Raw genomic sequence first — 55,463 nt, 5'->3', positions numbered from 1 at the left:
CGGCGTATCGAGACCTGCCCGTTCGTGCGTGGAGATCTCGATACGCGCGCAGCTCCGATCAGCTCGGGGACGTGATCTCGAGCGCGATGTTGTCGGGGTCGCGGAACTCGAGGAGGCTCATGCCGCCGGCGTCCTTGATCGGCTCGTGGGCGATGCCGAGGTCGTCGAGCACGGCCGCGGCCGCCTTCAGCGCGTCGAGGTCGGGGACGGTGAAGCTGACGTGGTCGAGCCCGACCCGGTCCTCGTCGAAGCGGTCGTCGCCGGGCGCGACGGGGCGCAGGCCGAGCAGTCCGCCCGGGAACTGGTAGATCACGCCGCCGAACACGAACGCCAGCTGCTCCTTCTCCTCCGGCGACGCGTCGGCCGGCGGCGCCTCGAAGGCGACGTCGAAGCCGAAGACGGAGTCGTAGAAGGGGCGCGAGACGGCGATGTCGCGGACGGTGAGTCGGACGTGGTTGTAGTCGACAGCGGGGATCGGCACAGGGGTTCCTCTCGGCGGGGCGGGCGGAGTGCCCGTCTCCAGTTGTTCGGAGGCGGCGGGCCGCCGGTTCGGGGCTGGCGCCGCCTCCGAGGATCGGGTAGCGCGTCAGTCCAGCTCGGTCGGGCGCGCCGGCTCGGCCAGCAGGGCGCGCGCCGCCATCCCGATCACCGCGCTGTAGGTGGGGTAGGCGAAGCGGACGTTCGCGAGGGTCGCGAGGTCGACTCCGGCCGCCATCGCCGTGGTCACCGACTGCACGACCTCGATCGCGTTCTCGCCGACCGCGTGCGCGCCGAGCAGCAGCTCGCGGCGCCGGTCGGCGATCAGCGTGAGGAACCCGTTCTCGCGGTCGTCGATGACGGCGCGGTCCAAATTGGAGAACGGCACCGAGGCGACGACGCACTGCGGGTCGCGCTCGCGGGCCTGCTCCTGCGTGAAGCCGACGCCCGCGTAGTCCGGGTCCGTGAATCCGCCCGCGGGCAGGAGGAACTGGGGCGTGCGCCGGTTCGCGCCGAGCACCGCGTTCTCGGCGGCGGCCTCCGCCTCGAACTGCGCCGCCTGGACGAGCATGTCGCGCCCGTTCGCGTCGCCGACCGCGAAGATGTGCGGCACGACGGTGCGGAAGTACTGGTCGGCGGGGATCGCCGAGCGGACGACCTCGATGCCCGCGTTCTCGAGTCCGAGGTCCTCGACGTCGGCGGGCCAGCCGGTGGCCATGACCACCACGTCGACCTCGACCGTCCGGTCCTCGCCGCCCTCGCGCCACGCGATCGCGAGCGAGCCGTCGTCCTGCCGCTCGATGCCCGACACCGTCTCGATCCCGGTGCGGACGCGGACGCCCTGGCGCTCGAAGGCGGCGCCGACGTGCTCGGAGATGCTGGAGTCGGAGGTCATCAGGATCCGCGGGGCGACGTCGAGGAGCGTCACCTCGGAGCCGAAGGCATTGAAGACGGTGACGAGCTGGGCGCCCGTGTTGCCGCCGCCGATCACGGCGACGCGGCGCGGCAGCTCGGTCAGCCCGAGCACGTCCTCCGGCACGGTCGCGAGCTCGGCGCCCGGGATCGGCAGCCGCCGCGAGTGCCCGCCGACGCAGACCATGATCGAGCGCGCGCGGATCCGCCTCCCGCTGTCGAGCACGAGGGTGCTCTCGTCGACGAAGCGGGCGCGGCCCTCGTGGATCAGGTCGACCCCCGCCTCCTCGAACCGCTGCGCCTCGCGCTTGATCGAGCGCACCAGGTCGACGCGCTCGTGCACGTGGCGCACGGTCGCGGCCCAGTCGAGGACGGGAGTGCCGATCTCGATCCCGTAGTCGCCGGCGGAGCGGGTCTCGCGCATCATCCGCGCCGTCTTCGCGAGGACGCGGGTGGGCACGCAGCCGGTGTTGACGCAGGTGCCGCCGACGCGCGCGGCCTCGAGCACGACGACGCGCGCTCCCAGCTCAGCGGCGCGGAGGGCGGCGGCCGTCCCCGCGGGTCCTGCGCCGATGACGGCGACGTCGTACTCGGCCTGCTCGGGAGTGCTGTCGGGCACGGGGACCTCCGGTTCTGGGTGTGCTCCGATCCTGCCGCTCCGCGCCCCGCTGCACCCGGCCTTGACAGCCCGCCCGCGGACCGGCGTCGCGGGCGTCCCGACGCTGAACATCGGCCGAGGACGGTTGCTCGGCGGGCGCCCGGCACGGTGGGATGACCGGGTGGGCTGCGGCGGGGGACTCGAGCGGAAGGCGCTCCGATGAGCGCCCGCACCTTCGGGGTGGAGGAGGAGTACCTCCTCGTCGACGCCGGCACGTTCCTCCCGACGCCCGCGGCGCCGCTGCTGCTCGGCTCCGTGCGCGGCTCCGCGGCGGTCGCCCTGGCCGCCGAGCTCAAGGCGGAGCAGATCGAGGCGGTCGGCTCGCCCGCCCGCACGCACGACGCGCTGCTGGCCGGACTGCGCGAGGGCCGCCGCCTGGCCGACGACTCCGCCCGCGAGGTCGGTGCCCGCGCCGTCGCGGTCGCGACCAGCCCCGCCGCGTTCGAGCCGCACCTCTCGGCCGACGAGCGCTACGACCGGATGGCCGAGCGCTTCGGCCTCGTCGCCCGCGAGCAGTTCACCTGCGGCCTGCACGTCCATGTCGGGATCGGGTCGCCGGAGGAGGGGATCGCGGTCCTCGACCGGCTGCGCGGCTGGCTGCCCGCCCTCCTCGCCCTGAGCACCAACTCCCCGCTGAGTGCCGGCGTCGACACCGGGTTCGCCAGCTGGCGCTACCAGTCCTGGGGGCGCTGGCCCACCGCCGGCCCGGTCGGGATCTGGGGCGACGTCGAGCAGTACCGGAGCGTCGTCGCCTCCCTCACCTCCTGCGGCGTGCTGCTGGACGAGGGGATGCTCTACTTCGACGCCCGTCTCTCCCGCGCGCACCCGACCGTCGAGGTGCGCATCGCCGACGTCCCGCTGCACGCCGAGGACTCGGCGCTGATCGCCGTCCTGATCCGGGCGCTCGCCGAGACGGCCGTGCGCGACGCGGGCGCCGGGGTCCCGCCCGTGCCGCTGCCGACTCCGGTGATCGCCGTCTCCTCGTGGCTGGCGAGCCGCCACGGCACGACCGGCGACCTCATCGATCCGGTCGACGGCTGCCCGGCCCCCGCCTCCGCGGTACTGGCACGCCTGCTCGACCACGCGGGTCGGGCGCTGGCGGAGTCGGGCGACGAGGAGGTCGCGGCGTGCGGCGTCGAGCGGGTCCTGGCGCGGGGCACGGGCGCCGAGCGGCAGCGCGCGGTGTGGGAGCGGACGGCGTCCGCGGCCCAGGTGATCGCGGACGCGGCGGAGGCGACGCGCGCCTAGCGGCTCGCTGGTCGCGGGCTCACGGCTCGCTGGTCGCGGGCCCGGCGGTTCAGGGCTCGCTGGTCGCGGGGTCCGGTGACCCGGACTCCACCGTTCCGGACTCCTCCGCCTCGGGCTGCGGCGACTCCGGCACCAGCTGGTAGCCGCCCTCGATCGTCCCGTCCGGGCGGAGCAGGATCTGCGTGTACACCGGGGCGCCGCTGCGGAGCGTCGTGCCGCTGACGCGGAGGGGCTCCCCGGCGAAGAACGCCTCCGAGCCGGTGCAGCCGGCGAAGAAGGACGCGTCCGGGCGCTGCACGGCGAGGCACACCGTGGTGCCGTTCGGCTCGGTGATCAGCAGGCGGTCGTTCTCGGCGGTGTCGAACCCGGAGCCGTAGACCGTGGCCTCCCCGGCGAGCAGAGCGAGGCCCGGCGGGACGTCGGTGGTCGGCTCCCAGCCCTCGACGAGCGCGGCGAAGCGGTCGGCGGGATCCGCGGAGGCGGTCGGCGGGGCGACGGGGTCCGCGGGCGGAGGGAGGAGGAGCGCGGTGGGGACGATCGCGCCGACCGCGGCTCCGCCGACGATCGCGGCAGCCAGCACGAGGCGGCGGCGGCGCGGGTGCGGCGTCCGCGGGGCCGGCCGGTCGGGGTGCTCGGCGGGCGACTCCGGAGTCCCGGAGCCGGCGGTCGCCGACAGCGGAAGTGCGGTCGCCGGCAGGGGGGCGCGCGAGTCGGTCGCCGTCCCGGGATGCGCCGTACCCGGCTGCGCCAAGGACGGCGCGGCGCCGGTCTGCGCGCCGGACCCCGTCACTCCGGGAGGAGCGTCCTCCGCCTCCAGCTCGCCGAGCCGTCGCAGCGCCTCGCGCCGCTCGTCCCGGTCGGCGCCGTCGTCGCGGGGTCGGGCCGACAGGATCCGCTCGAGATCCCTGCGCTCGTCGTCCTCGGCCTGCACTCCGTCAGTATGGCGGCGCCGGACACGGGAACGGCCCGCGACCCCCGGGACTCCGCCTTTTCAGCGGTGTCCCGGCGGTCGCGGGCCGTTCCGGTGCGGGCGTCAGCCCGACGGGTTCTCGACCGGGTCGCCCTCGGGGTCGGTGGCCGTCTCGGGGTCGACGTGCTCGGGGTCGGTGGTCTGCGGGTCCTCGGGAGTGTTCTTCTCGGTCATCGGATCCTCCTTGTCGCCGGATGCGGAACGTGCGGACAGGTTCCACGCTACGGCGGGAGCTCCGTGGATCGCGCCCGGTTGACTCCGCCGCCCGGTGTCCGGAACCGAGGTCAGGAGCGGCGGATCCGCCCGAGCGGCCCGTCACGCTGCTCCTGGCCTCGGCTCCGGACGCCGCTCGCCTCAGCCGGCCCCTTCACCCGTGGCAGCCGCGGGCCTCCACCGCAAGGCCTGGCAGCGCTCGCGCGCGATTCGTACGCTGAACCCATCGAGCCGAGGAGCAGCAGCGCCACATGATCCGCACCACCGTCACCATCGAGGGCAAGACCTACGGGCTGTCCCAGGGGACCGACGTCGCCGAGCTGAAGCGGTCGGCGACCGAGGCGACGCAGGCCGGAGGAGGCCTCGTCGACTTCGTGATCGTGGGCAACCGCCAGGTCAGCGTCCTGATCTCGACAGGTGTTCCGGTGATCTTCGAGGAGCTCGAGGTGCCGGACGACGACCGCGACACCGGTGACGTCCACCAGCCGTGGGACGACATCGACTACCTCGACTGACCCCGTCCTCCCGGTCGCGCCGAGTCGCTGCCGGGTCCCAGACGCCTGAGGGGCGCCGCCGGCTGGACCCGGCGTCTCTCGGGCACCTCGGTGCCGCGCTACTCCGCGGACTCGCTCTCGGCCAGCTCGCCCTCGACCAGCGTGCGGGCGGCCGAGGCGAGGGCCGAGCGGATGCGCTCCGCCGGCTCTTGCAGCATCGCCGCGATCGCGTCGACGTCGTGGCCGCCGGTGTGCCGGAGCAGCCAGGCCTGGCGCTCGAGCGTCGGCAGGGCGTGCAGGCGGCGGTGGAAGCCCGAGCGCAGCAGGTCGTCCTCGCGGATCGCGGGCGGGGCCTGCTCGGCGCGCTCCATCGCGGAGCCTCCGCGCTGCACGCTCGCGCGTCCGACCTCGGAGCGCATCAGGTCGAGGGCGCCCGTGTCGTCGAGTCCCTGCGGCCGTCCGCTGCGGACGGTGACCGCCGCGTGGCGGAGGGCGGCGCTCGCCGCGGAGTCCGACAGTGTGAGCCGGTAGGCGTACGCGTAGAGGCCGAGGGCGCGGTTCTCGAGGGCGCGGCCGGCGAGCAGCTCGCCCTGCTGCTGCGACTGCGTCATGCCGACGGCGGCGACGGGTCTGTCGTAGGTGGTCACGGTGACTCCTCGGCTCCGCGCGCTCCCGGTCGGGAAACGCGTCGGAGGCGATGCTAGGGAGTCGAGAACGATCGTTCTACCCTTGACATTTCAGAATCTTTTTCGATGCGTGCGCATGGAAGCGCTTTCCCGACAACCGTCCCGGAAAGTGGAAGCGCTCTCACTCCCGCGCCGAGAGGATGCAGAACTCGTTGCCCTCCGGGTCGGCGAGCACGACCCAGGACTGCTCGCCCTGCCCGACATCGGACCGCGTCGCCCCCAGGCCGACCAGCCGCGCGACCTCCGCCTCCTGGTCGTCCGGCACGAAATCCAGGTGCAGGCGGTTCTTCACGGTCTTGCGCTCGGGTACGTCGAGGAAGAGGAGGCTCGGCCCGCGGCCCGACGGGGCGAGCAGCTCGATGCCGTCCTCGTCCTCGTCCACGACGTCCCAGCCGAGCGCCTCCTGCCACCAGTGCCCGAGGGTCCGGAAGTCGGTGCAGTCGACGATGATCTCTTCGAGTCGGAGGGCCATGCACCGACGCTAATCGGCGCGGGGCGTGTCGGGGAAGTGCGTCCGGCGGGTCCGCGCGGCGCCGCGGCTCCGTCCGGCCGTGTCGTCCGCGGGACGGGTGCCCGTGCCGGTTCGGCACGACGGCTGGCGGCCGGAGCGGCGGCGCGGCATCCTCGACGCGGGTGCCCCTGCGCCCGGGGACGAGGAGCAGCATGAGCACCGCACGCGAGCAGTGGGAGGCGCGCTATGCCGACTCCGATCGGATCTGGTCGGGCCGGCCGAACGCGACGCTGGTCGGGCTGGTCGGCTCGCTGCCGCCGGGCCGCGCCCTCGACCTCGGCGCCGGTGAGGGGGCGGACGCGCTGTGGCTGGCGTCGCTCGGCTGGCGCGTGACCGGGCTCGACCTCTCCGAGACGGCGCTGGGCCGGGCGCGCGCGGCCGCGGCCGAGCGGGGCGCCGATGTGGACTTCGTGCAGGCAGACCTCGCCGAGGACTGGCCGGTCGTGGGGGAGTTCGATCTGGTGACGGCGAGCTTCCTGCACTCGATGGCCGAGTTCCCGCGGATCGACGTGCTGCGGCGGGCGGCCTCCGTCGTCGCTCCCGGCGGCCGCCTCGCCGTCGTCTCGCACGCCGCGCCCCCGCCGTGGGCGAGCGGCGACGACCACCGCCACGGAGCGATGCACCTCGTCGACCCCGAGGAGGAGCTCGCCGAGCTGGCCCTCGACCCGGCCGAGTGGACCGCGGAGCTCGTCGAGACGCGGGAGCGCGCCGTGACCGCTCCCGACGGCACGGCCGCCGTGCTCCTGGACGGCGTGCTGCTCCTGCGGCGACGCGGCTGAGCAGGCGCCGCTCGAGGACCCGCGGCCGGGCTAGCGTGGTCCGCGACCCCGACCCCGCAGGAGGCGCCGATGCCGCTCGATCCGTACCTCGCCGCCCGGCTGCCCTTCCTGGCCGGCCTCGCGTATCCGCTCGACGCCGAGCAGGCCGCCCGCATGGCCGCGTTCGAGGAGGATCCGGGGCCCTGGTCGCTGCCCGAGGGGATCGACGTCGTCACGGAGACCGCGTCCGGCCCGCACGGACCGGTCCCGCTGCGCGTGTACTCGCCCGCCGCGCCCGAGCGCGCTCTGCTCTGGGTGCACGGAGGAGGGTTCGCCGCCGGCAGCGTCGACATGCGCGAGTCGCACGTCGTCGCGGCGGAGCTCGCCCACCGGGCGGGGGCCCGGGTCGTCTCCGTCGACTACCGGCTCGCCGGCCCCGACGTCCGCTACCCCGTCCCGCTGGACGACGTGCACGCCGCCTGGCGGCACCTCCGCAGCACGGAGTCCGGATCCACGCCCGTCGCGATCGGCGGCGCGAGCGCGGGAGCGGCCCTGGCCCTCGGCGCGGTCCTCCGCGAGCGCGACGCCGGTGCGCGGCTGCCGGAGCACGTGCTCCTGGCCTACCCCTTCGCCCACTTCCCCAACCCCGCCGTCGACGACGCGATCGCGGCCGAGCTGCGTGAGCTGCCGCCGGTCCTCCGCTTTCCTCCGTCGAGCATCGAGGGCATGGTGCGCACCTACCTCGGGCGGATCTCCGACCTCCCCGTCGAGGCGCTGCCCGGCTCCGCGCCGCTGGCGGGTCTGCCTCCGGTCACGGTCCTCGTGAACGAGTACGACGAGCTGCGGGGGTCGGCCGAGTTGCTCCTGCGCCAGCTCGCGGAGGCGGGCGTCGCCGTGACCGGGCACCTGGCCGCCGGCATGCCCCACGGGCACCTCAACCGGACGCCGGCGCTGCCCGAGGTCGACCGCTCGCTGCATCTCTTCGCCGCCCAGCTGCGCGCGATGGGCTGAGGCGCTCTGCCCCGTCCCGTCCCGCTCTGCCCCGCTCAGCTCAGGCGCGGTCCGCACCGTCCCGCTCAGGCGCGGTCGTGCAGGGTGACGTGGTAGCCGTCCGGGTCGGCGAAGGTGAAGGTGCGCCCGAACGGGCCGTCGATCGGAGCCGCGACGACGGGGTGCCCGTCGGCGACGAGCGCGTCGTGGATCTCCTGCACGCCGGTCGCGTGCAGCCAGATCGCGGCGCCCACACCGGGGCGGGAGGCGGAGTCGAGGTCGGTGCCGGGCGCGAGGTCGCGCAGGGCGAAGGCGATCGGAGTCGTCGTGAAGACGACGGCGTGCGGCGGGCCGGCGGGCGAGCGGACCAGGCCGAGGTACTGCTCGTAGAACGCCTGGGACGCCGCGAGGTCGCGGACCTGGAGCGAGACGAAGTCGGGGCCGGTGACGGGCATGGGGTTCCTCCTCGGTTGTGTCAGCTTTCTGACACACAGGAGCGTATGTCAGAATTCTGACATGAGTCAAGACGGCATCGACCTCGAGACCTCGCTCGGCTACCTGCTCAAGGAGGCATCGAGCGCGCTGCGCGCGGCGATGGAGGCCGTGCTCCGCCCGCTCGGGATGACGGTCACCCACTACTCCTGCCTCGAGCTCCTCGCCCAGCGGCCGGGCCTCTCCAACTCGGAGCTCGCGCGGGGCGCCTTCGTCACCCGGCAGTCGATGAACGTCCTGCTGCAGACTCTGGAGCGCGACGGCGTCGTCACCCGCCCCGACGCGGCTCCGGTCGGCAAGGCGCTCCCCACCCGCCTCACCGAGCGCGGACGCCGGAGCCTGGCCGAGGCGTCCGCCGCCGTCCGCGGGGTGGAGCTGCGGATGCTGGAGGGGCTCGCGGAGGAGGAGCGGCAGGCGGCGGCGCGCCTGCTCCGCGGAATGATCCGGTCGCTGCGCGCGGACGACCGCACTTGAGGGGGCCGGCGATACGGCGTACGGGATCTTTGTCGGCGTGTTCGCGGGCGCTCTGGTGTTCCCGATCGTTCGCGGCGATGATCAGCCAGGACACAGGTGTCAGCAGAGACATTCGGAGCACCCCCTTGAGTGCGGAGAACGCTTGAACGGCGCACGCGAGAACCGCCAAGGTCTCTCCCTCTTCGTCACCGTCTCGAACGAGCCGTCCGCCGACACTCTCGCGCTCGCTGCTTCCTGCCCGCGAAGGATGCGGTGGGCGCACGGGCGTCTTCGACCGCTTGTTCGATACTGATCGCCTGGGGACGGCTGCTCTCACTAGAGTCGTGGCGTGGGACGCGAGCTGCAGCTGGGTGAGGCTCTTGCGCGGGTGGAGGCTCTCGGATCGTCGCTGGTGCGGCTCACCAGTGAGCAAGCCGTCAGGGCTGAGATCCAGTCGACCGCTCAAGAACTCTGGTCACAGCTCGCCCCTCGCGATCGTGCCGCGCATCGGAAACTCGGCGCGAGGGTACTGGTAGAAGCGGCGGTCGCGTCCTGGAAGACGAACAGTCGACTCGTGGCGCTGTCGTTGCTCCGGCAACCGGTGCGTCAAGGTCCGCCGCCGCTCAGTTTCGTGGGGATGTCAGATTCCGAGGCGAGGAGTCACCTCGGGGAGCGTCACCGCGAGAAGGAGCGATCTGCCGAGGTTGTTCCGCGACCGCCCAAGCTCTTGATCATGTCCGCTGGGGAGAAACTGGCCTTCGGCTCGTTGGTCGAACCCACGACCCCGCCGAGGTTGGATGGACCGGTCTGGCACCGCGGTCCGGACTCAGGACCCGGCGGCAACTACGGCTATCCGCGGAGTCTGGCAGCATCCACGAACCAGGACCGGCCTTGGAGAGAGGCTGAGCGGGAGGTCTGGCGCTGGCTGATCCGCCAAGGCGTTGCACGTGCCCGGTTGGGACGCGGATCCAGGGACGGAGGGATCGATATCGAGTCCGTCGATCTCATCGTGCAGGTGAAGTATCAGACGCGACCGATTTCCGAACCCGCGGTGCGAGATCTGTGCGGCGCATCGATGATCGATCAGAAAAAACCAGTCATTGTTTCCAAGTCCGGCTTCACCAGCTCTGCTTTCGCGTTTGCAGATCGGTCGGGAACCGCACTCTTCCGCTACGAGCCGGATTCACCCGAACCGATGAATGCCCATGCGAAGACCCTTCTGATCCGTCTAGGTGAGAGAGCTGTGCAGTGATGGTCGCTGAGTTCGCGAGGCACGGCTGTCCAAGGTTCTCCGGATCTCCGGGCTGATGCGTCCTGAGGCCGCGCTGTTCCGCCGTCTGTAGGAACGGGCGCCGCGCGCTCGCCGGTACGGTCGCGCTCATGGCAGCAGGAGGAGCGGTGCGCCCGCTCGACGTCGGGATCATCGGCGGCTCGATCGGCGGACTGTTCGCCGCGGCCCTGCTCGTTGGCGACGGGCACCGCGTGACGGTCCTCGAGCGGTCGGCGACGGGGCTGTCGCGGCGGGGAGCCGGGCTGGTGGCCCAGCAGGACCTGATCGACCTCCTGCACGCGATCGGCCGCGACGACGAGGCGCGGGTCGGCGTCGTCGCGCACGAGCGGATCACCCTCGACCGCTCCGGGCGCGTGATCGGCCGCGACCCCTCCCCGCAGACGCAGGTGTCGTGGGACCACCTCTACGACACGCTCCGCTCGCGGATCCCCGCCGACCGCTACCTCCTCGGCCATGCCGTCGCCGGGGTGCGCCCCTCGGTCGGGACGGACCCGGTCGTCGTCGAGCTGCGCGACGGGAGCGGCCTGGATTTCGACGTCGTCATCGGAGCCGACGGCCTCGGATCCGTCGTGCGCGCGGCGGTCGCGCCCGAGGCGCCGGGGAACCGCTACGCCGGCTACTCGACCTGGCGCGGGCTGATCCCGGAGTCGGCGCTCCCCGCCGAGGCCGCGGCGACTCTGCTCGGACGCTTCGCCTTCTACACCGCGCCCGGCGAGCACATGCTCGGCTACCTCGTCCCCGGACCCGCCGGCGAGGTGGAGCCCGGCCGCCGGCGCTACAACTGGGTCTGGTACCGGCCCCTCTCGGAGGACGCCCTCCGCGGAGTGATGACGGCGTCCGGCCGTCCCCCGGAGAGCGTGTCCCTCGCGCCCGGCGATCTCGCCCACGATCTCCGCCGCCGGCTCGAGGAGGACGCGGTCGACCGCCTGCCGCCGCCCTTCGCGGCTGCCGTCCTGGCCGAGTCGCAGCCCTTCCTGCAGGCGATCGTCGACTACGTCCCGCCGCGGACGGTGCGCGGCCGGGTCGCCCTCCTCGGTGACGCCGCCGTGACGGTGCGGCCGCACACGGCCATGGGCGCGGCCAAGGCGGCGGGCGACGCGCTGGCCCTCGCCGCCTCCCTCGCGCGGCACCCGGTCGACGAGGCGCTCGAGCGCTACGAGGCCGAGCGGCTCCCCGTCGGCCGCGCCATCGCCGAGTACGGCAGGCGCCTGGGCCGCTCGACCCCGCTGCTGTCCGAGTGACCGCAGTACCGCGCTCCTGATCGATCCCGGACGTCCGCAGTGACCACCGCCTTCCCGGTGACGAGGCGCCACTGCGAAAGAGTGCGATCGGGAGCGAAGAAGAGGTCTCCGCTGGAAGTCCTCAGCTGAGCCGAGGTCCGTGCTCGTCACGAGTTCATCCGCCGCCCCCGCCTGGCCGCTCCCCGCCGTCCGCCGCGCGTCCCTTGCTCCTCGACCGCGGAGACGGCACCCTCGGGTGACGGCCCACGGCGAAGGAGACGCATGGACGACGACGGACTCCTGGCTGCGCTGCTGCGGGGACGGCCGGCGACGCTGGCCGACGCGGCGGAGCTGACCCACATCGACGAGGCCGAGGTCGCCGCGGCGATCGAGCGGCTCCGCGGCCGGGGGCTCATGGGCGGCGAGGGCGAGCAGCTCGATTTCCCGGCGCCGATGGAGTGGGCGGCCGCGGCCATCGCCCGGCACACCGAGTCGGCGCGGCGGGCGGGCAGGGAGTCCCTGGACGGGATCGAGCGCGTCGTCGCGGGCCTGCCGATGCTGCTCGGCGCCTGGCGGGTCGGCGAGGACACGTCGGATCCCGTGCCGACCCTCCTCCGCCACGGGCCGCACGCGTCCGAGGACCTCTGGTTCGACCTGGTGCGCCGCGACTCCGGCTCGCTCGTGGCGGTGCTCCCGAACGTGGAGCGGTTCCTCGATCCGCCGACGGAGCGGGCGATCCGCTTCGGGCACGCGCTCGCGGCGAAGGACCGGGTGCGCGTCATCATGCCGGCCGCCGGCGCGCGCGACCCCCGGGTGCTCGCCCGGGTGGAGGCGTACCAGGCGGCGGGCGTCGAGTACCGGCTCCTCGAGAGCCCGCCGAGCTGGTTCTGGGTCGACGGCGACCACCTCGCCGTCCCGTTCGAGTGGGGCGAGACGAAGCCGACCAGCGTGCTCGGCGTGCGCCATGCGGCGCTGGCCGGTCTGGTCGAGTCGTACTTCGAGGTGCTGTGGCGGCAGGCCGCTCCGATCGGAGCCGTCGACCAGAGCTGGCTGCCGCTGCTCCGGCTGATGCGCCAGGGCGTCACGCTCGAGACCGCGTCGCACCGGCTCGGCATGAATCCGCGGACCGGCCGCCGCCGCGTGGCCGCCGCGATGGAGCACTACGGAGTGGCGACGCTCTTCGCGCTCGGTACGGCGTGGGCGGCGGACTCGCGCACCCGCGACGGCGACGCCGGTGCCGGAGAGCCGGTGCTCGATGATCCGGAGGCGCTCGAGCCGGGAGCGCTGGACGACGGCGAGATCGACCTCGCCGAGACGGTGCCGCGCGATTGAGCTCCCGCGGGACCGAGCCGTGCGGCCGACCCCTCGACGCCTTCGGGTGGCAATGAGGAGTCGGCCGATGCGCCCGCCCGGGCACCTCTCCAGTGTCCGGACGTGACCACAGCGGGGACAAGAGCCTGTAGCGGACACGTCCGGAAGAGGACACCGCACCCGGGAGCGGATCGCGGGCGCTCCCGCTCGGAGGCGGGCGCGTGCCAGGCTTGCCGCATGGATCTCGAGGTGCGGCCGGGGCTCGTCGTCCCCGCATCGGAGCTGCAGTGGCGGTTCTCGCGCTCCTCTGGGCCCGGCGGGCAGCACGTGAACACCTCCGACAGCCGCGTGCAGCTCACCTGGAGCGTCGAGGAGTCGACGGCCCTCTCGGACGAGCAGCGCTCGCGCCTGCTCGAGCGCCTCGGGCGGCGGCTCGTCTCCGGGGCGGTCACCGTCACGGTGGCGCAGGAGCGCTCGCAGCTGCGCAACCGCGAGACGGCCCTCGAGCTGCTCCGCGGGATCATCACCGCGGCCCTCGCGCCTCCCTCCGCCCCGCGGCGCCCGACCCGGCCCACGCGCGGCTCCACCCGCCGGCGGCTCGCCGCGAAGCAGCAGCGCTCCGAGACGAAGCGGCAGCGCCGCCGGCCGCCCGGCGACTGAGCGGAGTCGCAGGGTCCGCCCGGTGGGTGCTCCAGGCCGCGGTATCCCGGTCGCGCCGGACCCGGCTCAGGGAGTGAAGAACGCCTCGATCGCCGCGGTCAGGGCGACCAGGTCGTCCACGTGGGCGAGCTCGCGCGCCGAGTGCATCGAGAGCAGCGGCACTCCCACGTCGACCGTGGAGATGCCGAGCCGGGTCGCGGTCAGCGGGCCGATCGTGGATCCGCACGGCACCGAGTTGTTCGAGACGAACTCCTGGTACCCGACCCCGGCGCGCTCGCAGACGCCCGCCCACAGCGCCGCACCGCGCGCATCCGTCGCGTAGCGCTGCGTCGCGTTGATCTTGAGCAGCGGCCCCTTCCCGGCGACCGGCTGGTTCGACGGGTCGTGCTTCTCGGAGTAGTTGGGGTGCACGGAGTGGCCCGCATCGGCCGAGAGGCACCAGGAGGCGGCGATCGCCCGGGCGCGCTCGTCGACGCCGGCGCCGAGGGCCGTGCCGATGCGCGAGAGGACGTCCTCGAGGAACGGCCCGCTCGCTCCGGACCGGCTCGCCGAGCCGAGCTCCTCGTGGTCGAAGGCGGCGAGCACGCTGATGTGCGCGGGCGGCGCCGCGGGATCGGCGCTCGCCGCGAGGAGCGCGACGAGGCCGGCGTGCACGGAGCTGAGGTTGTCCATCCGCCCGGCGGCGAGGAACATCTCGTCGAGCCCGAAGCGGCGCGGCGCCTGCGTGTCGGCGGTGAGCAGGTCGTAGCCGGCGATGTCGGAGGCGTCGTCGAGCCCGGCGTGCGCGGCGAGCAGCTGGAGCAGGTCGACCTCGGAGGCGTCGCCGATGCCGAACACGGGGACGGTGTGCTTCTGGCGGTCGAGGGTGAGGCCCTCGTTCGCCGTGCGGTCGAGGTGGATCGCGAGCTGCGGGATCCGCAGCAGCGGGCCGGTCCGGAGCAGGCGCGTCGAGCCGTCGCGGGTGACCACGCGCCCGGCCAGCTCGAGCTCGCGGTCGAGCCAGGAGTTGAGCAGCGGGCCGCCGTAGATCTCGACGCCGGCCTGCAGCCAGCCCTTCGAACCGATCGTCGGCCGGGGCTTGAGCATGAAGCCGGGGGAGTCGGTGTGGGCGCCCAGGATGCGGAAGGGCGTGGTCGCCCCGGAGCCCTCGGGCAGGTGCCAGGCGATGATCGCGCCGTCGCGGACGACGTAGTACCGGCCGGGCCCCGCGGGCCACGCCTGCGTCTCGTCCAGCCCCGTGAATCCGGCTCCCTCGAGGCGCCGTGCCGCCTCGGCGGCCGCGTGGTACGAGGAGGGGGAGGCGGTCAGGAACTCGGCGAAGTCGGCGATGTGGTCGTCACGCGTGGTCATCCCTCCAGTGAAGCACGCGGCGCGGCCGGGACGGGGAGGGTGCCGGGGGAGCCCCTGCGGCGGCCGTCACGGCCGGGCAGGGGCACCCCGGGGCGGAGGGTCAGCGCCGGGTCAGGTCGACGTCGGCCTCCGCGGCGATCGCCTTGATCAGCGCCGAGGCGTTCTCCCCGCCGAAGCCGGCGGCCATCGCCTCGTCGATGTAGTGGCGGGCCGTCGCGACGCCGGGGACGGGTGCGCCGACGCTGTCCGCGTAGGCCTGGATCAGCCCCGCGTCCTTCTGCATCAGCGCGAGGGCGAAGGACGGCGAGTAGTCGCCGGCGACAGCCTGCTCGACCCGCTGCGGGCATCGCACTTCCCCGTTCGAGTCCGCGACGGCCGAGGACGCGGTCATCACGGACGCGGAGTTCAAGTCAGTTGCCGCGGATCTGATGAACATCCGCAGCACGATCGGGTACGTCTCGAGCAACCTCAACCAGCTCGCCCCTCGGTGGCGCCAGCGGGCGAGGGCTGATGCGCAGAAGTTGTGCGCGGGAAGAGGTGCTGAACCGCTCGTCGCCGCGTGAGGAGGGGGCGACGAGCGGTTCAGCGCTGGTCTTTCGGGTGTCGTTAGCGCACGACTCCGTCGATCTCGAAGCTGTCGAAGCTGCCGGCGAGGTACGGGTCGGGGAACTGTGACTTGCCGAGGAAGTTGCCGCTGGTGCGGCCTAGGTCCTTCGGAGCGAGCGGCATGGCGGTGTTCTGCCCGACCTGCACTCCGTTGGCGAAGATCGTTCCCGTCGTCGTGCCGTTCGTATTCGCCTTGAAGGTCACCTTGATGTCGGTCCACTGCCCAGCGGGCATCGTGAAGTTCGTCGAGATCCGTGTCTCCGCTCCATTACCGGAGGTCGTGAGGGCGAGCCCTAGCTTCCCGTCAGTCGACTTCGGCGTGAGGAACACGTACTTCTGGGTGCTGCTGCCGAAGTCGAACAGCCGGCTGAAGGTGGAGATCGAATCGACCTTCACCCTCATCGAGATGGTCAGGTCCTTCGAGCGTGACAGGATGTCCGACGGCAGCTGGGCGAAGGCCCCGTCGCTTCCGTTCAGCCGCAGCACGCTCGCCGTGCCGTCGGTGGCGGTTGCCGCCGTCCCCTTGAGCGCGAGCGCGTTGCCGTTGCCGGAGGCGTCGGGGACGGTGCCGTTCGACGATGAGTCGAAGGTGTAGGTCACCCAGTCGGCCGGGAGCGGCTGCAGGGCTTGAACGGTCACGGACACCGTGTCGGTGGTCGCAAGGACGCCGTCGCTTGCCCGGAGTGCGAACACGTAGCTGCCGGCGGTACTCACCGACGCAGACGTGCGGCGAGCAGTCGGCGACGCGAAGGTCGCGGTGGCACCGGCAGGAGCAGACTGCACGCTCCACTGCGTCGTCAGGGTTCCGTTCGGCGAGCCGAGTCCGTCGTCGGAGGCGGATCCGCTGAGCTGGATCGGATCGAGTCCGAGGGACAGCCCGGCCTGGTCGGGTCCGGCGTTGACGGTCGGCGCCGCATTCGCGCCCGGGGCGGTCGAGACCAGGTGGACGATGTACGTGCTGCCGGCGGGCGCATCGAACGGGACGCGGACCGGCGCGGGAAGCGTTCCCGCGAGAGAGGCGGGCCGGTAGACGTTGACGGTGCGCTGGCGCACGCCGTTCACGATGACCGCGTAGCTGCCCTGCGCGAGGCCGCTGACCTCCGCGATGCCGGAGTGTGCGGTGCCGGTGCGGTTGAGCATGTCCAGGCGCAGGTCGGCGCTGTTCGAGCCGACGATCGCCTGCGAGTAGGCGTCGTTCTCGAGGTCGACCGACAGCTGCTGGGTCACCAGGTTGAGGCGGCGCTGCAGGCCGTCCTTCGGGATGACGGTGGTGGAGTAGGCGTCCCGCGAGACGTCCGCTCCGTATCCGACGACTCCGAAGATGGGGTCATCGGTGACGACGTCGGCGCTGAGGGTCTGCAGGGTGCCCCACAGTCCGAGATCGCTCTCGCCGGTCATGCCCCGCCAGCCGTTGTTCAGCTTGACGTTCGCGCCTCCGCCGACCCCGAGGGTGCCGAGGTTGCCGCGCTCGGCCTGGTACGACCACGATGCGGCTCCGATGTTGGCCGGCGCGTTGCTGATCTGGCCGGAGTTGATGGTCGCGAGTCCTGCGACCTTGCCGGCGTAGTTCAGGCGCTGCAGCTCGGCGCGGCGCGCGGCGGTGATGGCCGTGGTTCCGGTCTCGAGTGCTGCGGTGTGGTTGATGTAGTCGTCCATCGTGTAGCCGGCGAGGGAGGCGCTGTACTGGAACTGCCACCAGTTCTCGCCCGTGATGGTGGTGGGGTCGGAGTACCAGTACCAGACGGGCATGCGTCCGCGGGCGGCCTCCGTCTTGGCGACGATGTCGCGCATGACGCGCAGGGCGTTCGTCTTGTCGTCGTTCACATTGAGCTTGGCGAGGGTGTAGACCGCCTCCTCCCCCGTGTTGTCGTAGCTGTACTCGGAGCCGTAGGGGTAGGCGTTGGAGGAGAAGTTGGCGTACTTGATCGCCATCTTCGCTTCGATGTCGTTGGCCTGCGTGTCCAGTCCCTCGGCGCGCAATGCGGCGATGAGATCGGGTGTCGAGAGCTCACCCATGAGTCCGGTCTCCCAGTTGTAGGCGACGGGTCCCTCGTAGAGCTCCTTGAAGATCCCGTAGGCCGTCGTCAGGTACCACTGAGCGGGGTGGGCGTAGGCGATCGCGGAGGGGTTCTGCTTGGCGATGTTGTACATGCCGAAGAACGTGTTGTAGACGTGCGGGTAGGCGTAGCCGCGGTAGCCGGGCGTGGTGTTCAGGCTGCCGGGCTTCCCCTGCTCCCAGAAGTCGTAGACGGTGTACTTCGGCGCGGCGCTGGGCGACGTGTTCCCCATCAGGTTCTCCCAGACGGCCTTCTGGAGGTAGTCGTCGAGGGCCTTGATCTGGGTGGCGTCGGGCAGGGCGACGAGCTTCTCCGCGAGGAACTGGCCGTGCGGGAGTCCCCAGTCGTCGCCGAGCCCGTAGTAGCCGGCGTACTCGTTGCGGCGGCCCTGAGGGGCGTTCGTCGTGGTGGCGAGGCTGCCGTCGGGGGCGTTCATCATCCAGTCGTCGAAGGTGTAGTTGCGGATGTCGCTCGCGGAGAGTCCGTCGGACGGCTTCCACTGGGTCTTCTCGACCATGAACTTCGCATGCGTGTCGAGGAGTCCCGCGACACTGTCGATCACGGAGAACTGGAGGACGGACTGCCGCGCGGCGCCGGTCTGGTCCGTGTACGAGACGGTGACGTCGTTGGCGCCCAGCTGCGTGCGGTCGAAGGTCATCCCGTAGATCCGGTAGTCGCCGTTGCTCCGGGAGAACGTCACGACGGGGTTCGTGGGCGCTGACCCCTTGAGGTCGTTGCGGTTGCGCGCGGTGACTGACGTGATGGTGCCCTTGATCCGGAACGCCATCTCTGCGCGCCGGTCGATGGGCACGATGAGTCCGGGGACGACCGTGGTGTCGAGCAGCCCTCGATCGAACATCGTCTGCTTGAGTGCTGCGTCGTCATCGACCTTGCCGATGCGATAGGTGTAGCTCTTCGTCGCGCCCGGCGCGATGGCGACACTGGTGGAGCTGAGGTAGCCGCGGTTGGTCTTCTGGATCGCGGTGGAGTGCGGGTAGTAGATGTTGAGGCCCTTGATGTTCGAGCTCTCGTTCGCCGAGTTCCAGGCCCAGGAGGTGTTGCCGACTTCCTCGGTGCGCCAGCGGTCCTGGTACTCGAAGCCGGAGCCGGATGCGGTGTCGGCGGTCATGGCGATGAACGGGCCCTGGCCGCTGGGACGCTCGAGAGTGACGTAGGAGCCGTTCTTACCCACGTAGGAGTGTGTGAGGACCCGGGTCTCGTAGATCGAGTCGCCCTGCCTCCATAGCTCGTTGCCGGGAACGGGGACACCCCAGTCGCCGATGACGAGCTGCGTGGCCGCGGTGTTCTTGACGTCCTGCTTCCAGACCAGGGAGCCGTCGGAGGCGAGAGAGTACGTCTCGGTGACGGTGAAGCCCTTCACGCCTTCCGCGTCGGTGGAGTTCTGGTGGGTGACCGTCACACTGCTCGACGTCGCCGAGACGGTGCGGCCGTCGGCCGACTGGGAGGTCCACGCGGTCTTCCAGGGGTTCGCGCCGACACCGGTGGTCGACACTGCTCCCGTGCCGTTCGCGTAGGAGAACATCAGGTTCCCGAACCACTGGCGGTACTTGCTGTTCGTCTCGCGGGCCTGCTCCGGAGCGCTGTCCGGGTTCATCAGGTATTCGGTGTCGTGTAGGTCGCCGACGATCTTGAGCGACTGCATCGACCCGTCCGCGGCGAAGCTCGCGCGGATCTTGTCGGAGGCGAGCGTGTAGGGGTAGCTGGTGGCGGCGTCGGCGGTCTGGCCGACCACCACCGATCCTGCTGCGGCGATGACGCCGATCGTGAGTGCCGCGAGCAGCCGAGAGGCTCTGCGTGAGAGGAGGGACATGTCCTGCCTTCTTCGTCGAAGTGCGGATGCGGTGACCGGCGGCCGCCGCAGAGGAGCGAGGATCCGCCCGGCGGTGGGAGCTCGCCCGGGAATCAGGAGTGGTTCACGGGAAGCCAGATGCGCATCGACACGGGACCTCGGGATCCCCACGACCGGTACGGGGTGAGCGCCACGGTCAACGGCCGTCGGTGCGGGGTTCGAGGGATTCTGGAGAAGGGCCATTCGTGCTCGTCGCGTTCGGCGACGCTGCCGGCGAGCGTCACACGCCCCTCTCGTGCGATCGGGACCGCTCCGGCGTCCAGGGCGATGTCGTCGACGTGGGCGCCGGCGGGGAGGTCGACGGACTCGAGGCAGAGGATGTCCGGTCCGTGCTGGACGGCGACGGTGCCGCGGGTGGCATCGATCCTCTCGTCGGGCTGCACGAGGACGGGTTCGAAGGGGAGGTCGAGTTCGATCCGGTCGCCGACGCGGAAACGCCGTTCGAGGTGGAGCGTGCCGTGGAACGGTCCGGTCGGCGTCTCGGCAGCATCCCCGTCGGCGGAGACGACGACGACGTCCGCGTTCGTCGCCCAGGTCGGGATCCGCAGCGTCAGAGTCCACGGCTCGACGGGTGTGCGCGTGATGGTCACGGCGACTCGCCCCCGCTCCGGCAGGTCGCTGGAGACCTCCATCGAGACGTCTCCCTGGAGGAGAGCGGCGGAGATCGTGGCGGACGCGTACTGGTGCAGCTGCACACCCTTCGCATCGGTGGTGGCGAGGTAGCCGGACAGCGAGGCGAAGGTGCGGGCGAGGTTGTTGGGGCAGCAGGCGACGTCGAACCACGCCGCCCGCTGACTGGAGTCCGCGCGCTTGGACTGCTCCTCCGGGGAGGACGCGACGCCAGGCTCGCGCCGGTGGAGGGTGTTCGCGTAGAAGAAGGAGCGGCCGTCCTCGGACACGGCGGTGGCGATGATGTTGTGCAGAGTGCGTTCGATCAGGTCCGCGTAGCGCGGGCGGCCGGTGGCGAGCAGCAACCTCCACGAGAGCATGATCGAGCCCACGCCGGCGCAGGTCTCGCAGTACGCGCGGTCGTTGGGTAGCTCGAAGTCGGCGCCGAACGCCTCGTCCTGGTGATGCGAGCCCATTCCACCGGTGATGTAGGTCCGGCGTGCGACTGTGGCCTCCCACTGCCGCTCGACGATCGCGAGCAGCTCGGCGTCATCAGTGTCCACGGCGACGTCGACCACCGCGGACGTGAGGTAGAGGGCGCGCACCGCGTGTCCGCGGAGGACCTTGGCCTCGCGGATCGGGACGTCGTCCTGGAAGTAGGCGCGACCGAACTCGACGTCTTCCAGGCTCTGGTGACCGCGGCGGTCCAAGAACACGCGGGCTTGCTCGAGGTAGCGCTCCTCCCCCGTGGCGCGGGCGAACTCCGTGAGCGCGACCTCGATCTCCGGATGTCCGCAGACCGTCTGGCGGCCGTCCGCCCCGAACTCCGAGCAGATGTGGTCGGCGAGACGGCGCGCGGCCTGCGTGAACCCGTCCTCACCGTGGGTGCGCAGTCGCGCGACCGCGGCCTGGAGGAGGTGTCCGGCGTTGTACAGCTCATGGCCCCACTCGAGGTCGCTGTAACGCTCAGCCTGACCGTGCCGGCCGAAGCGGGTGCCGAGATAGCCGTCGCTCTCCTGCGCACTGACGATGCGGGCGGTGAGAGCGCGGATGATCGATTCGGTCTCCGGGTCCTCACGTCCGGCGGTGTGCCAGCAGAGCCCTTCGAGGGTCTTGTAGACCTCGGAGTCGGCGAACTCGCGTCCGCGACGGCCTTCGGCGAGTCCGCCCCCGACGGCGAGCTCGAAATTGCGCAGCCATCCGGCGCGCTCCAGCCAGCCGAGGTTGTGCTCGAAGGTGGCGGTCGCGTTGACGGCGACCCGACGTCCCCAGAACCCCTCCGGGTCCAGCTGGACCCGGTCGATGGCGAGGGGTGTCAGGGTCCCGGCGGCCGGGTCAACGGGCAGGGCTGGGGAGAAGGTCATGACGGGATCTTTCACGAGTGGCGCGGGACGAGAGGAAGGACGACTGCTACTTGACGCTGCCGACGGCGAGGCCCTCACGCAGCAGCCGGAACGACAGCACGTAGACGGCCAGCAGCGGCAGCGAGGAGATGACCGCGAGAGCCATCAGCCCGGGCCAGTCGATCCCGTACCCCGACGTCTGCTGCGCGATGAGAGCGCTGATCGGGTAGTTGACCGGAGAGAGGAAGAGGTTGATCGCGAAGAGGAACTCGCCCCAGGCGACGAGGAAGATCAGCGAGCCGACCGTCGCCATGCCGTTTCGAACGATCGGGACGACGACGGCGAAGAAGGTGCGCAGCCGACCGGCCCCGTCGATGGAGGCGGCCTCTTCGATGGCGTCGGGCACCGCGGCGAAGAACGGTCGCAGCAGCAGCACGGCCCACGGCAGCAACATCGCCGTATCGGCGAGGACGAGACCGGCGGTGGTGTCCAGAAGACCGAGCCTGCTGAAGATCGCGAACAGAGGGATGATGCTCGCCGTCTGCGGCACCATCTGCAGGAAGATCAGCAGCCCGAGGACGAGACCGGCGACGACGCCGTCGACGCGGCGCAGCGCGTAGGCGAACGGGACGCCGAGCGCGAGCACCAGTGCAGTGGTCCCGAGGGCGATCTGCGCCGACTGGGCGAGCGCCGTCGCGAGGGCGGGGTTCGCGAGCGCCTCCGCATAGGCGTCGAAGGAGGGCGCCGAGAGGATCGCTCCGCCGACCACGTCGCCCTGGCGCTTGAGGGAGGTGAGCACGATCCAGACAAGGGGCAGCCCGTACAGGACGTAGAGCACCACGCGTACGGTGAAGGCGACCGGCTCCCGGGTGCGGGACGGTCGCGCGACGCGGGTCGCAGCGCCGCCTCGCAGGCGGGTCAGGGGGGCGGTGAGGGTGCTCATCAGGACTCGCTCCTGGTCGATCGGACGTAGACGACGGCGAGGACCGCCACGATGGCGAGGGCGATGATGCCCGTCGCGGAACCAAGTCCGTAGTCGTGCTGGACGAAGGCCTGGGAGTAGCTGAGGTAGGGCAGCGTGGACGTCGCGTCTCCGGGGCCGCCGGCGGTCATCACGTAGATGAAGTCGAAGCTGCGGAAGGCGTAGACGACGGTCAGGATCGCCAGGATGACGGCGGTCGGCCGCGCCGCGGGGATGAGGATGCTCCGGATCTCCTGCCAGCGGCTCGCGCCGTCGACCGAGGCCGCCTCGAGGATCTCGGGGTCGATGCCCAGCAGAGCCGACCGGAAGACCAGCGCATTGAAGGGGATGACGGCCCAGGCGTTCACGATCGCGACCGAGAGCAGCGCGAACCTCGCGTCGTAGAGGAAGGGGACGCCCTCCGCCGAGAGGCCGGTCGCCCGCACGAGCGTGTTGACCAGACCCTGATCGGCGAGGAGGAACTTCCAGATGCTGCCGTTCACCACGGGCGGCATGGCCCAGATGAACACCATCATCCCCAGGAGGAAGGCACTGCCCAGCCGGGAGGAACGGAGGGCGATCGCCGCTCCGAGTCCTCCGACGACCCCGACGACCGTGACCAGGACCACGAAGGCCCCGGTGCGCAGCGTGGCGCCGCCGAGGTCGGAGCCCTGGAGCAGCGCGAGGAAGTTCTGCACTCCGACGAACGGCCAGTCCCCGTTGAGGGTTCCGGAGCTGACCTCGCTGACGCTCATCCTCATCAGCAGGTAGATGGGGTAGAGCGACAGCGCCGCGAGCAGCACTCCTCCCGGTGCGGCGAAGCCCAATCGGCCGCCGCCGACACCGGATCGTCTCCGGGTCGTGGTCGAGGTGCTGCTCACGGTCGCTCCGTTCGTCGGTGGTGAGGGACTACTGCGCGAGCAGCGGGGTGAGGGTGGTCATCAGATCGCTCGAGAGCTGTTCGGGTGACCCGTTGCCCGCCACGGCGGCACTCCACGATTCACCGACCGTCTGCAGGACCTTCGCGACGTTCTCCGAGGGGATCGCGGGGTCGGGGGAGGTGTGACCGTTGTCCTGCAGGATCGTCGCGAACTGCGAGAGGACCGGATCGCTCCCGACCTTCTCGTCCGCGGCGGCGTCCGCTCGCGACGGAATGGATCCGAATGCGTCGAGCAGCGTCAGCTGGCCCTTCTTCGAGAAGAACTCCTGCTCGAGGTACTCCTGCGCGAGCTCCTTGTTCTTGGAGAACGCGCCGACGTTCTGCACCTCGCCGCCGAGATACACGGAGCCCTTGTCGCCGACCGGGATCGGGACGACGCCGTACTCGAAGGATGCGTCCTTCTTCGCGGAGGCGATCTGCCAGTTGCCGTTCACCGCGAAGGCCGTGTTGCCGGCCTCGAACTGCTGGAAGGGGACCGTCTGGTCCCAGGTCGCCGCTTCCTTGGTGAGGTACCCCTTCGCGGTCCAGTCCTGGACCATCCCGAAGGCGTCCTCGAGGGGCTCCTGCTCGGGGGTCGTGTAGTCCCAGCCTGCCCGCGAGAGCCACGGGAACGCCTGCCACTCGCCCTCGGAGTTCGCCTTGCCGGTCAGGGTGATCCCGTCCTTGCCGGCTGCCTTCGCGAGGGCCAGGTCGGCCTCGAGCTCGTCGAAGGTGGTCGGGGGCTGCACGCCGAGCTCGGTGAGGATGTCCTGGTTGTACCAGAGGCCGATCAGGTTCACGAAGCCCTGCACGCCCATGACGTCGTCGCCGACCTTCTGGACGACGGCGTCGGGGAACTGGCCGGCGTCGGCGTACTCGTTCCACCAGTCGTTCATCGGCTCGATCGCCTTCGCCTCGGTGAGCGTGTAGGTGTCGGCCGCGTTGTAGACGACCACGTCCGGACCCGTCCCGGTTCCGGCAGCCTGCACGAGCTTGTTCGTCAGCTGATCGAACGGGACGTAGACGTTCTCGACCTGCACGCCGTCGTGAGTCGACTCGAAGTCCGACGCGAGGTCGTCGAGGCCGGCCGTCTGTCCGTCCACGGAGTAGTAGTGCCAGACCGTCAGGGTGTCGCCGCCGTTCCCGGCCGAGGCGCCTCCTGCGGACGACGGCGTGCAACCGCTGAGGAGAAGGGCCGCAGTGGCGGCTGTGACCGCTGCGACAATGCTGATCCGGGTGCTGTGACGCCTCACGACGTGCCTCGCTTTCACTGTCTTCATTGACTCGGCCACCTGGTGCCAGGCATTTCATCGATGAAATCGAGGACCGCTGTCGGCGATAGTAGAGCCGCCGGGCCACCTCCGTCAATATCCGCGATTCACCCGGTCATGTCGCGGTGCGCTGGTCGAGGCGTGCATACTGTGCGCACCAGTTCATCGATGAAACGGAACGGCCATGACCTCGCACCCCGTCCACCGAGCGCACGGCATCGTGCACCCCGCCTTCACGGTCGGGACGATCGATTCGCGGCTCTTCGGATCGTTCGTGGAGCACCTGGGCCGAGGCGTCTACGGCGGCTTGCTCGATCCTTCGCACGAGAGCGCCGACGCCGACGGATTCCGCACCGACGTCCTCGCGCTCGTCGAGGAGCTCGGAGTCACGACCGTCCGCTACCCGGGCGGCAACTTCGTCTCGGCGTACGACTGGCGCGACGGCATCGGTCCGGTCGAGAATCGTCCCGTCCGGCTCGATCCGGCCTGGCACACCGTCGAGCCGAATCGCTTCGGGATCGACGAGTTCGTCCGCTGGTGCCGGGCGGCGCGCGTCGAGCCGATGATGGCGCTGAATCTCGGGACCGACGGAATCCGCTCGGCCCTGCACCTGCTGGAGTACGCGAACCACCCCGGCGGCACGACGCTCTCGGACGAGCGGCGCGCGAACGGCGCCGACGAGGCGCACGACATCCGGCTCTGGTGTATCGGCAACGAGATGGACGGGCCGTGGCAGATCGGCCATCTCAGCGCCGGCGAGTACGGGCGTCTCGCCGCCCGCACCGCCGCCGCCATGCGCGCACTCGACCCCGACCTCGAACTGATCGTCTGCGGCAGCTCGAACGACCGGATGGCCACCTTCGGAGCCTGGGAGCAGGAGGTGCTGCTGCACACGGTCGAGCACGTCGACTTCGTCTCGTGCCACCAGTACTTCCGCTACGACGGCGACCTCTCCGCGTTCCTCGCCTCCGGCGTCGCCATGGACCGCTTCATCACCGCCATCGCCGACACGATCGGACAGGTCCGAGCACAGAGGCGATCAGAGCGTCCGATCGCCATCTCCTTCGACGAGTGGAACGTGTGGGACTTCGTCGCACACGATGAACGAGTCGCCGGAGGGCTCGAATGGGAGGAGGCGCCCCGACTCCTCGAGGACCGCTACACGGCAGCGGACGCCGTCGTCGTGGGCGACATGCTCATCAGCATGATCAACAGAGCCGACATCGTCCGGGCAGCGAGCATGGCTCAGCTGGTGAACGTCATCGGTCCGATCATGACCGAGCCGGACGGCCCCGCCTGGCGGCAGAGCACCTTCTGGCCGTTCGCCCAGGCACGGCGCTCCGCCGGCGCCACCGCGCTCCGGACCGTCGTCGAGGCGGACAGCACGGGAGCGGACGATGACTCCGCTCCCGTCCTCGCCTTCGCCGCAGCGGCGCACGCCGACGGCTCGCTCGACCTGATGATCGTCAACCGCGCGACCGACGGCGTCACGGACACCACGGTCGACCTCACGTCGTTCCCCACCCTCACGGTGACAGATGCACTGATCCTCCGACACGAGGACCCCTTCGCGACGAACTCGGCGGAGCTCCCCGACACCGTCACTCCGCGGCCCCTCGCCGTAGCGCTGACCGACGGCGTCCTCTCGCTCCGGATCCCCGCCATCGCCTGGGTGACCGTGCGCCTCTCGCCGACCGTCGACCTGGGATGATCGGGGAACGCTCATGGGAGGGATGATGCCGATGCCGCGATCGCGAACCCGCCCGGTGACCATGGCCGATGTCGGCGCTGCTGCAGGCGTCACCGCTCGCACGGTCTCCAACGTGCTCAGCGGCAACGCCAACGTCAGACCCGAGACCCGCGATCTCGTCCTCAAGGCAGTCCGCGATCTCGGATACCAACTCAACGTCTCCGCGCGCGGACTGCGCACCGGCCAGACCGGGCTCATCACCCTCGCGATCCCGGATCTCGCGATCGAGTACTTCGGCCAGCTCGCGACGGTCATCATGTCGGAGGCCGAGCGGCACAGCTGGACCGTGATCATCCAGCAGACCGGAGCGCGCCGAGACGCCGAGATCGCCGTCCTCTCCGGCTCCAGCCGCCAGCTGTCGGACGGACTGATCTTCCAGCCCCACGCACTCGGCCCCGGAGACGAGAAAGTACTCGTCGGGGACCGCCCACTCGTTCTCCTGGGCGACAGGATCTTCGACGGCCCGGTCGATCACGTGACCATGGCGAACACAGCCGCCGCGGCCACCGCCACGCAGTACCTGATCGACCGCCAACACCGGCGCATCGCCGCGATCGGCAGCAACCCCGCCGGCGGATCCGTCAGCGCCGCAGCACTCCGCTTGGACGGATACCGCGGTGCCCTCGAGGCGAACGCGATCCCGTTCGACCCCGCCCTCGTCGCGGTCGCCACCGAGTGGCACCACGCCGACGGCGCCGTCGCGATGACGCAGCTGCTCGACTCCCGCGTCCCTCTGGACGCCGTCTTCTGCTTCAACGACACCCTGGCCTTCGGGGCACTGCACGCACTGCACGTTCGCGGCATCCGCGTACCGGAGGACATCGCCGTCGTCGGCTTCGACAACGTCACCGCCGCCGCCTACGCGATACCCGCCCTCACCACGATCGATCCCGGCAGCCGCCAGATCGCCAAGACGGCCGTCGACCTCCTCGCTCAGCGCATCCGGAACGGCCCTCCGGCGCACCCGAGCGAGATCGTCGTCGAGCACTCGCTCATCTCCCGCCGCAGCGCGTAGCACAAGCACATTCGTCAGCGACGAGCCGGTCCGCGCCCGAGAACACGTCTGGCTTTGATCGCTGCGACCTTCTCCTTCGTGCCCTCGTACCAGGGCACGGTGCGCAGCAGCGCGGCGCGGGAGCCAGTAGAGAGCATCACGGCGCGGCCGCGGGGCATCGCTCCGAGCTCGTCCACGGTCAGGATCCGTTCGCGCTTCAAGGCGGTCGAGGTCGAGCGGACGCCCTTGTTATAGCTGGCGGAGGTCGTTTCGCGGTCGTAGTCACCGACGAGCTCGGAGACGTTTTGGAGGAAGTCGTTCTCCTTGACGCTGCCGAGGTAGAGGAACGCGTTCGATGCGCTCCACAGCTTCAACATGCCCTCCTTTCCCCGTGCCGCTCATCCAGGCGTCGATCCTCCCGCCCGACGGCAGGCGCGCCTAGCCGCGAAGCCCGCGCCTCTGCGGGACGGAGGCGCAGTCGTCCCCGCGGCGGGACGGCGCCCGTCACTCCTGTGGTGGAAGCGTGCCCGTCACTCCTGCGCGCCCGTCACTCCTGCGCGCCCGTCACTCCTGCTCAGCCGCCGCGAGGGCGCGGTCGAGCCAGTCCGCGAGCAGCAGGCGCTCCGCGGGCGTGAGGCCGACGAGCTCCGGTGCGAGGGCCCGGACGCCGACGAGGGCGGTGAGCCGCCCGCCGTCGCCGGGGGAGGGCGGGTCGGCGAGGATCCCCGCGAGCACGCTGTCGAGCGCGGCGTCGGCGAGACCGGGGTCGCGGTCGGCGGCGGGGGTGGAGAGCAGGGTGGTGACCACGCCGGTGCCCGCCGCCTGGATGAGGCCGACGGCGCGCTCCTCCGGCACGCGGAGGCGGCCCTCGGCGGCCACTCGCTGCACGCGCGCGGCGAGGACCCGCCGCCCGGAGAGGGCGGCCGGCGATCCGGAGGCGCGGCCCGGATCGCTGAGGAGGCGGAAGAGCGCGGGGTTGGCCAGGCCGAACTCCACCTGCGCGGCCCAGCCCGAGCGCAGGTCCTCGACCGGGTCGACGCCCCCGGCGACGGCCGCTTCGACCGTCCGCGCCTTGGAGTCGACCCAGGTGGCCAGCACGTGCTCCGCGACCGCCTCGAGCAGGCCGTCCTTGTCGCCGAAGAGGCGGTAGATCGCCGGGGCCTGCAGCCCGGCCGCCTGGGCGACCGCTCGCGTGGTGACGGCGGCGGGGCCCTCGTCGCGGAGGAGGCCGGCGGCCGCCTCGACGATGCGCAGGCGCGTGTCGGTCGGAGGAGTGGGGCTGGTCACGTATCGACGGTAGCGCACGGTTGCTATCAAGGGAATTCCGTAGTTATCCTCGTCGTGGTATCGCTGATACCCCTCATCGGAAGGCTCTCCCCATGATCATCGTGACCGGTGCCACCGGCGCTCTGAACGGCGCCACCGTCGACCACCTCCTCGACTCCGTCCCCGCCTCCGGGATCGCCGTCGTCGCCCGCGACGCCTCGAAGGCCGCCCGCTTCGCGGAGCGCGGAGTGGAGGTGCGCGTCGGCGACTACGCCGACCCCGCCTCCCTCCCGGCCGCCTTCGACGGAGCGGATCAGCTGCTCCTCGTCTCCTCGAGCGACCCGCGGGCCGACGCCGTCGCCCTGCACCGCACCGCCGTCGAGGCGGCCGTCGCGGCCGGAGTCGGACGGGTCCTCTACACGAGCCACCAGGGCGCCGCCGCCGACACCCCCTTCGGCCCGGGCCGGGACCACGCGGCGACCGAGCGCCTGCTCGCCGAGTCCGGACTCGCCTGGACGTCGCTCCGCAACGGCTTCTACGCGCACAGCCTGGGTCTGTTCCTCGGACCGTGGCGGGAGACCGGAGTGATCGAGGTCCCCTCCGACGGCCGCGTCTCGTGGACGGCCCGCGAGGACGAGTCGGAGGCGGCCGCCCGGCTCCTCCTCTCGGGGAGCCCGCAGGACGGGCCGGTCACGCTGACCGCGACGGAGGCTCCGACGTTCGAGGAGATCGCCGGGATCGCGGCCGAGGTCGGCGGGCGGCCCGTCGAGCTGCGCGTCCTCGGCGATGACGAGTGGGTCGCCGCGCGCGTCGCGGCAGGTCAGCCCGAGTTCCTCGTGCGCTTCACCCTCGGGATGCACCGGGCGGCCGAGCGCGGCTTCTTCGCGGGCACCGGCCCCGAGCTCGGGCGCCTCCTCGGACGCGAGCCGCGCAGCGTCCGCGACCTGCTCGAAGCCGGATAGGCAGCCGTCGCCGGATGACGCCGGGCGGGCCGCCCCGGGCCCGCCCGCGTGACGAGGCGCCGCGCCGTCCGTCGAAGCGCGGCCGAGGCGGCGGCGTCTCGGCGTCAGGGCGGTTTCCCGGCTCCCCCCGCACGACGCCGGGAGCCCGCCGCACCGGTGAGGTGCGACGGGCTCCCGGGGAGTGCCGTGCGTCAGCCGCAGCTGCGCGCGCTGTAGGGCGCGGTGGCCGTGGCCGTGACGGTCTTGCCGCCGACCGTGGCCGTGCCGGTGACCGTCGCCTCGCCCGCGGCGAGCTGCGTCGAGCGCACCGTGAACGCGGCGGAGCCGGAGGCGCCGGGCTTCACGCCGGCGATCGTCTTCATGCCCTCGGGGGTGCTGATCGAGACGTCCATGGGCACCGTGTCTCCGTTCTTGCCGACGACCGTCAGCACGACCTTGCCGGCGACGCAGCGCGACGTGGCGGTCGCGCTCACCTTCAGCGAGGACTGCACGGTGACCGTGACCTGCACAGGCATGCGCGACGCGTCCTGCGCGACGCCCGAGACCGTGAAGGTCCCGGCCGTGGCGTAGGCGGCGGGCGCGACGGCGTCCCAGGCCACGTCGACCGTGCTGGTGGTGCCGGCGGCGGTCGTGATCGTGGCGCGGGGCAGGGCCGGCGCGGTGCCGACCGTGGTCGTCGCGGTCAGCGGAGCGACCGAGGCGACGGCCAGGCCGGGGGCGTAGCCCTCGAGCACCTTCTGGTACTCGGAGCGCGTCACCGGGATGACCGTGCCGTGGCGCGGCTTGCCGCCGTCGGCGTTCTGCGGCAGGCCCGTGCGGAGCTTCGCTCCGAGCGGCTGCCAGGAGTCGCCGTTCGCGAGGTCGTCGGTGCCGAACGGGATGTAGTGGTTCGGCCCGTCGTGGTAGTTCGGCTGGTCGATGAAGAGGAACCAGTCGAGGCCGTTCACGTCGCCCTCGTTGGCGGGGAAGACGTTGGGGCCCTCGCCGCTGGTGAAGGTCTTCCCGGGCTCGCCGTTGGGCAGGCCCGAGGCCACCTTCTCCTTGACCAGCGACCACTCGTCCGCCGGTCCGCCGGTGCCGGGCAGTGAGCCCGAGACGGTGGCCAGCAGGTCCGTGCTCTTCTCCTCGCGGAGGGTCATCGACGCCTCGTCCTTGGTGAAGCGGTAGTAGGTGTCGCCGTCCTTCGCGACCGTCGAGTCGATGGTGCCCTTGCCGGCGCCGCGCTTGACGTCGATCCACGGCTTCGCCTCCGAGAAGGAGGTGAAGTCCTCGGTCGTCGCGTACATCATCTGGTTGTAGGTGACGGAGGCGCGATCGGCCGTGTTCGTGGTCGGGTACATGTTCGAGGCCCAGAAGACGACGTAGGTCTGGAGCTCGTCATCCCAGTACGCCTCGGGGGCCCAGGTGTTGCCGGCGAAGTCGGTGGAGACCTTGACGTGGCGCTGGGCGGACCAGTTCACCAGGTCGGTCGACTCCCAGACCTCGATGTACTTCGAGCCCGACTTCTGCGCGGTGTCGAAGCCGCCGGGGAGCCCGTCGATCTTCAGGTCGGTGGCGAGCATGAAGAACTTGTCGCCCTCGTGCGAGCGGATGATGAACGGGTCGCGCAGGCCCATCGTCCCCAGGTTCGAGGTGAAGACCGGCTTGCCGCCGTTCAGCGTGTTCCAGCTCAGCGCGTCGTTGCCCTTCGAGGCGGCGAGGCTGATGCGCTCGGCGCCGTCGCCCTCTCCGGTGAAGAACGCCCAGACGTACGCCTCGGTGTCGTCGGTGCCGGCGGGGAGCGGCTGCACCCGGAGGGTGAAGTCGCGGGTCCGGGTGGTGGATCCGCTGGTCGCGGTCGCGCGGACGACCACGTCGATCGCGGGGCTCCCGGTCGCGGGGCGGTCGACGTCGATGGTGCGGGTGCCGGCGGCGCTGCCGTCGCGGACGGTCGCTCCGCTCGGGCTGACGACGCTCCAGGCGATGCTCGAGCCGAGCGTGCCGGTGGTGGGCACCGAGACGTTCGTCCGGATGTCGCCGACGTTCGGGATGGCGATCGCGGCGAGGTCGCGCTGGACCTTCGTCGCGTCGTCCAGCTGCGCGGCGACGCGCACCGCGTAGTCGACCGAGCGGGTCTCGGTGCCGACCCTGTAGGTGGCGGTGAGGGTGGCGGTGGCGTCCGGCTGCCCCGCGGCGGGGCGCGTGACGGTCGCGGTGCCGCCGGTGATGGCCACGGCCGCGCTGTTCGACGTCCAGGTGATGCCGACGCCGCTGGCGGTGGTGGGCACCGTGAAGCCGGCGGTCGCCTCCGTGGGCACCGTGACCGACGCGACGGCGCGGTCGAGGGCCTGCGAGGAGTAGAGCGCCTGCACGGAGCTGCTGCTGAGGGCGCTGTCGTAGACGGCGAAGTCGTCCATCTCGCCGTTCCAGCCCGGGTCGTTGTAGGTCGAGCGCGCGATGTACGCGACGAGCGACGGGCCGAACGAGGAGACGTCGCGGGCGATCGTGCTCTGCGAGATCTGCGCGCCGTTGACGTACACGGTGAGCTTGCCGGTCGAGCCGTCGATGACGGTCGTGTAGAGCGAGAGGCCCGAGGGGGTGCGCGCGCCGACGGTCGGGGTGCCCGTCGCTCCGGCTCCGACCTCGGTGTTGTAGGGAGCGCCCGCGTTGACCGAGTTGGTGACGACCGACTTGGTGTAGCCGGAGAGGTTGCTCGGGTTGAGCAGCCAGTAGCCGGAGGAGAACGAGGCGCCGGAGGCGACGGGCGCTCCGACGAACGCGGCGGCGACGTTGCCGGTCCCGCCCTTGTGGGCGAGCCAGGTCGAGAAGGTCAGGTCCTTCTTGCCGACGAGGCCGGCGGTGGGGATCTCGAGGTAGGGGGCGGCCGCGGCGGATCCGCCGGGGAGGCTGATGAGCCCGTTGCGGAACTGGGCCCCGGAGCCGCGCAGCGTCGCGCTGTAGCCGTTGCCGCTGGTGTCGGCGACCGTGGTGCCGGTGGGGGCGGTGTCGAACGTGTAGTGGAGGAGCGGGGTCTCGGTGGCTCCGAAGGCGGAGCTGGGGACCGTGGCGCCGAGCAGCGCCGTGGCGGCGACGGTCGCGACCGCCAGAGCGGTCCTCACCGCCGATCGTGATCGTCTCATGCAGATAGGCCCTCGTGATCGGGTGCGGCGTCGAGGCACGATCCGCAGGGCCGCGGAGGTGTGCGTCTTCGCACGGGATGTGAAAGTGAACATCCTAGATCGCGGTACCGGATCCTGACCAGACCCCGGGAGAGGTCTGCGGGCTCGTGCAGAACGCCCGCCGAGAGCGCGATCCCTCGCCCGCCGACGCACGGGCCCTCCTCTCCGCCGACGTTCTGCAGGAGCCGGCCGGGTGGCACGATGTCCGCATGGCCTCCGACCGCCCCGTCCTGCTCGTCGTCGACGTCGCCGACGGCGGCCGCGAGGATCCCGAGTTCGAGATCGAGCTGCAGCTGCTGACCGCGAGCGTCGTCACGGCCGCCACCGCCGCGGGCTTCGTGGTCGACCGCGTCCCTGCCGAGCAGGCCGGCGCCGCCGAGCTCGAGCGCCGGCTCGCCGCCGCCGACGCCGTCGTGGTCACCGGAGGGGAGGACGTCGACCCGTCCCTCTACGGCGGCCGGCCCGACGACCCGCACCGAGGCCAGTCCTTCCCCGCGGCCGACCGCGCGCAGATCGCGCTCGTCCGCCGTGCCGTCGAGACGCGGACCCCGCTGGTCGGGATCTGCCGCGGGATGCAGCTGGTCAACGTCGCCCTCGGCGGCGACCTCGTGCAGCACCTGCCCGGCGCGGGTCACGTCGGCCGGTCGGTCCCCGGCGAGCACCTGTCGGGGATGGTCGACCACCGCGTGGTGCTCGAGCCGGGCAGCGCCCTCGCCGGCATCCTCGGCGCCGCGGAGCTCGACGTCCGCAGCTCCCACCACCAGGCCGTCGACCGTCCGGGCGAGGGCCTCGTCGTGGTCGGCCGCGCCGACGACGGCACCGTCGAGGCCCTCGGGCACGAGTCCGCGCCGCTCTGGTGCGTGCAGTGGCACCCGGAGGACGCGGGCTCGCGAGGCACCGTGCTCACGGACCTGCTCGAGGCGGCGCTCGCCGCGACCGCTACTTGATCGACCCGCGCATCACTCCGCTGACCACCCAGCGCTGCGCGAAGAGGTACACGATCAGCAGCGGCGCCATCGCCATCAGGTAGGACGCGAAGGCGACGGTGTAGTTCGTGTTGAACTGCCCCTGGAAGACGTACTCGGCCAGCGGCAGGGTGCGGGCGGACGGGTCCGAGAGCACCACGAGCGGCAGGATGAAGTCGTTCCACGCCCACACGCAGGTCAGGATCCCGACGGTCGCGTTCATCGGGCCGAGCAGCGGGAAGATCACCTGCCAGTAGGTCCGCCAGGTCGAGGCGCCGTCGGTGCGCGCCGCCTCCTCGAGCTCGATGGGGATCGAGCGGATGAAGGCGGTGTAGATGAACGTGTTGATCGAGAGCCCGAACACGGCGTAGAGCAGGATCAGCCCGGCCTGGTTGTCCAGGCCCAGCAGGGCCGTCTCCTTCACCACCGGCAGCATGATGATCGGGAACGGCACGAAGACCGCGGCGAGCAGGTAGAAGTAGACGCCCTTGAAGAACGGCCTGTGCATGTTCCGGGCGACCGCGTAGGCGACCATCGAGTTCGAGAACAGCGTCAGCACGACGGCTCCGACCGTGATCAGCGCGGTGTTCACGAAGGCCTGCGGGAAGCGGGTCGCCGTCCACGCCTCGGCGAAGTTGCCCCACGAGATCGAGGTCGGCAGCTCGAACCCGGTGCCGCCGAGCTGGTCGGGCGTCTTCAGCGCGGTCACGACGGCGAAGTAGAGCGGCAGGAGGATCGTCAGCGAGCAGACCGCGATGAGCGCGGTCGCCCACCAGTTGATCCGGTAGGTGTCGCGGGAGGGCCGGCGCCGCCCCTCGGGCTCGCCGAGGGCGATGGCGGTCGTGGGGGTGATGGTCGATGTCATCAGAACGACGCCTCTCTGCGGCTGAGGACTCGGAACTGGATCAGCGAGACCACGATGATGATGAGGAAGTAGAGGACGGCGTTGGCCGTCTGATAGGCGTACTCGCCGCCCTGGAAGCCGCCGCGGTAGATCAGCAGCGTGATCGACTCCGTCGAGGTGCCGGGACCGCCGTTGGTGAGGGCGATGATGTGGTCGAACACCTGGAGGAAGTTCTTCATCGAGATGACCATGTTGATCGTGAAGAAGGAGGCGATCAGCGGGAACGTGATCGAGGTGAACTGCCGCCACCTCCCCGCTCCGTCGAGCGAGGTCGCCTCGTAGAGCTCGCCCGGGATGGTCTGGAGTCCGGCGAGGTAGATGATGATCGAGAAGGCCGAGGCCTGCCAGACCGCCAGCACCACGATCGCCACCCACGCCCAGTCGGCGTTCGCGAGGATGTTCTCGCCGATCACCGGGATCGCGCCGAGGATCTGCGGCAGCGAGTTCGCGAAGAGGTACTGGAACACGTAGCCGATGACCAGGGTCGAGAGCACGTAGGGGATGAAGTAGATCCCGCGGAACGCCGTCTGGAACTTGATCCGCGCGTTGAGGGCGACGGCGATGGCGAGCGAGATCACGTTCACGAGCACGGTCGCCACGATCGCGAAGCCGAAGGTGTCCCGTAGGCCTTCCAGACGCGGTCGTCCTGGAGGAGCGCGAGGTAGTTCGAGGCGCCGATCAGGTCCCAGGAGCCGTAGCCCGCGTAATCCGTGAAGCTGAAGAATATTCCGGTGAGGACCGGGACCGTGTGGAGCACGAAGAAGAGCAGGACGGCGGGGACCGTCATCCAGTAGAAGGTCTTCGAGGTGCGCCCGATGGTGCGCTTGCGGCGCGCGGGCGGCGGAGGAGTGGTCGCCACCGCCTGCGCGGCGGCCGTCGTGGTCGTGGTCATGGGGTCACTTCCTGGTCGTGCGTGCCGCGACTTTGCGCCACTCACTGTCGAGGGTCCGGAGCGCCGCGTCGGCGTCCCCGCTGGCGAGGAACGCCTGGAGCGTGGGGTTGAGCGGGATGCTCGCGGGGATCTGGTGGTCGACGAAGCCGATCAGCCGTCCCTGCTCGAAGTAGGGCTGCAGCTCGGCCAGCGTGGGGTCCGAGTTGGGTGCGGCGCCGACCAGCGGTGAGAAGGCGGCCTGGCTCGCGACGTAGGGCTCGACGACTCCGGGGGTCAGCAGGAAGTCGACGAAGCGGCGGGCCGCGTCGAGCTTCGGAGTGCCGCGGCCGATGGCGACGGCCACGTCGACGCCCGAGGTGACCCGCGTGTCCGCCGGGTCGTCGAGCACCGGGTAGGGGAAGACGCCGAGGTCGATGTCCGGGTTGTTCGTGCGCACCGGGTTGATCGCCCAGATGCCCTGCGGGTACATGGCCGCCTCACCCGCGGCGAAGGCCTGGTTGCCGTCGTCGTAGCCGCGGCCGAACGAGCCCTCCTGCGTGTACGAGAAGAGCTGCCCGAGCCGCTCCATCGTCGTCGCGTAGTCCTTCGAGAACGAGACGGGGGAGTCGGGGCCGAGCGCCGCTCCCTCCTCGCGCATCGCGTCGAAGAAGCCGTCCGGTTGCAGCTGCCCGCCGAGCGCGTTGAAGGCGGGGGCGCCGGTCCAGTTGTCGAGCAGGGCGCCGTAGAAGGGAGTGATCCCGGCGGCGGTGAGCGTCTCGCAGACGGCGATCAGCTCGTCCCAGGTGGTCGGCACCTCGATCCCGTTCTCGGCGAAGATCGTGCGGTTGTAGAGGATCCCGTCCGCGTTGTTCGCGAAGGCGAGCGCGTTCACCTCCTTCCCCTCGAAGCTGCCGAGGGCGGCGAGGATGTCGAGGGCCGCCGGGTTCACCCGCTCGACCAGCTCGTCGCCGGTGAAGTCGTGGAACACGCCGGCCTTCGCGAGGTCGGCGTAGTAGCCGCTGCCGTTCAGGGTCAGCACGTCCGGCACCTTGTCCTTGACGAGCAGAGTGCGGATGGCCGTGTCGGGGTCGGGCACGTTGTTGGCGATGACCCGGATGTCCGGGTTGGCCGCCTCGAACTCGCGGATGATCCGCGCGAAGTCCTCCACCGCCTCCGCCTTGAACTGGAAGAAGTCGAGCGTGGTCACTCCGTCGCCGGCGCCGGAGGAGGCGCAGGAGGCGAGGGCGGCGGCGGACGCCGCGGCGAGCGGCACCGAGAGGAACAGCCGCCGGGAGAACCCGGGGGGATGCGGATGAGCGGACATGCGGCGCCTCCTTGCGCGTGGGGACAGGTCTCAGGGCGCGCTCGACCGCGGAGGGCGGTGCGAGAGCAGGTGCGGCGGCCGTGGAGCGGGTCGGCTCCGGAGCCGGGAGGGCGGGTCAGAGGGCGATGAGCACGAGCACGACGAGCTGCTCCGGATCGAGGACGGGGGCCTGGAGCCCGACGGTGCCCAGCACACGGCCGCGGAGCGCGGTCCCGTGCTCGGCCCAGCCGAGCGGCGACTGCCCGGGGCCGCCGAGCGGCGACGTGACCGGGGCGAGCGCCACGGAGTAGGTGCGCTCCGGGTCCAGGCCCGGGAGCGTGATCCGTCCGGGCGGGTAGGTCTCGCCGGTGCGCAGCTGGGTGAAGGTGAAGAGGGCGGCGGAGCGGTCGGCGGCGACGACTCCGGAGAGCGAGGCGGCGTCGTCGGCGAGGTCGGCGCGCACGACCGTCCCGGTGTGCAGCAGCGCCCGGTGCTCGCGGTGGAAGGCGACCCAGGCGGTCAGCTCCTCCTCGACGGCGGGGGCGAGATCCGAGACGTCCCACTCGATGCCGAGGTGGCCGGGCAGCGCGGTGCCGGCGCGGAAGGCGAGCGAGTGGGTGCGCTGCGTCGAGTGCGACCGCGGCCCTCCGATGTGCTGCCCCATCAGCTCGGGCGGCACCACCAGCTGGGTGAAGGGCTGGATGGTCTGCCGCTCGAGCGGGTCGATGCAGTCGCTCGTCCAGATGCGGTCGGTGCGGGCGAGGATCCCGAGGTCGACGCGGGCGCCCCCGGAGGCGCACGACTCGATCTCGACGCCGGGATGCCGGGACCGCAGCTCGTCGAGCAGGCGGTAGAGCGCGAGGACGTTCTCGTGGACGGCGGAGCGGCCGGTGGCGGGCGAGACCGCCTCGATGACGTCGCGGTTGTGGTCCCACTTGAGGTACGCGATCGGGTACTCGATCAGCAGCGCGTCGAGGGCGTCGAGCACGTGCTCGAACGCGCCGCGCTGCGAGAGGTCGAGGACCTGCTGCTGCCGCCCCGAGGCCGGGAGGTGGCCGGCCGGGCCGAGGATCCACTCCGGGTGCGCGCGGGCCAGGTCGGAGTCGGGGCTGATCATCTCGGGCTCCACCCAGAGGCCGAACTGCATGCCCAGGCCGGTGACGACGTCCGTCAGCGGAGTGAGGCCCTCCGGCCAGACCGAAGGGTCGACGGTCCAGTCGCCGAGCGCCGCGGTGTCGTCGCGGCGGCCGAGGAACCAGCCGTCGTCGAGCACGAAGCGCTCGACCCCGATCCGCGCGGCCCGCTCGGCGAGGGCGGTGAGGCGAGCGAGGTCGTGGTCGAAGTAGACGGCCTCCCAGGTGTTGAGGGTGACGGGCCGCGGAGCGACGGGGTGCTGCGGGCGGGCGCGGAGCGACGCGTGGAACCGGGCCTGCAGAGCGCTGAGCCCGTCCCCCCAGGAGCCGTAGGCGACCGGCGTCTCGTAGCTCTCGCCCTGCGCGAGCTCGATCTCGGCGGGCCGCAGCAGCTCGCCGGCCGCGAGGAGCGAGACGCCCTCGACGGTGCGCTCGGCGCGGAGCGAGCTGTCGCCGCTCCAGCCGAGGTGGACGCCGTGCACGAGCCCGCGCTCCCAGCCGAAGCCGGGCGTGCCCGCGGCGAGGAGGAGGGTCGCGTCGGCGCCGGGGCGTCCGCGGCGGGTGCGGCGGGTGTGCTCGCCGATGGTCAGCGGGCGGCGCTGCGGGTGGCGCTCGCGGAGGTGGTGCCCGGTGGTGTCGAGGATCTCGCGCGCGGTCGCGGGGAGCGGGAAGCCGAGCTCGAAGCGCTCGAGGCGGAACGGGCGGGCGTCGAGGTTCTTGACCCGGGCGCGCTGGGTGAGCAGGCCGGCCGCGTCGACCTCGAGGTCCACGGTCAGGCGCACGCCCGCGCCGGTGGCGACGGTCCGGAGGGCGGAGCCGAGCGCCTCGATGCTCTCGACCTCGAACCGCTCCGACGCGGCCGCGCGCTCGTGGGTGCCCTCGAAGGTGGGGGCGTGCTGCCAGCCGTCGGCCTCGACGGCGACGAGCCCGAACGGCGCGAAGGCGTCGAGCCCGCCCGAGACGCGCTGGGGGAGGGCGGCGTCTGCCAGGGCGGATAGTTCGGCGGCGGAAAGATCTCCGAGCGCGGCGCCCCAGTGCACGATCGTGGGGAAGCTGACGAGGCGGGCGTCGACGACGACGCTGGTGCCCCCGTCCTGCAAGTGGAAGAGGCGCGATTCCCGGCCGGAGAGGGTCACGGAGTCGTTCGTGGGGGCGATGCTGCGGTGCATGGCTTATTTCTAGAGTAGAAGTAATAGGGGTGTCAAGAGCGGCAGGAGTGGCCGGATCCGTTCCTGGTTCGGCGCAGTGCCGGTAGCTTTCTACCAGGCCGGAAAGAAGGAGCCCCGTGACCGACACCATCGTCGCCGAGGACGCCTCCGGGAGCTCCTCCGAGCTCCTGGCGCGCGAGGTCCTGATCCACGGTCCCGTCTCGCGGGCCGAGCTCGGCCGCCGCCTCGGCCTCTCGCCCGCCAGCCTGACCCGGCTCGCGCGCCCGTTCCTCGACGGCGGCCTGGTCGTCGAGGGCCCCGAGCAGAGCACCGGAGTCGGCCGCCCCGCCCGACCGCTCGACATCCGCGCCGACGCGCTGAGCTTCGCGGGCGTGAAGATCACCGGCACCGAGGTCCTCGCCGTCCGCACCGACCTGCGCGCGCGGACCGAGCGGGAGCTGGTCCGCCCGCTGCCGGGCACGGAGCCCGCCGACGTGATCGCCGCGATCGTCTCGGTCGTCGACGAGCTCGGCGGCCCCTCCGCCTTCGCCGGCCTGGGCGTGACGCTCGGCGGGAGCATCGCCGCCGACGGCCGGGTGAGCCGCGCGCCGTTCCTCGGCTGGCGCGACGTCGACCTCGCCGCTCCGCTCTCCGCCGCCCTCGGGCTGCCGGTCGCCCTCGAGAACGACGTGGTCGCGCTCACGGGCGCCGAGCACTGGTTCGGGCGAGGCCGCGGCATCCCGCACTTCGCGGTGCTCACCGTCGGCGCGGGCGTGGGCTACGGACTGGTGGTGCACGACCGGGTGGTCGCGCCCCCGGAGGCGGGGCTCGGCCTGGGCGGCCACTACCCGCTGGATCCCACCGGCCCCGTCTGCGAGGCCGGCCACCGCGGCTGCTCGACCGCGATGCTCAGCCTGCCCTCGCTCCTCCGCCAGCTCTTCGTCGCCACCGGCCGCGAGCTGACCCTGGCCGAGGGCTTCGCCGCCGCTCGCGCGGGCGACCCCGGTGCCGAGCGCATCCTCGCCGACTCCGGCACGGCGCTCGGGACGATGATCGCCGCGATCGGCAACCTCTCGATGTCCGGCACGGTGATCCTGGCCGGGGAGGGCGTCGCCCTCTACACGGAGCAGGCCGCGGTGGTGGACGCCGCGATCGCGGCCACGCGCGACCCGGACGCTCCGCCCCTGGCGCTGCTCGTCGACGACGGCGGGCTGGTGGAGTGGGCGCGCGGCGCGGCGGCCGTCGCGATCCAGCGGCTGCTGCCGCGGATCGCGCTCGGGACGCTGGGGTAGCGGGGCGCGGGCGCTCGGGGTGCCGGGCTGGCGGGTCTCCGCGCCCAGTGGGCCGTCGGCACGCTCGCCCCGGCGGATCTCAGCGCCGCGCGGAGGCTCGGGATGTCGGCCCGGCGGGCGTCCGCTCCGGGCGGGTGCCGGGACGCCGGCCTCGCGGGCTAGGCGCCGAGCGCCGAGCCGGGCAGGTCGGTCTGCAGGCCGTCGACGATCCGGCCGAACGCCGCGATCGCCTGGTCGTCGCCGAGACGACCGGAGTCGACTCCTCCGGCGATGCGCAGGACCTCGGCCCGGCGCTCCGCCCTCTCCACCGCGTCGAGCCCGGAGGCCCCGATCGCTGCGGATGCGCGCACTCGCGCGACGATCGTGCCGACGTGCCATCTGCCGCGTGCCATCTGTCTCCTCCTGAAATCTCCGCCTCTCTTCGGAGCGGACGCACACCCGAATGGGTGCGCGTCCCCGCGTCCTCACCCCCGTCGCTCCGGCGATGCGTCACGAACGGTCGTCATCCGGCCGCCGTGGCGACCGTTCGTGACGCATCGATCGAGCTGGGGAGGCGGAGCGCCCGCTCGCGGAGAGGGGTCCGGGGCGCCAGACTGACGGCGAGCGGAGGGAGGCACGATGCGACGCCTCCGCGCCCTCGCCGCCGCGCTGCTCCTCCTGCCCGCCCTCGCGGCCTGCGCGCCGGCAGGCGCGACAGGCGCCCCGAGTGGCACCGCGGCGGCCACCGCGGCTGCGACCACCGCCACCCCGGCTCAGGCCGCCCCCGACCCGGCCCGCTCCTCCGCCCCGTCCGCCCCGGCTCCCGGGGTCACCGTCTCTGTCCAGCAGAACCGCTCCGACATCGCCGGCGGCACCATGGTCTTCGAGGTATCCAACGGCAGCGGCGCCCCGATCGAGGTCACCGCGGCCCGCCTCGTGGACCCGCGCCTCGCCGTCCCGCTCACCTGGACCGGCGGCACTGGCGTCCCCGACGGGACCTCGCGCGACCTCCGCGTCGACGTGCCCGAGCCCGCCTGCCCGGTCGCGGAGGCGCCCACTGCGCTCGAGGTCGTCCTCGCCATCGACGGCCACGGCGAGCACGCGTACCCCGCCGACGACCCGTTCTCGTTCGTCGACGCTCTCGCCCGGTCCGGATGCTTCGCCCGCACCGTCGACGCCGACCTCGCCCTGCGGATCGACACGTCCGGAGGCGCCGCGCACGAGCCGGCGCGCCTCACCATCACCGCCGACGTCCGGGGCACCCCACTCGTGCTCCGCAGCGTCGACGCCACGATCCTGCTGCAGCCGCCCGACGCCGCCGACGCCTGGACCCTCGACCGCTCCGTGCCCGCCGGAACCCTCGACTCCGTGGTCCTGGACGCCGTCCCCACCCGCTGCGACACCCACGCGCTCGCCGAGGACAAGGTCGGCACCCGCCTGCCGATGACCGTCGAGACCGCGGGCCGGCAGGGCACCGTCGTCGTCGCCGCGACCCCCGAGCAGAAGGGCGAGCTCTACGCGTTCATCACCGCGTACTGCGCGTCCTGAGCAGGGAGGCGGGGGGCCGGGGGTGCGGACGTCCCCGCAGACGCGCCTCGCCGTGCACCTCGGCCGTCGCTCGCCGCCGCTCGCTCGCATCGGCAGGTTGCGCCGTCGGCCGCGCCGAGTCCCGCCCGTCGTGGGACGAGCCCGGCCTACCCCGCCCGGCGGCTCGGCTCAGCCCGGCCCGCTCGACTCAGCTCAGCCCGGTTCAGCCAGCGCCCCGCTCCGCTGTGCGCGCCCCAGCCGCGCCTGCCCGCTTCACGCCGGCGCCGTGCTCAGCGCCTGCAGCCCCGTCACCCGCAGCAGGTCGAGCCGCGCCTCGTCCTCGCTGCCCGGCGCCACCGTGTAGACGACGATCCGCAGGTCGGTGCCCGGAGCCGTGAGCACGTCGCAGTCGATCGTGATCGGTCCGACGGGCGTCCGCGTCACCGTCTTCCGGCTCGCGCGGTGCTCGGCGATGCGCGCCTCCGCCCAGCGCCGCTCGAACTCGGGCGACTCCTCGCGCAGCCGGGCGACGAGGGCGGCGAGCGCCGGATCGCGCGGGTAGCGTCCGGTCGCCGCGCGCAGGTCGGCCGCGAGGTCGCTCGCGAAGTCCTCCTCGTGCTGCGCGTCGAACTCGGTGCCGGCGTGGCCGGAGGTGAAGTGCCGCCAGACGAGGTTCCGCTCCAGCCCGGTGTACACCGAGGGGTCGCCGTTGAGGGCGGCCCAGAGCGGGTTCCACAGCAGGATGTCGTGGGCCGCCGTGAACACCGCGAGCGGCACGTCGCCCAGGCGGTCGACGATCCGCTGCACGCCCGGGCTCACGTGCTGCGGCACGACGCCCGGCGAGGGGACGGCGGCGCCGGCGACCCGGTAGAGGTGGTCGCGCTCGCTGTCCGTGAGCCGGAGCGCGACCGCGAGCGAGCGGAGCATCGACGGCGAGGGGTTCCGCGCGCGTCCCTGCTCGAGCCGCACCAGGTAGTCGACGCTCACGCCCGAGAGCGCCGCCAGCTCCTCGCGGCGCAGGCCCGTGGCTCGGCGGCCCGAGCCCGCGGGCAGGCCGACGTCGGCGGGACGGATGCGGTCGCGCCACGAGCGCAGCACCGTGGCGAACTCCTCCATGCCGCCCATCCTCCTCCGCCCGCCGTCGCCGAGCCAGGTACTGCCGGTCCCCCCGTCGAGCGCGGCCTGGTCGAGGCCCGACCACCCGCGCAGGATGGGCGCATGACCACGACACTCATCACCGGAGCGAACCGCTCCCTCGGCCTCGAGACCGCCCGCCGACTCCTCGAGGCGGGCCACACCGTCTACGCCGGCATGCGCGACACCGCCGACGGCGACGCCGCCCGCGCGCTCGGCGCCCACCCCGTGCGCCTCGACGTCACCGATCAGGCGAGCGTCGACTCCGCGATCGCCTCCCTGCCCGGGCTCGACGTGCTCGTCAACAACGCCGGCGTGCTCGGCACCTCGTTCGGCGTCGACGACCTCACCCCGGAGGCGATGGCGGGCGTCCTCGAGACGAACGTCGTCGGCATCGTCCGCCTCACGCAGGCCGCGCTCCCGCTGCTGCGGGCCTCCGCGGCCCCGGTCGTCGTGAACGTGGCGTCCGGAGTCGGCTGGCCGCGCTGGCTGAGCACCGAGGGCCACGACGAGTTCCCCGTCACCGCGATCCCCTACGCGGCGTCGAAGGCGGCGGTCGTCGCGCTCACCGTGCAGTACGCGAAGAACCTGCCGGCGATGCGGATCAACGCGAGCGACCCCGGCTACACCGCGACCGACTTCAACGGGCACGGCGGGCACCAGACCGTCACCGAGGGCACGGACGCGACCGTCTCGCTCGCTCTGCTCGGCTCCGACGGGCCGACGGGCGAGTTCCACGACCGGCGCGGGCGCATCGAGTACTGAGCGGCGGGGAGGGCGGGCGCGGCCGGGGGGAGGCGGCCGGACACCGGCCCGGACCCGGCGGGCGTCCACGTGCCCGTTCGAGGAGCCGCAGCCCCGAGCCCGGCGTGCGCCCACGCGCCCGTTCGGGAAGGTCCCGGCCCGACCCGACGTGCGTCCGCGCACGCCCGAGACGCGGTGAGGTCCCCGAACCCGCCCTCGGCGCACCGGCCAGCACATGGTGATGAGGTGTCCTGTCTGCGCGGTCACCGGTCCTCGGTGCTGGGCTGTGAGTGACGGCCGGAGCCGGGACGCTGCCCACCGCGTGACAGAGGGCCGGATGAACCGCCGGCCCGACGGTGCGTGCTCGCTCCGGTGCGCCTACCGACTCACCGCGTCTCGTGTCAGCTCTGCAGCTCGACCCCCCAGTTCGTCCTCTGGACGTCGGCGTCGAGCCCGCGCAGCTCGCGCGCCACGGCGTCGGCCTGCTCGCGCAGCTCCCGCACCGGCAGCGCGGGCAGGCGGCGCAGCTCGCTCCGGAGCTGGCGGTAGCCGCGCTCGCCGGCGGCCGCGTCGGCCGCGCGGGTCAGGAGGCTGTGCCGGGCGCGCAGGGCCTCGCGCCGGGCGAGCGCCGCGGTCAGCACCTCGCCGGTGGGAGTGGTCGCCGTCGCGTTGGTGAGGTTGATCGCCGTGACCAGCCGCTCGAGCTCGCCCAGTGCGCGCGTGCAATCGGCGAGCAGCTCGGCCGGGTCCTCGGTCGGCTCCTCTCCCTCCTGGTAGGAGGCGTTCGCGACGATCCGCGACTGGAGGGCCTCGATCCGCTTCTGCAGGTCGGCCCGCTCGAGGAGTGCTTCGGCGAGAGTCATGCGACCAGGCAAGCACACATCGACGCGACCCGCGCCCCTAGGCTGCGACCGTGCCGCTGCAGAACCATCCCGGAGACGTCGAGTTCCCCGTCCGACCCCGGCTGCGCTACGCGCGGGCGGCCGATGCGCACCGGCGCGGGCAGGGCGCCGGACGCCGCGCCCTCCTGGTGACGGCCTTCGCGGCTCCGGTGGGCCTGGTCGGCTTCGCATGGGGGCTCGCGCTCGGCGGCGGCGAGAGCGTCGTCGCGTTCACGGCGTTCGCGTTCGCACTGGCCTTCGGGCTGCTCGCCGCCACGGTCGGCTTCCAGCAGTGGGATGCGCGCGCGCCGCGCCGCGAGCAGCTCGCCTACCTCGGCGCGGCCGACTCGCCGACCCCGTCCCTCCGCCAGCAGCAGCTGCTCGCGCTCGACGCGGTCAGCGACTTCTCGTTCGCCGGCTGGAACTCCTCCCTCGCGTTCCAGCCCTCCTGGGCCGAGCTCCCGGAGGAGCTGCGGCGCCGCTACGCCGACGGAGCGAAAGGAGCGCCCTGGCAGCAGCTGCCGCTGCATCCGCTCGTCGAGCACCGGGTCGCGCTCGACCGCGACTTCCGCATCGCCTCGGCCGACGACGTCGAGCTGCTGGTCGCCGACGTGCTCACCCGCGGGCCGCTCTCGACCCGTTTCGCCGAGGTCTCGGCCTCCGCCGACGCCGAGCGGATGCGCTCCCGAGTCGCCGCGCTCACGGGCGGCAGCGAGTTCCACCTCCTCGAGCTCGCCCAGGCGGTCGACGGGCGTCCGCCGCTGCTCCTGCTCGCGGGCGACGCCGAGCGCACGATCGGCGCGATCCGCTACGCCTACGTCGCCGGCTACCTCCCGGCGGCGCGGGCCTGGGAGCTGCTGGCCGCGGTCGGCGACCGCGTCTTCGAGCGCTACTCCGGCTGGGACGCCTACTGGGCCGACGCGGCCCTCGCGATCGCCTTCCGCACCGACTCCCTCGGCGCCGTGCAGCACCACCACCGTCTGCGCGCGGAGCTCGCGGCGTCGGGGTGGCCGGCGGCGTCGGTGCCGTACCCGGGCTGAGCGCGGGGCGGCTGCGGAGACGGTGCCTCCGAGCCGGAGCGTCCGGACCGGAGGCGGGCAAACGAGGTGACCTCCGTCGCCGACCGTGCCCACCGACCCTGCGAGCGCTGCGGCCCCGGAATCAGCCCAGCTTCGAGGCGGGCACCGTCTCGAGGTGGAGCAGGTCGCGGCGCAGGCGCTGCGAGCGGACGTAGCTGCTCAGCACGTGCTCGGGCGAGGGCGGGGAGTCGCTCCCGCCGAGGAGGGCGCGCGCGGTCGTGAGGCGTGCGCGGCGGATCTCGTCGAACACGGTGGTGCCGTTCCGCGCGAAGGTGCGCTGCAGCGTCCGCTTCGGGACGCCGAGGCGCTCGCAGATCTCCTGGACCGAGAGGCGGGGGTCGGTGGACATCGCGGCGATCAGGGCGAGGGCGCGCGTGTAGACGTCCTCGCTGCTCTCGCGCGGCAGCGAGGTCGCCAGCACAGCGCCCGCCAGCTGCTCGACGGCGGCCCGCACCAGGGGGAAGGCGGGGGAGTCGGCGTCGAGGGTGGAGCCGAAGGTCGCGTTGACGGTCGAGAGCAGGATGCCGCGGCTGGCCGCGTCGGCCTCGGTGACGACGGCTCCGCGGTCGGCCGAGTCGACCAGGCCCAGCAGCGGGCGGTCGAGGGCGATCTCGGTGCGGGCGCTCGGGGTGTCGGTCACGATCGTGAACGGGGAGTCGCAGTGGAGGAAGGCGATGTCACCCGGCGCGACGCGGACCTCGAGCGCCGCCGGATCGTCCGGCTGGATCACGAGCGCGCCCTCGAGCGGGATGATCAGGCGGACGCCCGGGCCGGCGGCGGAGGTGCGGTGCAGGCGGGCCGGCGAGTGCCAGATCCGGAGCACGTCGACGCCGTCGCTGCAGAGGGTGTCGGCCACGATGCGGAACGCGCCGTTCGCGCGGACGTCGACGCCGCTCTGGGCCAGCCACGCGGCCGCCGCGGTGTCCCGGCGGGACACTCCGCGATCGACGATCGGTCGGCTGCCTTCTGCGATTCCCCTCACGGCGGAGTCCTTTCCTCTGGCGCGTCCTCCGTACGACGCGATCCCTCTACCCTGGCCGATCCGGCCCGGTGGTGAGAAGTCTTCATGCGATCGCATCGTCGCTCACCTCCACCGCAAGGTGTCGGATCCCGCCATCGGGGGACGGAACCTGACCTCCGGGGTGCGCCTCGGATCGACGTGGACCTCGAGCGCGGCGACGTCGGTGAAGGGCCGGTCGTCGCTCGTGCGGCCCCGCAGCACGATGGAGTGGCGGAGCGTCCGGGGCGCCCTCAGCGGCGCGATCGTGTAGTGCGCGACGGCCACGAATCCCGCTCCCGGGGCGACCCGCTCGGGCCGGCCGACCACGGTGACCGGGGCCTCGTCGTAGTCGAGCTCGGCGCCCGAGCCGTCGGTGAAGGAGCCGCAGAACAGGGCGAGGTCGTGCAGGGCGGAGGTGCCGGAGTTGTGGAACTGCATCCAGAAGGTGATCACGGCGACGGAGCCGCACGCGGGCGCGAGCCGCACCGCGCTGCCGTCGAGGACGAGGTGCGGAGGCGCATCGAGCGTCGTAGCTCCGAGCATCAGCCGCGCCGCCTGACGCCCGCCGCCGGTGCGGCCACCGGTTCCGCTCCGCGTCCCGCCAGCTGCAGGAGGCCGCACGCGGCGACCACTCCGACGAGGGCGGCCGCCCAGCTCAGGTCCTGCTGGTCGAACTCCCGGAGGTGCTCCGGGACGCCCGTGAATCCGAGGATCCCCTGGGCCGCGGCGACGGTGGCGAAGGCGAGCAGCGCGGCCGTGGCGGCGACCGCGGCCGGGGCGGGCGGGTCGCCCTCCGAGTCCTGGGCGAAGCGGCGGACGGCGTGCGCGAGGGCGAGTGCGCAGAGGGCTGCGGCGACGAGGGCGGCCGCGGTGTAGGCCGGGCCGGCGGCCAGGAGGAGGAGGGCGCCGACGACGACCCGCAGGCAGGCCGGGAGGACGCCGGGAGCGCTGCATCCGCGCGCGCCCGGACCTCCGCCGAGGGCCGCGGCGCGGGCGCGGGACTCCTCGAGGCGCCTCCGGACGCCATGAGGACCAGCGGCGCGGAGCAGGGCGGTCGCGCCCGAGGCGAGCAGCGCGACGCCGACGAGCAGAGGGAAGACGAGGGCGGCGGCGGGCAGGGCGGGGGCGGCGTCGGCAGGGGTCATCGGGTCTCCTTCGGGGCGGGGACGGGGCGCGGCACCTCGATGATCCGTCCTCGCCGAGCGCCTCGGGAGGCCGGGCGCGAACGCTCACGAGGCAGGCGCGCCAGAACGTCAGAACGCGCCAGTGGACCGTGCCGCCGAGCTGCGCCAACGGCACCGCGGAACGTGCCACGCGCCTCCGAGTGCCCGCTGCGCGCCGTTTCGAGACGGCCTACGCTCACCGGATGGACGAGGTGCGGCACGCGTACGGCGCGCGGGCGGAGGAGTACGCGGCGCTGCTCGGATCGGTCGACGCGGGGCCCGCGGCCGACCGCGAGCTGATCGGGTCGTGGGCCGACGGGCTGGAGGGCACGGTCGCCGACGTGGGCTGCGGGCCCGGGCACTGGACGGAGTTCCTCCAGCGCCGCGGAGCCGCCGCGGTCGGCGTCGACCCGGTGCCGGAGTTCGTCGCGCTGGCTCGAACGCGGTTCCCGGACGTCCCGTTCCGGCTCGGCTCGGCGCTCGAGCTCGACGTCGACGGCCTCGGGGGCGTTCTCGCGTGGTACTCGCTCATCCACCTGCCGCCGGCGGAGCTGCCCGGCGCGGTCGCGGCGCTCGCCGCGCACCTCCGACCGGGCGGAAGCCTGCTGATCGGCTTCTTCGAAGGGCCGCGCACGGAGGCGTTCGCGCACGCCGTCGCACCGGCGTGGTTCCATCCGCTCGCCGAGATGCGCGCCCTCGCCGAGCAGGCCTGCCTCGAGGTGACCCACTCGCTCCGCCGCAGCGCCCCCGGCGTCCGCGACCACGGCGAGCTGATCGCTGTACTCCCGCGCTGACGCCGAGCTGATCGCCGTCCGCCCACGCTGACGCCGAGCTGATCGCCGTCCGCCCGCGCTGACGCCGAGCTGATCGCCGGCCTGTGATCCGGACGCCGCCGACGCCGCGCTGGTTCCGTGCTGACGGCACCCGCTCCCGCTGGTCACCGGCGGCCGACGTCCCGGCCCACCGCATCCCCTCGAGACACCACCGCCCCGCCGGGACGCCGCCGTCTCAGCGGTGCCGCGGCGGTCTCGGCGGTGTCCCGGCGGACGAGGGCCCCCGCGCCTAGAGGCGGTCGGCGCGCCACTCCGTGGGGATCTCCTCGCCGCGGCGGAACGCCTCCTCCTCGCGCTCGCGCAGCTCGACGCGGCGGATCTTGCCCGAGATCGTCTTGGGCAGGGGGTGGAACTCGAGGCGCCGCACCCGCTCGAAGGAGGAGAGCAGCTCGCGGGTGTGGGCGAAGATCGCGCTCGCCGTCTCGGCGGTCGGCTCCCAGCCCTCGGCGAGAGTGACGTACGCCTTCACCACGCTGTGGCGCACCTCGTCCGGAGCCGGCACCACCGCGGACTCGGCGACGGCGGGGTGCTGCAGCAGCACGCTCTCGACCTCGAACGGCGAGATCTTGAAGTCGGAGGACTTGAAGATGTCGTCGGTGCGGCCCACGAAGGTGATCGTGCCGTCGACCGCGCGGACCGCCACGTCGCCGGTGTGGAAGTAGCCGTCGGCGCGGGCGCGCTCGGTGCGGTCCTCGTCGCCGAGGTAGCCGGACATCAGGTTGACGGGCTCGACGGAGAGGTCGAGGCAGATCTCACCGGTGGAGGCGGGCTCGCCGGTCAGCGGATCGACGAGGGCGATGGCGACGCCGGGCAGCGCGCGGCCCATCGCTCCGGGGACCACGGGGGCGCCGGGCGGGTTCGCGATGATCGCGGTGGTCTCGGTCTGGCCGTAGCCGTCGCGGATGGTGAGTCCCCACTCCCGCTCGACGGTCGCGATGACCTCGGGGTTGAGCGGCTCGCCCGCCGAGAGGATCTCGGTCAGCGCGCGCGGCTTCACTCCGAGCGCCGACTGGATCAGCATCCGCCACACGGTCGGCGGCGCGCAGAACGTGGTGACCTCGGCCCGGTCGAGCTGCTGGTGCAGAGCGGTGGGGGAGAAGCGGCTGTAGTTGTAGACGAACACCGTCGCCTCGGCGTTCCACGGCGCGAAGAAGCAGCTCCACGCGTGCTTGCCCCAGCCCGGCGAGCTGATCGCCATGTGCACGTCGCCCGGCTGGACGCCGAGCCAGTACATCGTGCTGAGGTGCCCCACGGGGTACGACTCGTGCGTGTGCACGACCATCTTGGGCTTCGAGGTGGTGCCGGAGGTGAAGTAGATCAGGCACGGATCGGAGCTCTGGACGACCACGGTCGGGCTGATGCCGAAGGGCTCGAGCGAGTCGGCGTAGTCGAGCCAGCCCTCGACGGCGCCGCCGACCGCGATGCGGCCGAAGCCGCCCTCCATCTCGTCGAACTTGGCTGTCTCGGAGGCGTCCGCGATGACGTGCGCGACTTCGCCGCGCTCGAGGCGGTCGGCCAGATCGGCGGGTGAGAGCAGGGTCGTCGTGGGGAGGATGACCGCGCCGAGCTTCATGATCGCGAGCATCGACTCCCACAGCTCGAGGCGGTTGCCGAGCATGAGCATCACGTGATCGCCCTGCTCGACGCCGACCGAGTGGAGCCAGGCGGCGACCTCGTCGGAGCGCCAGCGCATCCGGTCGAAGGAGTACTTCTCCTCGGAGCCGTCCTCCTCCACGATCCAGAGGGCGGGGCGCTCGTTGCCGATGGCGATCGCGTCGAACCAGTCCACCGCCCAGTTGAAGCGGGGCCCGACGTCCGGCCACTGGAAGGCCTCGTTCGCGGCGACCGCATCGGTGCGGTGCTGCAGGAGGGTGTCGCGGGCGGCGCGGAAGCTCCCGGTGGGGTTCATGCATGTCTCCGTAGCGGTCGAGGTCCGGCCGCTGGCGGGACCGACCCCATTCTGCTCCCGCCGCGGTGCCGGGTGCTGCGCGACGGAGGCCCGGTGGGGACGCACGTCGGAGGGAGCACCTGTGGAGGAGCGGCCGAGTCCGTCCCACGAACGACACGGCGTCAGCGGGAGAGCGGAGGGCTCGCCCGCCGCAGCAGGCGCTCCCTCCGCTCCCTCCGCGGGACCTCAGTACTTGATGGACTGACCGCCGTCGATCGGGAGGACGGTCGCGTTCACGTAGGAGGCGTCGTCGGAAAGGAGGAACGCGACGACCGAGGCGATCTCGTCGGCCTCGCCGTAGCGCTTGGTCGGGTTGACCTGGATGAACTCCTCGGCCGCCTTGCGCGGGTTCTGCGGGTGGAGCTGCTTCATCGAGTTCTCGACCATCGGGGTCCAGATGGCCCCGGGCGCGATCGCGTTGATGCGGATGCCGAACTCGCCGTACTCGATCGCGGAGTTGCGGGTGAGGCCGACGACGCCGTGCTTGGCGGCCGCGTAGCCGGACTGGTTGCCGATCGCGGTGATGCCGCCGACGCTCGCGGTGTTGACGACCATGCCCGAGCCCTGCTCGCGCATCACCTTCAGCACCTTCTCGAGGCCGAGGAACACGCCGCGGAGGTTGATCGCGACGACCTTGTCGAACTCGTCGGCCGTGAAGTCCTCGGTGAGGTTCTGGCGGCCCTCGATGCCGGCGTTGTTGAAGAAGCCGTCGATCCGGCCGAAGGCCTCGAGGGTGCGCGCGACATAGGCGTCGACGTCCGCCTCCTTCGACACGTCGGCGAGGACGGTGATCGACTCGGTGCCCTCCGGCAGGACGTCGACTGTGGCGGCGAGGCCCTGCTCCGAGATGTCGACGAGGGCGAGCTTCGCGCCCTCCTGGGCGAGGCGGACGGCTGCGGCGCGGCCCAGGCCGGATCCGCCTCCGGTGATGAGGACGACGCGGTCGGCGAAGCGGGTGCTGGTGGTGGTCATGACGACTCCTGCTCGAAGAGGGATGGGCTCGGAGGCCGTGCGGTCGGCGAGTCCGTATCCATGCGTCTGCATGCAATTGTATCCACGATACGCCACAGGTGTCGGTTGAGTCTGAGTGCGCGGTCAGGGATGGAGTGATCCGGGCTGCGGGCGCCCGCAGTCGAGCCCGGTGGACCCTCACGAGCGGGGCCGCAGGATCCGACGCGAGTACTCGGGTTCTGGGCAGAGCCGCCGCCCCCGCCCCCCGACCCCGTTCCGCCTGGCCGCCGCTTCCGTGCGGCCGAGTCGCCCCGGCCGAGCAGGCGAGTCGCCGAGTCACCGCCGATCCGCCGCACGCCCGCCTACAGGTGCGGCTGCCCCGTCGAGGCGCTCGTTCCGCCGTCCACGGCCAGGATCGCGCCGGTGATGTACGCCGCGTCCGCGCTGGCGAGGAACAGCACCGGCGGGGCGATGTCGTCCGGCTGCCCGGGGCGCCCGAGGGCGATGCGGTCGATGAAGGGCGCGAGCTCCTCGGGGGTCGAGGTCATCGACTCGGTCAGCGGCGTCTGCGTGAAGGCGGGGGCGACGGCGTTGACCCGCACCCCGTGCGCGCCGAAGTCGAGGGCCAGCGACTGCACGAACGTCGTGATCGCGCCCTTGGTCGCGTTGTAGGCGGCCTGGCCCCAGTCGCCGCGGATGCCCGACACGGAGGAGACGACGACGATGTTGCCGCGGCTCGCCTTGAGGTGCGGGAGCGCCGCCTTCACCGCGTAGAAGAGGGCGTCGACGTTCGTGGCGAAGAGCGAGCGCCAGGCGTCGTCCTCCACCTCCTCGATCGGGCCGCCGAGGTGGCCGGCCGCGTTGTTCACGAGGACGTCGATCCCGCCGAACCTCGCGACGGTGCCCTCGACGAGCGAGTCGACCTCGGCTCGGACCGAGACGTCGGTGGGGACGACCAGGACGCGCTCGGCCGGGAAGCCGGCGACGGTCTCCTCGAGCGTGGCGGGGGTGCGCCCGGCGACCGCGACGCTCGCGCCCTGCTCGAGGAAGGCGCGTGCGATGGAGCGGCCGATGCCGGAGCCGGCTCCGGTGACCAGGACGGTGCGTCCGGCGAAGGGGTAGGTGTTCGAGGCGATCATGGCGGTGCCTTCCGGGTGCAGAGGGGCGGCTCGGCGGGGTGCGCCGGGTACGGCGGGCGTCGGATCCGCCCGGTGCCGATCATCCGCAGCACCCGAGTGGATCGACGGGCCGCCGCGCCGGTACGGAGGAGCTCCCCATCGACCCGCAGCACGGCTCCCGACCCTGGCAACCGCCGCAGAGTGCGATCCGCGGCCGCGCGGGCTCGGGTAGACCGGAGGGACGCCAGCGGACAGGGGGAACCACCATGGACACCACGAGAACGACCGCTCCGCGCCGGGCGACGGGGCTCCGGGCCGGACGGCGCGCGACCGCGCTGGGCGCCTCGGCACTGCTCACGGCGCTCGCTCTGAGCGGCTGCACGAGCGGCGCCGACCAGGCGGAGGAGGCGACACCCGCCGTTCCCGGCACCGCTGCTCCGACGACCGCCGCTCCGACCGCGACGCCCACCGAGGCTCCGCTCGGGCCCGTGACGCTGCCCGAGGGCGCGACCGCCGCCGTGCGGTGGACCGACCAGGTCGGCCCCGTCGATCCGCAGAGCGTGTACCTCAGCGGCGACCCGCTGCACATCACCGTCTCGGTCGCCTGCGACACCGAGGACGCCGAGGTGACGATCGAGGTCGTCGGCCTGATGACGAGCGGATCGTCGTGCGTCTACAGCCCGAGCACGACCCGCACCGGCACGGGAGGCGGCAACACGGGCACCATGCAGATCGCCGTCGAGCAGGACGCCGAGATCAGGGTGACGACGGTGCCGGACGACGCGCACTGGTCGGCCGCCGTCTCGACCGGGGCGCGAACGGTCCCCGGGCCCTGACGCCGGTCCGCGCCCTCACGAGAACACAGAAGTCGCGGTGGTCGAGAGCGGCCACCGCGACGTCTGCGTTCTCGAGTCGTCGAGGACGTCAGCCGATCGGGACGCCGAGCTCGGCCATGAACGGCACGGCGTCGACCGCCTCGCCGTCGACCCGCGTCTCGAAGTGCAGGTGGCAGCCGGTCGAGGCGCCGGTCGAGCCGCGCAGCGCGATGACCTGGCCGACGGTGACGGTCTCGCCGACCGACACCATCAGCTCGCTGTTGTGGGCGTAGCCGGTCTCGATGCCGCCGCCGTTGTCGAGCAGGATCCAGTTGCCGTAGCTGCCCTGGTACGACGCCTCCTCGACGGTGCCGCTGGAGGCCGCGAGGACGGGCGTGCCGCAGGCGCCGGCGAGATCGGTGCCCTTGTGGAACAGGTTCACGCCGGCGACCGGCGCGTCGGGGCGGGGGCCGTAGCTGCTGCTGATGTGGCCGGAGATCGGGACGACCCACGCTCCGGACGCTCCCGCGGCGGCCGCGGTCGACTCGCCGGAGGTGGCGGTGATCGCGTCGAGGGACGCGGTGGGGACGAGGACCTCGGGCTTGGCCTCGGCGGCGAAGGCGTCGCGGGTGACGCTCTGCTGCACGACTCCGGCCGCCACGAAGCTCTGCGGGCGGGCCGCGGCGACGGCGGTGGCCGTGTCGCGGGTCAGCTCGGAGTCGGCGGTGCCGCCCACGGCGAACGCGGGCATCGTCGAGGTGATCGCGATGCCGGCCACGAGGGTCATCGCGGCGACTGCGGAGACGCGGGGGCGCGACGGGCCGCGGGAGGGGCGACGGCTGCGGGACTCCTGCTCACGGAGCGAGCGACGGGTCGGGAGGGCGGACGGACTGCCGGTCTCGGCTCCTGCGGGGGTGGGAGTCGAGGCGCGTGACGAACGGTGCATGCAGAGGAGGTTCCAGGTCTGCCGACGCTCGAGGGGGGAGGCGAGCGCCGGGTGGGGCAGTGGGGCTTATCGCACGGCTGAGCCGATGCGACCCTCCAAACTACCCGCGTTCCGCCGGATCCGACCTGAGAGAAACCTCCGGAGTCAAGCGGTTGAGCGCATCGATCGGCTCTCGATCCGGAGTGGCGGGGGTGCGCCGGGTCGCCGGTGGGCGTGCTCAGCGGTCGGCGGTGAAGACGAGCAGGGCGATCACACCGGCGACCGTCGCCGCGACTCCGGAGCCCAGGCGCCACCACATCCACTTGTCGCGCCTGGGCCCGCGCACGGGACGCCGGAGGCCGGCGCGGCCCTGGTAGCCGCCGGGATCGTGCTGGAAGACCATGCCCCCAGCCTGCCGAACCAGCGCCCGTCGCGGGGTCGACTCGCCCGCGACTCCCAGCCGCGAACGGCATCGCAGGGCTGAAGCGAGAGTCGGAGAGGAAGGAGGAGAGGCGGCGACCAGGGGGAGGAGGAGCAAGGACGGCACGGGCGCAGTACGGCCGCCGCCCGCGCGCCTAGCGCGGCCCGGGCGCGCTCGCCAGCGGGTTCGCGGGGCGGGTGCCGCTCGGTAGCGTGGGGGAGTCGGCCGGAGCGGTCGACGAGCGGAGGAGCGGACATGGCCGGGACCGGCAAGGACAGGGACGCACGCGACAAGGCGGCGCAGAAGCGCGCGAAGAAGGCGCTGAAGAAGGCCGAGAAGTCGGTGCGCGCAGCGCACGAGGCGGTCCGCGACTCCAGCAAGAAGCTGCGCAAGAAGGCCCGCAAGCTGGCCGAGCAGACCGAGAAGCTCAAGCGGACCCAGGAGAAGGCGGCGAAGAAGGCGGCCGCGGCCGAGAACCGCCCGACCACGCCGAAGCACGCCGCCGAGCCGGCGGTCGGCGCCCTCGACCTCACCCCGCCGCTTCCCGGCTCGCAGGAGCCCGCCGAGGATCAGGAGTCCGCCGAGGACGCCGGCGCCGCGGCCGAGCCCGCCGCACAGCCGGAGTCGGCCCCCGACTCCGACCCCGCGCACACCCCGGACCTCACCCCGCCGATGCCGCGCTCGGCCTCCTGAGCGCACCCGTCTGAGCGCCGCACGCCGGTGCGGGATCAGGTGGATCGCACTCGCCGATGCGCCGCCCGCCTGAGAATCTGCACAGACTACTCGGGCGGGCGTGCCCCGCGAGGTGAACAGCAGGTGAAGCCTCGCGACCACGCCGGAACGCCTCCCGCCACGGGAGCATCATGTCT

Annotated in this window: 52 protein-coding genes; 20 read left to right on the top strand and 32 right to left on the bottom strand. The window is 72.4% G+C overall.

All coding sequences use genetic code 11. From position 1 onward, the window contains the following. Window positions 1-58: 58 nt before the first annotated feature. The gene (locus tag C5C95_RS05310; RefSeq protein ID WP_104223996.1) at window positions 59-481 is read right to left on the bottom strand and encodes a VOC family protein; all 423 of its coding nucleotides are present in this window, start codon (window positions 479-481) and stop codon (window positions 59-61) included. 105 nt (window positions 482-586) lie between these two features. Continuing rightward, complete coding sequence (locus tag C5C95_RS05305) at window positions 587-2,008, bottom strand: NAD(P)/FAD-dependent oxidoreductase (protein WP_258059335.1); 1,422 nt, start codon at window positions 2,006-2,008, stop codon at window positions 587-589. Between the two features lie 198 nt (window positions 2,009-2,206). On the opposite strand from C5C95_RS05305, the gene C5C95_RS05300 reads away from it, so the two are divergent. After that, complete coding sequence (locus C5C95_RS05300; RefSeq protein ID WP_104247236.1) at window positions 2,207-3,295, top strand: glutamate--cysteine ligase; 1,089 nt, start codon at window positions 2,207-2,209, stop codon at window positions 3,293-3,295. 49 nt (window positions 3,296-3,344) lie between these two features. On the opposite strand, the gene C5C95_RS05295 is transcribed toward C5C95_RS05300, so the two are convergent. Further along, the gene (locus tag C5C95_RS05295) at window positions 3,345-4,226 is read right to left on the bottom strand and encodes a hypothetical protein (protein WP_104323964.1); all 882 of its coding nucleotides are present in this window, start codon (window positions 4,224-4,226) and stop codon (window positions 3,345-3,347) included. 503 nt (window positions 4,227-4,729) lie between these two features. On the opposite strand from C5C95_RS05295, the gene C5C95_RS05290 reads away from it, so the two are divergent. Beyond that, window positions 4,730-4,993, top strand: coding sequence for a hypothetical protein (locus tag C5C95_RS05290; RefSeq protein WP_104224053.1), 264 nt, complete (start codon window positions 4,730-4,732; stop codon window positions 4,991-4,993). A 98-nt stretch (window positions 4,994-5,091) separates the two neighbouring features. Here the strand turns inward: C5C95_RS05290 and C5C95_RS05285 are convergent, their stop codons facing one another. Both C5C95_RS05285 and C5C95_RS05280 read right to left on the bottom strand, forming a co-directional pair. Beyond that, window positions 5,092-5,619 (bottom strand): hypothetical protein, encoded by a 528-nt coding sequence (locus C5C95_RS05285; protein ID WP_104224052.1) that lies wholly within the window; start codon window positions 5,617-5,619, stop codon window positions 5,092-5,094. Window positions 5,620-5,779: 160 nt separating this feature from the next. Next, window positions 5,780-6,130, bottom strand: a complete 351-nt coding sequence (locus C5C95_RS05280; protein WP_104224051.1) for a VOC family protein — start codon at window positions 6,128-6,130, stop codon at window positions 5,780-5,782. Window positions 6,131-6,321: 191 nt separating this feature from the next. Between C5C95_RS05280 and C5C95_RS05275 the strand changes: the two genes are divergently transcribed. After that, the gene (locus C5C95_RS05275) at window positions 6,322-6,948 is read left to right on the top strand and encodes a class I SAM-dependent methyltransferase (RefSeq protein ID WP_104323963.1); all 627 of its coding nucleotides are present in this window, start codon (window positions 6,322-6,324) and stop codon (window positions 6,946-6,948) included. A 69-nt stretch (window positions 6,949-7,017) separates the two neighbouring features. After that, complete coding sequence (locus C5C95_RS05270) at window positions 7,018-7,938, top strand: alpha/beta hydrolase fold domain-containing protein (protein ID WP_104323962.1); 921 nt, start codon at window positions 7,018-7,020, stop codon at window positions 7,936-7,938. Window positions 7,939-8,003: 65 nt separating this feature from the next. On the opposite strand, the gene C5C95_RS05265 is transcribed toward C5C95_RS05270, so the two are convergent. Beyond that, window positions 8,004-8,372, bottom strand: coding sequence for a VOC family protein (locus tag C5C95_RS05265; protein WP_104225857.1), 369 nt, complete (start codon window positions 8,370-8,372; stop codon window positions 8,004-8,006). Between the two features lie 61 nt (window positions 8,373-8,433). On the opposite strand from C5C95_RS05265, the gene C5C95_RS05260 reads away from it, so the two are divergent. From C5C95_RS05260 to arfB, 5 genes are all read left to right on the top strand, one after another. Further along, window positions 8,434-8,883 (top strand): MarR family winged helix-turn-helix transcriptional regulator, encoded by a 450-nt coding sequence (locus C5C95_RS05260; RefSeq protein ID WP_104266509.1) that lies wholly within the window; start codon window positions 8,434-8,436, stop codon window positions 8,881-8,883. 328 nt (window positions 8,884-9,211) lie between these two features. Beyond that, on the top strand, window positions 9,212-10,114 hold the full coding sequence (locus C5C95_RS05255; RefSeq protein WP_146087052.1) for a restriction endonuclease: 903 nt from the start codon (window positions 9,212-9,214) through the stop codon (window positions 10,112-10,114). 128 nt (window positions 10,115-10,242) lie between these two features. Then, window positions 10,243-11,394: an FAD-dependent monooxygenase gene (locus C5C95_RS05250; RefSeq protein WP_219814743.1), complete on the top strand. Its 1,152-nt coding sequence runs from the start codon at window positions 10,243-10,245 to the stop codon at window positions 11,392-11,394. Between the two features lie 261 nt (window positions 11,395-11,655). Then, window positions 11,656-12,705 (top strand): hypothetical protein, encoded by a 1,050-nt coding sequence (locus C5C95_RS05245; RefSeq protein ID WP_104225861.1) that lies wholly within the window; start codon window positions 11,656-11,658, stop codon window positions 12,703-12,705. A 216-nt stretch (window positions 12,706-12,921) separates the two neighbouring features. Continuing rightward, window positions 12,922-13,344, top strand: coding sequence for an alternative ribosome rescue aminoacyl-tRNA hydrolase ArfB (gene arfB / locus C5C95_RS05240; RefSeq protein WP_104309199.1), 423 nt, complete (start codon window positions 12,922-12,924; stop codon window positions 13,342-13,344). A 66-nt stretch (window positions 13,345-13,410) separates the two neighbouring features. Here the strand turns inward: arfB and C5C95_RS05235 are convergent, their stop codons facing one another. From C5C95_RS05235 to C5C95_RS05205, 7 genes are all read right to left on the bottom strand, one after another. Further along, window positions 13,411-14,694, bottom strand: coding sequence for a M18 family aminopeptidase (locus tag C5C95_RS05235; protein ID WP_104323959.1), 1,284 nt, complete (start codon window positions 14,692-14,694; stop codon window positions 13,411-13,413). A 100-nt stretch (window positions 14,695-14,794) separates the two neighbouring features. Beyond that, window positions 14,795-15,085 (bottom strand): NAD-binding protein, encoded by a 291-nt coding sequence (locus C5C95_RS05230; RefSeq protein ID WP_258072629.1) that lies wholly within the window; start codon window positions 15,083-15,085, stop codon window positions 14,795-14,797. A gap of 215 nt (window positions 15,086-15,300) precedes the next feature. After that, window positions 15,301-19,188 (bottom strand): DUF5695 domain-containing protein, encoded by a 3,888-nt coding sequence (locus C5C95_RS05225; protein WP_104323957.1) that lies wholly within the window; start codon window positions 19,186-19,188, stop codon window positions 15,301-15,303. 92 nt (window positions 19,189-19,280) lie between these two features. After that, entirely contained in the window at window positions 19,281-21,200 is a 1,920-nt protein-coding gene (locus tag C5C95_RS05220) for a glycoside hydrolase family 127 protein (protein WP_104225865.1), read from the bottom strand. 46 nt (window positions 21,201-21,246) lie between these two features. Continuing rightward, on the bottom strand, window positions 21,247-22,122 hold the full coding sequence (locus C5C95_RS05215; RefSeq protein WP_104224039.1) for a carbohydrate ABC transporter permease: 876 nt from the start codon (window positions 22,120-22,122) through the stop codon (window positions 21,247-21,249). After that, the gene (locus C5C95_RS05210) at window positions 22,122-23,021 is read right to left on the bottom strand and encodes a carbohydrate ABC transporter permease (protein WP_104247247.1); all 900 of its coding nucleotides are present in this window, start codon (window positions 23,019-23,021) and stop codon (window positions 22,122-22,124) included. Before C5C95_RS05210 ends, C5C95_RS05215 begins: the two co-directional genes overlap by 1 nt. 28 nt (window positions 23,022-23,049) lie before the next feature. Beyond that, window positions 23,050-24,312, bottom strand: a complete 1,263-nt coding sequence (locus tag C5C95_RS05205; RefSeq protein ID WP_181074959.1) for an extracellular solute-binding protein — start codon at window positions 24,310-24,312, stop codon at window positions 23,050-23,052. Window positions 24,313-24,514: 202 nt separating this feature from the next. Here C5C95_RS05205 and C5C95_RS05200 point away from each other — a divergent pair, with 202 nt between their 5' ends. Both C5C95_RS05200 and C5C95_RS05195 read left to right on the top strand, forming a co-directional pair. After that, a complete protein-coding gene (locus tag C5C95_RS05200) occupies window positions 24,515-26,041 on the top strand; it encodes an alpha-N-arabinofuranosidase (RefSeq protein WP_104323956.1) in 1,527 nt (508 codons plus the stop codon). A gap of 31 nt (window positions 26,042-26,072) precedes the next feature. Beyond that, window positions 26,073-27,095 (top strand): LacI family DNA-binding transcriptional regulator, encoded by a 1,023-nt coding sequence (locus C5C95_RS05195; RefSeq protein WP_104257515.1) that lies wholly within the window; start codon window positions 26,073-26,075, stop codon window positions 27,093-27,095. A gap of 14 nt (window positions 27,096-27,109) precedes the next feature. Here C5C95_RS05195 and C5C95_RS05190 read toward each other — a convergent pair whose 3' ends face one another. Both C5C95_RS05190 and C5C95_RS05185 read right to left on the bottom strand, forming a co-directional pair. Further along, on the bottom strand, window positions 27,110-27,451 hold the full coding sequence (locus C5C95_RS05190) for a TraM recognition domain-containing protein (protein ID WP_104287999.1): 342 nt from the start codon (window positions 27,449-27,451) through the stop codon (window positions 27,110-27,112). A gap of 187 nt (window positions 27,452-27,638) precedes the next feature. Continuing rightward, window positions 27,639-28,361 (bottom strand): TetR/AcrR family transcriptional regulator, encoded by a 723-nt coding sequence (locus C5C95_RS05185; protein ID WP_104273706.1) that lies wholly within the window; start codon window positions 28,359-28,361, stop codon window positions 27,639-27,641. A 92-nt stretch (window positions 28,362-28,453) separates the two neighbouring features. Between C5C95_RS05185 and C5C95_RS05180 the strand changes: the two genes are divergently transcribed. Next, entirely contained in the window at window positions 28,454-29,302 is an 849-nt protein-coding gene (locus tag C5C95_RS05180; protein WP_104323955.1) for an NAD(P)H-binding protein, read from the top strand. A 191-nt stretch (window positions 29,303-29,493) separates the two neighbouring features. On the opposite strand, the gene C5C95_RS05175 is transcribed toward C5C95_RS05180, so the two are convergent. Continuing rightward, window positions 29,494-32,400, bottom strand: coding sequence for an immunoglobulin-like domain-containing protein (locus C5C95_RS05175; protein WP_181125567.1), 2,907 nt, complete (start codon window positions 32,398-32,400; stop codon window positions 29,494-29,496). Between the two features lie 269 nt (window positions 32,401-32,669). Between C5C95_RS05175 and C5C95_RS05170 the strand changes: the two genes are divergently transcribed. Next, complete coding sequence (locus C5C95_RS05170; RefSeq protein WP_146087050.1) at window positions 32,670-33,407, top strand: gamma-glutamyl-gamma-aminobutyrate hydrolase family protein; 738 nt, start codon at window positions 32,670-32,672, stop codon at window positions 33,405-33,407. Here the strand turns inward: C5C95_RS05170 and C5C95_RS05165 are convergent. From C5C95_RS05165 to C5C95_RS05150, 5 genes are all read right to left on the bottom strand, one after another. Continuing rightward, the gene (locus tag C5C95_RS05165; protein ID WP_347877594.1) at window positions 33,400-34,290 is read right to left on the bottom strand and encodes a carbohydrate ABC transporter permease; all 891 of its coding nucleotides are present in this window, start codon (window positions 34,288-34,290) and stop codon (window positions 33,400-33,402) included. The two genes, C5C95_RS05170 and C5C95_RS05165, sit on opposite strands and share 8 nt — an antisense overlap. Then, a complete protein-coding gene (locus C5C95_RS05160) occupies window positions 34,290-34,928 on the bottom strand; it encodes a carbohydrate ABC transporter permease (RefSeq protein WP_258072626.1) in 639 nt (212 codons plus the stop codon). The genes C5C95_RS05165 and C5C95_RS05160 overlap by 1 nt, the downstream gene beginning before the upstream one ends. Continuing rightward, window positions 34,910-35,221 carry a hypothetical protein gene (locus tag C5C95_RS17795; protein ID WP_258072625.1) on the bottom strand — a complete coding sequence of 104 codons (312 nt, stop codon included), beginning with the start codon at window positions 35,219-35,221 and terminating at the stop codon, window positions 34,910-34,912. The genes C5C95_RS05160 and C5C95_RS17795 overlap by 19 nt, the downstream gene beginning before the upstream one ends. Window positions 35,222-35,225: 4 nt before the next feature. After that, window positions 35,226-36,524 (bottom strand): ABC transporter substrate-binding protein, encoded by a 1,299-nt coding sequence (locus C5C95_RS05155; RefSeq protein ID WP_104257458.1) that lies wholly within the window; start codon window positions 36,522-36,524, stop codon window positions 35,226-35,228. A gap of 115 nt (window positions 36,525-36,639) precedes the next feature. Then, complete coding sequence (locus tag C5C95_RS05150) at window positions 36,640-38,805, bottom strand: alpha-galactosidase (RefSeq protein WP_104323952.1); 2,166 nt, start codon at window positions 38,803-38,805, stop codon at window positions 36,640-36,642. 116 nt (window positions 38,806-38,921) lie between these two features. Between C5C95_RS05150 and C5C95_RS05145 the strand changes: the two genes are divergently transcribed. Further along, a complete protein-coding gene (locus C5C95_RS05145) occupies window positions 38,922-40,076 on the top strand; it encodes an ROK family transcriptional regulator (RefSeq protein ID WP_104239577.1) in 1,155 nt (384 codons plus the stop codon). A 158-nt stretch (window positions 40,077-40,234) separates the two neighbouring features. Here the strand turns inward: C5C95_RS05145 and C5C95_RS05140 are convergent, their stop codons facing one another. Continuing rightward, on the bottom strand, window positions 40,235-40,468 hold the full coding sequence (locus tag C5C95_RS05140) for a hypothetical protein (RefSeq protein WP_104287992.1): 234 nt from the start codon (window positions 40,466-40,468) through the stop codon (window positions 40,235-40,237). Between the two features lie 226 nt (window positions 40,469-40,694). Between C5C95_RS05140 and C5C95_RS05135 the strand changes: the two genes are divergently transcribed. Then, on the top strand, window positions 40,695-41,603 hold the full coding sequence (locus C5C95_RS05135; protein WP_104323951.1) for a hypothetical protein: 909 nt from the start codon (window positions 40,695-40,697) through the stop codon (window positions 41,601-41,603). A 252-nt stretch (window positions 41,604-41,855) separates the two neighbouring features. Here C5C95_RS05135 and C5C95_RS05130 read toward each other — a convergent pair whose 3' ends face one another. Next, entirely contained in the window at window positions 41,856-42,698 is an 843-nt protein-coding gene (locus C5C95_RS05130; protein WP_104248302.1) for a helix-turn-helix transcriptional regulator, read from the bottom strand. 102 nt (window positions 42,699-42,800) lie between these two features. Between C5C95_RS05130 and C5C95_RS05125 the strand changes: the two genes are divergently transcribed. Continuing rightward, entirely contained in the window at window positions 42,801-43,481 is a 681-nt protein-coding gene (locus C5C95_RS05125; protein WP_104323950.1) for an SDR family NAD(P)-dependent oxidoreductase, read from the top strand. A gap of 380 nt (window positions 43,482-43,861) precedes the next feature. Here the strand turns inward: C5C95_RS05125 and C5C95_RS05120 are convergent, their stop codons facing one another. Then, on the bottom strand, window positions 43,862-44,323 hold the full coding sequence (locus C5C95_RS05120) for a DIP1984 family protein (protein ID WP_104224023.1): 462 nt from the start codon (window positions 44,321-44,323) through the stop codon (window positions 43,862-43,864). Window positions 44,324-44,373: 50 nt separating this feature from the next. Between C5C95_RS05120 and C5C95_RS05115 the strand changes: the two genes are divergently transcribed. Continuing rightward, complete coding sequence (locus C5C95_RS05115; protein ID WP_104224022.1) at window positions 44,374-45,381, top strand: DUF1266 domain-containing protein; 1,008 nt, start codon at window positions 44,374-44,376, stop codon at window positions 45,379-45,381. A gap of 121 nt (window positions 45,382-45,502) precedes the next feature. On the opposite strand, the gene C5C95_RS05110 is transcribed toward C5C95_RS05115, so the two are convergent. From C5C95_RS05110 to C5C95_RS17095, 3 genes are all read right to left on the bottom strand, one after another. Next, on the bottom strand, window positions 45,503-46,402 hold the full coding sequence (locus tag C5C95_RS05110) for a helix-turn-helix domain-containing protein (RefSeq protein ID WP_181125565.1): 900 nt from the start codon (window positions 46,400-46,402) through the stop codon (window positions 45,503-45,505). A gap of 102 nt (window positions 46,403-46,504) precedes the next feature. Next, window positions 46,505-46,963 (bottom strand): hypothetical protein, encoded by a 459-nt coding sequence (locus C5C95_RS05105; RefSeq protein WP_104257452.1) that lies wholly within the window; start codon window positions 46,961-46,963, stop codon window positions 46,505-46,507. After that, complete coding sequence (locus C5C95_RS17095; protein WP_146083594.1) at window positions 46,963-47,565, bottom strand: hypothetical protein; 603 nt, start codon at window positions 47,563-47,565, stop codon at window positions 46,963-46,965. The genes C5C95_RS05105 and C5C95_RS17095 overlap by 1 nt, the downstream gene beginning before the upstream one ends. Window positions 47,566-47,786: 221 nt before the next feature. On the opposite strand from C5C95_RS17095, the gene C5C95_RS05100 reads away from it, so the two are divergent. Continuing rightward, window positions 47,787-48,377 (top strand): trans-aconitate 2-methyltransferase, encoded by a 591-nt coding sequence (locus C5C95_RS05100; protein WP_104257513.1) that lies wholly within the window; start codon window positions 47,787-47,789, stop codon window positions 48,375-48,377. Between the two features lie 268 nt (window positions 48,378-48,645). Here the strand turns inward: C5C95_RS05100 and C5C95_RS05095 are convergent, their stop codons facing one another. The 3 genes from C5C95_RS05095 to C5C95_RS05085 all read right to left on the bottom strand — a co-directional run bounded on the left by C5C95_RS05095 (window position 48,646) and on the right by C5C95_RS05085 (window position 52,454). Beyond that, complete coding sequence (locus tag C5C95_RS05095; protein ID WP_104257451.1) at window positions 48,646-50,325, bottom strand: AMP-binding protein; 1,680 nt, start codon at window positions 50,323-50,325, stop codon at window positions 48,646-48,648. Between the two features lie 225 nt (window positions 50,326-50,550). After that, window positions 50,551-51,408 carry a glucose 1-dehydrogenase gene (locus C5C95_RS05090; RefSeq protein WP_104323949.1) on the bottom strand — a complete coding sequence of 286 codons (858 nt, stop codon included), beginning with the start codon at window positions 51,406-51,408 and terminating at the stop codon, window positions 50,551-50,553. A gap of 269 nt (window positions 51,409-51,677) precedes the next feature. Continuing rightward, a complete protein-coding gene (locus C5C95_RS05085; RefSeq protein ID WP_258072624.1) occupies window positions 51,678-52,454 on the bottom strand; it encodes an SDR family NAD(P)-dependent oxidoreductase in 777 nt (258 codons plus the stop codon). A 245-nt stretch (window positions 52,455-52,699) separates the two neighbouring features. Between C5C95_RS05085 and C5C95_RS05080 the strand changes: the two genes are divergently transcribed. Next, window positions 52,700-53,269: a hypothetical protein gene (locus C5C95_RS05080; RefSeq protein ID WP_104323948.1), complete on the top strand. Its 570-nt coding sequence runs from the start codon at window positions 52,700-52,702 to the stop codon at window positions 53,267-53,269. Window positions 53,270-53,357: 88 nt separating this feature from the next. Here C5C95_RS05080 and C5C95_RS05075 read toward each other — a convergent pair whose 3' ends face one another. Then, window positions 53,358-54,194, bottom strand: a complete 837-nt coding sequence (locus tag C5C95_RS05075) for a M23 family metallopeptidase (protein WP_104239337.1) — start codon at window positions 54,192-54,194, stop codon at window positions 53,358-53,360. A 217-nt stretch (window positions 54,195-54,411) separates the two neighbouring features. Then, window positions 54,412-54,576, bottom strand: coding sequence for a hypothetical protein (locus C5C95_RS17345; protein ID WP_159940529.1), 165 nt, complete (start codon window positions 54,574-54,576; stop codon window positions 54,412-54,414). A gap of 273 nt (window positions 54,577-54,849) precedes the next feature. Between C5C95_RS17345 and C5C95_RS05070 the strand changes: the two genes are divergently transcribed. Further along, entirely contained in the window at window positions 54,850-55,287 is a 438-nt protein-coding gene (locus C5C95_RS05070; protein WP_104224013.1) for a hypothetical protein, read from the top strand. The last annotated feature ends 176 nt before the right edge of the window (window positions 55,288-55,463 follow it).

The sequence above is a fragment of the Rathayibacter sp. AY1B7 genome (genome assembly GCF_002932735.1).
Taxonomy (GTDB): domain Bacteria; phylum Actinomycetota; class Actinomycetes; order Actinomycetales; family Microbacteriaceae; genus Rathayibacter.
Note: the sequence above shows the minus strand (reverse complement) of the source record. Positions and strands in the feature narration are given on the sequence as shown.

Coding starts and splice junctions, on each gene's coding strand:
- C5C95_RS17095 (WP_146083594.1), bottom strand. CDS start 47,565: ATGACCCCTGCCGACGCCGCCCCCGCCCTGCCCGCCGCCGCCCTCGTC.
- C5C95_RS05280 (WP_104224051.1), bottom strand. CDS start 6,130: ATGGCCCTCCGACTCGAAGAGATCATCGTCGACTGCACCGACTTCCGG.
- C5C95_RS05125 (WP_104323950.1), top strand. CDS start 42,801: ATGACCACGACACTCATCACCGGAGCGAACCGCTCCCTCGGCCTCGAG.
- C5C95_RS05090 (WP_104323949.1), bottom strand. CDS start 51,408: ATGCAGACGCATGGATACGGACTCGCCGACCGCACGGCCTCCGAGCCC.
- C5C95_RS05195 (WP_104257515.1), top strand. CDS start 26,073: ATGCCGCGATCGCGAACCCGCCCGGTGACCATGGCCGATGTCGGCGCT.
- C5C95_RS05100 (WP_104257513.1), top strand. CDS start 47,787: ATGGACGAGGTGCGGCACGCGTACGGCGCGCGGGCGGAGGAGTACGCG.
- C5C95_RS05120 (WP_104224023.1), bottom strand. CDS start 44,323: ATGACTCTCGCCGAAGCACTCCTCGAGCGGGCCGACCTGCAGAAGCGG.
- C5C95_RS05270 (WP_104323962.1), top strand. CDS start 7,018: ATGCCGCTCGATCCGTACCTCGCCGCCCGGCTGCCCTTCCTGGCCGGC.
- C5C95_RS05135 (WP_104323951.1), top strand. CDS start 40,695: ATGCGACGCCTCCGCGCCCTCGCCGCCGCGCTGCTCCTCCTGCCCGCC.
- C5C95_RS05155 (WP_104257458.1), bottom strand. CDS start 36,524: ATGTCCGCTCATCCGCATCCCCCCGGGTTCTCCCGGCGGCTGTTCCTC.
- C5C95_RS05150 (WP_104323952.1), bottom strand. CDS start 38,805: ATGCACCGCAGCATCGCCCCCACGAACGACTCCGTGACCCTCTCCGGC.
- C5C95_RS05275 (WP_104323963.1), top strand. CDS start 6,322: ATGAGCACCGCACGCGAGCAGTGGGAGGCGCGCTATGCCGACTCCGAT.
- C5C95_RS05140 (WP_104287992.1), bottom strand. CDS start 40,468: ATGGCACGCGGCAGATGGCACGTCGGCACGATCGTCGCGCGAGTGCGC.
- C5C95_RS05075 (WP_104239337.1), bottom strand. CDS start 54,194: ATGCACCGTTCGTCACGCGCCTCGACTCCCACCCCCGCAGGAGCCGAG.
- C5C95_RS05265 (WP_104225857.1), bottom strand. CDS start 8,372: ATGCCCGTCACCGGCCCCGACTTCGTCTCGCTCCAGGTCCGCGACCTC.
- C5C95_RS05220 (WP_104225865.1), bottom strand. CDS start 21,200: ATGACCTTCTCCCCAGCCCTGCCCGTTGACCCGGCCGCCGGGACCCTG.
- C5C95_RS05215 (WP_104224039.1), bottom strand. CDS start 22,122: ATGAGCACCCTCACCGCCCCCCTGACCCGCCTGCGAGGCGGCGCTGCG.
- C5C95_RS05300 (WP_104247236.1), top strand. CDS start 2,207: ATGAGCGCCCGCACCTTCGGGGTGGAGGAGGAGTACCTCCTCGTCGAC.
- C5C95_RS05130 (WP_104248302.1), bottom strand. CDS start 42,698: ATGGAGGAGTTCGCCACGGTGCTGCGCTCGTGGCGCGACCGCATCCGT.
- C5C95_RS05070 (WP_104224013.1), top strand. CDS start 54,850: ATGGCCGGGACCGGCAAGGACAGGGACGCACGCGACAAGGCGGCGCAG.
- C5C95_RS17795 (WP_258072625.1), bottom strand. CDS start 35,221: ATGACCACGACCACGACGGCCGCCGCGCAGGCGGTGGCGACCACTCCT.
- C5C95_RS05260 (WP_104266509.1), top strand. CDS start 8,434: ATGAGTCAAGACGGCATCGACCTCGAGACCTCGCTCGGCTACCTGCTC.
- C5C95_RS05200 (WP_104323956.1), top strand. CDS start 24,515: ATGACCTCGCACCCCGTCCACCGAGCGCACGGCATCGTGCACCCCGCC.
- C5C95_RS05170 (WP_146087050.1), top strand. CDS start 32,670: ATGGCCTCCGACCGCCCCGTCCTGCTCGTCGTCGACGTCGCCGACGGC.
- C5C95_RS05235 (WP_104323959.1), bottom strand. CDS start 14,694: ATGACCACGCGTGACGACCACATCGCCGACTTCGCCGAGTTCCTGACC.
- C5C95_RS05190 (WP_104287999.1), bottom strand. CDS start 27,451: ATGTTGAAGCTGTGGAGCGCATCGAACGCGTTCCTCTACCTCGGCAGC.
- C5C95_RS05250 (WP_219814743.1), top strand. CDS start 10,243: ATGGCAGCAGGAGGAGCGGTGCGCCCGCTCGACGTCGGGATCATCGGC.
- C5C95_RS05165 (WP_347877594.1), bottom strand. CDS start 34,290: ATGACATCGACCATCACCCCCACGACCGCCATCGCCCTCGGCGAGCCC.
- C5C95_RS05085 (WP_258072624.1), bottom strand. CDS start 52,454: ATGATCGCCTCGAACACCTACCCCTTCGCCGGACGCACCGTCCTGGTC.
- C5C95_RS05290 (WP_104224053.1), top strand. CDS start 4,730: ATGATCCGCACCACCGTCACCATCGAGGGCAAGACCTACGGGCTGTCC.
- C5C95_RS05080 (WP_104323948.1), top strand. CDS start 52,700: ATGGACACCACGAGAACGACCGCTCCGCGCCGGGCGACGGGGCTCCGG.
- C5C95_RS05180 (WP_104323955.1), top strand. CDS start 28,454: ATGATCATCGTGACCGGTGCCACCGGCGCTCTGAACGGCGCCACCGTC.
- C5C95_RS05105 (WP_104257452.1), bottom strand. CDS start 46,963: ATGCTCGGAGCTACGACGCTCGATGCGCCTCCGCACCTCGTCCTCGAC.
- C5C95_RS05245 (WP_104225861.1), top strand. CDS start 11,656: ATGGACGACGACGGACTCCTGGCTGCGCTGCTGCGGGGACGGCCGGCG.
- C5C95_RS05230 (WP_258072629.1), bottom strand. CDS start 15,085: ATGACCGCGTCCTCGGCCGTCGCGGACTCGAACGGGGAAGTGCGATGC.
- C5C95_RS05095 (WP_104257451.1), bottom strand. CDS start 50,325: ATGAACCCCACCGGGAGCTTCCGCGCCGCCCGCGACACCCTCCTGCAG.
- C5C95_RS17345 (WP_159940529.1), bottom strand. CDS start 54,576: ATGGTCTTCCAGCACGATCCCGGCGGCTACCAGGGCCGCGCCGGCCTC.
- arfB (WP_104309199.1), top strand. CDS start 12,922: ATGGATCTCGAGGTGCGGCCGGGGCTCGTCGTCCCCGCATCGGAGCTG.
- C5C95_RS05225 (WP_104323957.1), bottom strand. CDS start 19,188: ATGTCCCTCCTCTCACGCAGAGCCTCTCGGCTGCTCGCGGCACTCACG.